50 protein-coding genes, 1 tRNA gene, 3 rRNA genes, 2 pseudogenes and 1 riboswitch (2 of these 57 running past the window's edge) are annotated in these 57671 nt (G+C 41.5%); of the genes and pseudogenes, 29 read left to right on the forward strand and 27 right to left on the reverse strand.

Going from position 1 to position 57671, the window contains the following annotated elements:
* Nucleotides 1-664, reverse strand: partial view of a glutathione-disulfide reductase gene (gene gorA / locus NDQ71_RS14420; RefSeq protein ID WP_192540881.1) — the 5' portion only. It extends 698 nt beyond the left edge of the window; only the first 664 of its 1362 coding nucleotides appear in the window; the start codon lies at nucleotides 662-664; the stop codon falls past the left edge of the window.
* Nucleotides 665-793: 129 nt separating this feature from the next.
* Here gorA and prlC point away from each other — a divergent pair, with 129 nt between their 5' ends.
* The 6 genes from prlC (at nucleotide 794) to NDQ71_RS14445 (ending at nucleotide 7582) form a co-directional block, all read left to right on the forward strand.
* Nucleotides 794-2845, forward strand: coding sequence for an oligopeptidase A (gene prlC, locus NDQ71_RS14425; protein ID WP_192540880.1), 2052 nt, complete (start codon nucleotides 794-796; stop codon nucleotides 2843-2845).
* A gap of 125 nt (nucleotides 2846-2970) precedes the next feature.
* Entirely contained in the window at nucleotides 2971-3507 is a 537-nt protein-coding gene (locus NDQ71_RS24420) for a response regulator (protein WP_318782635.1), read from the forward strand.
* Nucleotides 3508-3521: 14 nt separating this feature from the next.
* Nucleotides 3522-4148, forward strand: coding sequence for a hypothetical protein (locus tag NDQ71_RS24425; protein WP_318782634.1), 627 nt, complete (start codon nucleotides 3522-3524; stop codon nucleotides 4146-4148).
* 57 nt (nucleotides 4149-4205) lie between these two features.
* Nucleotides 4206-4961 (forward strand): class I SAM-dependent methyltransferase, encoded by a 756-nt coding sequence (locus NDQ71_RS14435; protein ID WP_192540879.1) that lies wholly within the window; start codon nucleotides 4206-4208, stop codon nucleotides 4959-4961.
* Between the two features lie 120 nt (nucleotides 4962-5081).
* Nucleotides 5082-7007, forward strand: a complete 1926-nt coding sequence (locus NDQ71_RS14440) for a methyl-accepting chemotaxis protein (RefSeq protein ID WP_192540878.1) — start codon at nucleotides 5082-5084, stop codon at nucleotides 7005-7007.
* A gap of 101 nt (nucleotides 7008-7108) precedes the next feature.
* Nucleotides 7109-7582 (forward strand): peroxiredoxin, encoded by a 474-nt coding sequence (locus NDQ71_RS14445; RefSeq protein ID WP_192540877.1) that lies wholly within the window; start codon nucleotides 7109-7111, stop codon nucleotides 7580-7582.
* Between the two features lie 96 nt (nucleotides 7583-7678).
* Here the strand turns inward: NDQ71_RS14445 and NDQ71_RS14450 are convergent, their stop codons facing one another.
* Nucleotides 7679-9799 carry a S8 family peptidase gene (locus NDQ71_RS14450; RefSeq protein ID WP_192540876.1) on the reverse strand — a complete coding sequence of 707 codons (2121 nt, stop codon included), beginning with the start codon at nucleotides 9797-9799 and terminating at the stop codon, nucleotides 7679-7681.
* A gap of 325 nt (nucleotides 9800-10124) precedes the next feature.
* Between NDQ71_RS14450 and NDQ71_RS14455 the strand changes: the two genes are divergently transcribed.
* From NDQ71_RS14455 to NDQ71_RS14480, 6 genes are all read left to right on the forward strand, one after another.
* Nucleotides 10125-11309: an NAD(P)/FAD-dependent oxidoreductase gene (locus tag NDQ71_RS14455; RefSeq protein ID WP_192540875.1), complete on the forward strand. Its 1185-nt coding sequence runs from the start codon at nucleotides 10125-10127 to the stop codon at nucleotides 11307-11309.
* A gap of 356 nt (nucleotides 11310-11665) precedes the next feature.
* Complete coding sequence (locus NDQ71_RS14460) at nucleotides 11666-12850, forward strand: RNA ligase RtcB family protein (RefSeq protein WP_192540874.1); 1185 nt, start codon at nucleotides 11666-11668, stop codon at nucleotides 12848-12850.
* A 2-nt stretch (nucleotides 12851-12852) separates the two neighbouring features.
* On the forward strand, nucleotides 12853-13509 hold the full coding sequence (prfH, locus tag NDQ71_RS14465; RefSeq protein WP_192540873.1) for a peptide chain release factor H: 657 nt from the start codon (nucleotides 12853-12855) through the stop codon (nucleotides 13507-13509).
* A 14-nt stretch (nucleotides 13510-13523) separates the two neighbouring features.
* Entirely contained in the window at nucleotides 13524-13853 is a 330-nt protein-coding gene (locus NDQ71_RS14470; protein ID WP_225736494.1) for a low molecular weight protein tyrosine phosphatase family protein, read from the forward strand.
* 154 nt (nucleotides 13854-14007) lie between these two features.
* On the forward strand, nucleotides 14008-14652 hold the full coding sequence (locus tag NDQ71_RS14475; protein ID WP_192540871.1) for an RNA ligase family protein: 645 nt from the start codon (nucleotides 14008-14010) through the stop codon (nucleotides 14650-14652).
* Nucleotide 14653: 1 nt separating this feature from the next.
* Nucleotides 14654-15916 carry an AAA family ATPase gene (locus tag NDQ71_RS14480; RefSeq protein WP_192540870.1) on the forward strand — a complete coding sequence of 421 codons (1263 nt, stop codon included), beginning with the start codon at nucleotides 14654-14656 and terminating at the stop codon, nucleotides 15914-15916.
* Between the two features lie 64 nt (nucleotides 15917-15980).
* On the opposite strand, the gene NDQ71_RS14485 is transcribed toward NDQ71_RS14480, so the two are convergent.
* From NDQ71_RS14485 to NDQ71_RS14510, 6 genes are read right to left on the reverse strand one after another with little or no spacing between them, the layout of a single operon-like run.
* Complete coding sequence (locus NDQ71_RS14485) at nucleotides 15981-16991, reverse strand: hypothetical protein (RefSeq protein ID WP_192540869.1); 1011 nt, start codon at nucleotides 16989-16991, stop codon at nucleotides 15981-15983.
* Nucleotides 16992-17025: 34 nt separating this feature from the next.
* Nucleotides 17026-17853, reverse strand: coding sequence for a nucleotidyltransferase domain-containing protein (locus NDQ71_RS14490; protein ID WP_192540868.1), 828 nt, complete (start codon nucleotides 17851-17853; stop codon nucleotides 17026-17028).
* Nucleotides 17840-19108, reverse strand: a complete 1269-nt coding sequence (locus tag NDQ71_RS14495; RefSeq protein WP_192540867.1) for a multifunctional CCA addition/repair protein — start codon at nucleotides 19106-19108, stop codon at nucleotides 17840-17842. The genes NDQ71_RS14490 and NDQ71_RS14495 overlap by 14 nt, the downstream gene beginning before the upstream one ends.
* Before the next feature lie 28 nt (nucleotides 19109-19136).
* The gene (gene rtcA, locus NDQ71_RS14500) at nucleotides 19137-20186 is read right to left on the reverse strand and encodes an RNA 3'-terminal phosphate cyclase (RefSeq protein ID WP_192540866.1); all 1050 of its coding nucleotides are present in this window, start codon (nucleotides 20184-20186) and stop codon (nucleotides 19137-19139) included.
* Nucleotides 20187-20196: 10 nt separating this feature from the next.
* Nucleotides 20197-21420: an RtcB family protein gene (locus NDQ71_RS14505; RefSeq protein ID WP_192540865.1), complete on the reverse strand. Its 1224-nt coding sequence runs from the start codon at nucleotides 21418-21420 to the stop codon at nucleotides 20197-20199.
* 52 nt (nucleotides 21421-21472) lie between these two features.
* Nucleotides 21473-22642 carry a slipin family protein gene (locus NDQ71_RS14510; protein WP_192540864.1) on the reverse strand — a complete coding sequence of 390 codons (1170 nt, stop codon included), beginning with the start codon at nucleotides 22640-22642 and terminating at the stop codon, nucleotides 21473-21475.
* 499 nt (nucleotides 22643-23141) lie between these two features.
* Between NDQ71_RS14510 and rtcR the strand changes: the two genes are divergently transcribed.
* The 4 genes from rtcR (at nucleotide 23142) to NDQ71_RS14530 (ending at nucleotide 26175) form a co-directional block, all read left to right on the forward strand.
* Nucleotides 23142-24752: an RNA repair transcriptional activator RtcR gene (gene rtcR, locus NDQ71_RS14515; RefSeq protein WP_301561758.1), complete on the forward strand. Its 1611-nt coding sequence runs from the start codon at nucleotides 23142-23144 to the stop codon at nucleotides 24750-24752.
* Nucleotides 24753-25001: 249 nt separating this feature from the next.
* Nucleotides 25002-25078 (forward strand) — tRNA-Ile (locus NDQ71_RS14520).
* Between the two features lie 171 nt (nucleotides 25079-25249).
* The gene (locus NDQ71_RS14525) at nucleotides 25250-25774 is read left to right on the forward strand and encodes a hypothetical protein (RefSeq protein ID WP_192540862.1); all 525 of its coding nucleotides are present in this window, start codon (nucleotides 25250-25252) and stop codon (nucleotides 25772-25774) included.
* Nucleotides 25771-26175, forward strand: coding sequence for a hypothetical protein (locus NDQ71_RS14530; RefSeq protein ID WP_192540861.1), 405 nt, complete (start codon nucleotides 25771-25773; stop codon nucleotides 26173-26175). The genes NDQ71_RS14525 and NDQ71_RS14530 overlap by 4 nt, the downstream gene beginning before the upstream one ends.
* 110 nt (nucleotides 26176-26285) lie before the next feature.
* On the opposite strand, the gene NDQ71_RS14535 is transcribed toward NDQ71_RS14530, so the two are convergent.
* Together NDQ71_RS14535 and NDQ71_RS14540 are read right to left on the reverse strand one after the other, a co-directional pair.
* Nucleotides 26286-26708, reverse strand: a complete 423-nt coding sequence (locus NDQ71_RS14535; RefSeq protein WP_192540860.1) for a DUF148 domain-containing protein — start codon at nucleotides 26706-26708, stop codon at nucleotides 26286-26288.
* A gap of 232 nt (nucleotides 26709-26940) precedes the next feature.
* Nucleotides 26941-27360: a BLUF domain-containing protein gene (locus tag NDQ71_RS14540; RefSeq protein WP_192540859.1), complete on the reverse strand. Its 420-nt coding sequence runs from the start codon at nucleotides 27358-27360 to the stop codon at nucleotides 26941-26943.
* Nucleotides 27361-27518: 158 nt separating this feature from the next.
* On the opposite strand from NDQ71_RS14540, the gene NDQ71_RS14545 reads away from it, so the two are divergent.
* The gene (locus tag NDQ71_RS14545) at nucleotides 27519-28286 is read left to right on the forward strand and encodes an EAL domain-containing protein (protein ID WP_192540858.1); all 768 of its coding nucleotides are present in this window, start codon (nucleotides 27519-27521) and stop codon (nucleotides 28284-28286) included.
* Here NDQ71_RS14545 and arsJ read toward each other — a convergent pair.
* The 5 genes and pseudogenes from arsJ to NDQ71_RS14570 all read right to left on the reverse strand — a co-directional run bounded on the left by arsJ (nucleotide 28280) and on the right by NDQ71_RS14570 (nucleotide 32871).
* On the reverse strand, nucleotides 28280-29494 hold the full coding sequence (gene arsJ / locus NDQ71_RS14550) for an organoarsenical effux MFS transporter ArsJ (RefSeq protein WP_192540857.1): 1215 nt from the start codon (nucleotides 29492-29494) through the stop codon (nucleotides 28280-28282). The genes NDQ71_RS14545 and arsJ overlap by 7 nt on opposite strands.
* Nucleotides 29495-29499: 5 nt before the next feature.
* Complete coding sequence (locus NDQ71_RS14555) at nucleotides 29500-30510, reverse strand: ArsJ-associated glyceraldehyde-3-phosphate dehydrogenase (RefSeq protein ID WP_192540856.1); 1011 nt, start codon at nucleotides 30508-30510, stop codon at nucleotides 29500-29502.
* A 15-nt stretch (nucleotides 30511-30525) separates the two neighbouring features.
* Nucleotides 30526-31017, reverse strand: a complete 492-nt coding sequence (locus NDQ71_RS14560) for a dual specificity protein phosphatase family protein (RefSeq protein ID WP_192540855.1) — start codon at nucleotides 31015-31017, stop codon at nucleotides 30526-30528.
* A gap of 12 nt (nucleotides 31018-31029) precedes the next feature.
* A pseudogene (arsB, locus tag NDQ71_RS14565) lies at nucleotides 31030-32038 on the reverse strand (ACR3 family arsenite efflux transporter).
* 11 nt (nucleotides 32039-32049) lie between these two features.
* Nucleotides 32050-32871: a metalloregulator ArsR/SmtB family transcription factor gene (locus NDQ71_RS14570; RefSeq protein WP_064668626.1), complete on the reverse strand. Its 822-nt coding sequence runs from the start codon at nucleotides 32869-32871 to the stop codon at nucleotides 32050-32052.
* A gap of 659 nt (nucleotides 32872-33530) precedes the next feature.
* On the opposite strand from NDQ71_RS14570, the gene NDQ71_RS14575 reads away from it, so the two are divergent.
* From NDQ71_RS14575 to rrf, 3 genes are all read left to right on the forward strand, one after another.
* Nucleotides 33531-35072 (forward strand): 16S ribosomal RNA (locus NDQ71_RS14575).
* A gap of 298 nt (nucleotides 35073-35370) precedes the next feature.
* A 23S ribosomal RNA gene (locus NDQ71_RS14580) occupies nucleotides 35371-38359 on the forward strand.
* A gap of 237 nt (nucleotides 38360-38596) precedes the next feature.
* Nucleotides 38597-38711 (forward strand): 5S ribosomal RNA (rrf, locus tag NDQ71_RS14585).
* The 16S, 23S and 5S rRNA genes sit together here, the layout of an rRNA operon.
* A gap of 96 nt (nucleotides 38712-38807) precedes the next feature.
* Here rrf and NDQ71_RS14590 read toward each other — a convergent pair.
* The 4 genes from NDQ71_RS14590 to NDQ71_RS14605 form a co-directional block, all read right to left on the reverse strand.
* Nucleotides 38808-40331: an IS66 family transposase gene (locus NDQ71_RS14590; protein ID WP_301561759.1), complete on the reverse strand. Its 1524-nt coding sequence runs from the start codon at nucleotides 40329-40331 to the stop codon at nucleotides 38808-38810.
* A gap of 310 nt (nucleotides 40332-40641) precedes the next feature.
* Entirely contained in the window at nucleotides 40642-42321 is a 1680-nt protein-coding gene (gene ltrA, locus NDQ71_RS14595; protein ID WP_301561760.1) for a group II intron reverse transcriptase/maturase, read from the reverse strand.
* A gap of 547 nt (nucleotides 42322-42868) precedes the next feature.
* Nucleotides 42869-43114: an IS66 family insertion sequence element accessory protein TnpB gene (gene tnpB, locus NDQ71_RS14600; protein ID WP_301561761.1), complete on the reverse strand. Its 246-nt coding sequence runs from the start codon at nucleotides 43112-43114 to the stop codon at nucleotides 42869-42871.
* Entirely contained in the window at nucleotides 43114-43401 is a 288-nt protein-coding gene (locus tag NDQ71_RS14605) for an IS66 family insertion sequence element accessory protein TnpB (protein WP_301561762.1), read from the reverse strand. The genes tnpB and NDQ71_RS14605 overlap by 1 nt, the downstream gene beginning before the upstream one ends.
* 218 nt (nucleotides 43402-43619) lie before the next feature.
* Between NDQ71_RS14605 and NDQ71_RS14610 the strand changes: the two genes are divergently transcribed.
* Nucleotides 43620-43814, forward strand: coding sequence for a hypothetical protein (locus NDQ71_RS14610; RefSeq protein ID WP_157586824.1), 195 nt, complete (start codon nucleotides 43620-43622; stop codon nucleotides 43812-43814).
* A gap of 169 nt (nucleotides 43815-43983) precedes the next feature.
* Here the strand turns inward: NDQ71_RS14610 and NDQ71_RS24430 are convergent.
* A pseudogene (locus NDQ71_RS24430) lies at nucleotides 43984-44049 on the reverse strand (Vmc-like lipoprotein signal peptide domain-containing protein); the annotation flags it as partial.
* A gap of 29 nt (nucleotides 44050-44078) precedes the next feature.
* Nucleotides 44079-44918, reverse strand: coding sequence for a DUF417 family protein (locus tag NDQ71_RS14615; protein WP_283709474.1), 840 nt, complete (start codon nucleotides 44916-44918; stop codon nucleotides 44079-44081).
* 146 nt (nucleotides 44919-45064) lie between these two features.
* Here NDQ71_RS14615 and NDQ71_RS14620 point away from each other — a divergent pair, with 146 nt between their 5' ends.
* Entirely contained in the window at nucleotides 45065-46033 is a 969-nt protein-coding gene (locus tag NDQ71_RS14620) for an IS30 family transposase (protein ID WP_086959932.1), read from the forward strand.
* A 77-nt stretch (nucleotides 46034-46110) separates the two neighbouring features.
* Here NDQ71_RS14620 and galE read toward each other — a convergent pair whose 3' ends face one another.
* Nucleotides 46111-47124, reverse strand: coding sequence for a UDP-glucose 4-epimerase GalE (gene galE / locus NDQ71_RS14625; RefSeq protein WP_192543035.1), 1014 nt, complete (start codon nucleotides 47122-47124; stop codon nucleotides 46111-46113).
* Between the two features lie 228 nt (nucleotides 47125-47352).
* Here galE and NDQ71_RS14630 point away from each other — a divergent pair, with 228 nt between their 5' ends.
* Nucleotides 47353-47850 carry a DUF3016 domain-containing protein gene (locus tag NDQ71_RS14630; protein ID WP_064668755.1) on the forward strand — a complete coding sequence of 166 codons (498 nt, stop codon included), beginning with the start codon at nucleotides 47353-47355 and terminating at the stop codon, nucleotides 47848-47850.
* A gap of 50 nt (nucleotides 47851-47900) precedes the next feature.
* Here the strand turns inward: NDQ71_RS14630 and NDQ71_RS14635 are convergent, their stop codons facing one another.
* Nucleotides 47901-48191, reverse strand: coding sequence for a hypothetical protein (locus NDQ71_RS14635; RefSeq protein ID WP_064668756.1), 291 nt, complete (start codon nucleotides 48189-48191; stop codon nucleotides 47901-47903).
* A gap of 71 nt (nucleotides 48192-48262) precedes the next feature.
* Between NDQ71_RS14635 and NDQ71_RS14640 the strand changes: the two genes are divergently transcribed.
* On the forward strand, nucleotides 48263-48472 hold the full coding sequence (locus NDQ71_RS14640; RefSeq protein ID WP_192543032.1) for a hypothetical protein: 210 nt from the start codon (nucleotides 48263-48265) through the stop codon (nucleotides 48470-48472).
* Between the two features lie 18 nt (nucleotides 48473-48490).
* On the opposite strand, the gene epmB is transcribed toward NDQ71_RS14640, so the two are convergent.
* Entirely contained in the window at nucleotides 48491-49504 is a 1014-nt protein-coding gene (epmB, locus tag NDQ71_RS14645) for an EF-P beta-lysylation protein EpmB (protein ID WP_192543039.1), read from the reverse strand.
* Nucleotides 49505-49546: 42 nt separating this feature from the next.
* Here epmB and efp point away from each other — a divergent pair, with 42 nt between their 5' ends.
* Nucleotides 49547-50113: an elongation factor P gene (gene efp, locus NDQ71_RS14650; RefSeq protein WP_064668759.1), complete on the forward strand. Its 567-nt coding sequence runs from the start codon at nucleotides 49547-49549 to the stop codon at nucleotides 50111-50113.
* 57 nt (nucleotides 50114-50170) lie between these two features.
* Nucleotides 50171-51145, forward strand: coding sequence for an elongation factor P--(R)-beta-lysine ligase (epmA, locus tag NDQ71_RS14655; RefSeq protein ID WP_301561763.1), 975 nt, complete (start codon nucleotides 50171-50173; stop codon nucleotides 51143-51145).
* Between the two features lie 255 nt (nucleotides 51146-51400).
* Here the strand turns inward: epmA and NDQ71_RS14660 are convergent, their stop codons facing one another.
* Nucleotides 51401-52435, reverse strand: coding sequence for an IS110 family transposase (locus NDQ71_RS14660; RefSeq protein ID WP_192543250.1), 1035 nt, complete (start codon nucleotides 52433-52435; stop codon nucleotides 51401-51403).
* 110 nt (nucleotides 52436-52545) lie between these two features.
* A complete protein-coding gene (locus NDQ71_RS14665; protein WP_301561764.1) occupies nucleotides 52546-54639 on the reverse strand; it encodes a TonB-dependent receptor in 2094 nt (697 codons plus the stop codon).
* A 120-nt stretch (nucleotides 54640-54759) separates the two neighbouring features.
* On the opposite strand from NDQ71_RS14665, the gene NDQ71_RS14670 reads away from it, so the two are divergent.
* Nucleotides 54760-55155, forward strand: coding sequence for a thioesterase family protein (locus NDQ71_RS14670; RefSeq protein WP_064668761.1), 396 nt, complete (start codon nucleotides 54760-54762; stop codon nucleotides 55153-55155).
* 114 nt (nucleotides 55156-55269) lie between these two features.
* On the forward strand, nucleotides 55270-55671 hold the full coding sequence (locus NDQ71_RS14675; RefSeq protein WP_064668762.1) for an META domain-containing protein: 402 nt from the start codon (nucleotides 55270-55272) through the stop codon (nucleotides 55669-55671).
* A 55-nt stretch (nucleotides 55672-55726) separates the two neighbouring features.
* Nucleotides 55727-55837, forward strand: a riboswitch (TPP riboswitch).
* Here the strand turns inward: NDQ71_RS14675 and NDQ71_RS14680 are convergent.
* The gene (locus NDQ71_RS14680) at nucleotides 55798-55920 is read right to left on the reverse strand and encodes a hypothetical protein (protein WP_263973455.1); all 123 of its coding nucleotides are present in this window, start codon (nucleotides 55918-55920) and stop codon (nucleotides 55798-55800) included. It overlaps the preceding riboswitch by 40 nt.
* Before the next feature lie 69 nt (nucleotides 55921-55989).
* Between NDQ71_RS14680 and thiC the strand changes: the two genes are divergently transcribed.
* Nucleotides 55990-57671: the 5' portion of a phosphomethylpyrimidine synthase ThiC gene (gene thiC, locus NDQ71_RS14685; RefSeq protein WP_301561765.1), read on the forward strand. Its footprint extends 271 nt past the window's final position; 1682 of the gene's 1953 nt are visible here — the first part of the coding sequence; it begins with the start codon at nucleotides 55990-55992; the stop codon falls past the right edge of the window.

Here is a 57671-nt window from a genome sequence, read left to right on the forward strand (position 1 = left end):
CTTCTTTAGCCATAATCTCAACAAGGGTGTCGATAATGTATGGATCAAAGGTGCGCAGTGGTTTGCTTTTACGAACGAATAAATGAGTCTCAGTGCCGAGGCTATGCAGTACACCAGCAATTTCTACCGCGATATAACCGGCACCCACAACCGCAACGCGTTTTGGTTGCTCGTTTAGCTCAAAAAAACCATTTGAATCGATGCCGTGCTCAGCACCTGGGATATTTGGAATGCTAGGGCGACCGCCTACGGCAATTAAAATATGATCAGCGGTATAAAGCTCGCCATCAACTTCAACCGTTTTGCTATCAACAAATTTAGCAAAACCTTTTATAACAGTTACGCCGTTTTTAGCTAGGCCATTGTCATAGCCTTTGTGAATTCGGCCTATATAGGCTTCACGACTTTCTACTAGTTTGCTCCAGTTGAAATCTTTTACTTCAACATTAAAGCCGTAATCTGGAGCGTATAAGTTAATTGCTTCAGCAACTTGAGCGCCATGCCACATTACTTTTTTTGGTACACAACCTACATTCACACAGGTACCGCCCATGTGTTTTGCTTCAATTAGTGCCACTTTTGCGCCACGCATAGCTGCACGGTTAGCTGAACCTATTCCGCCGCTGCCGCCGCCAATTGCAATGTAGTCAAAATGCTGAGCCATAGTTATTCCTCAAAGATGAATGGTCATATTAGTTCGATGATAGCATAAGCAAGACCCGTTAAAAGCCCCTTGTATTTCAAGAATTCGCCCCAACTTCAAAATCATAATTGCACAGACTTGAGAGCTAACATGACTGATACCCAAAATAATCCTCTAATAGGTTTAGAAGGCTTACCGCCATTTTCAAAAATTAAGCCAGAGCATGTTGTGCCAGCGCTAAAAGCGGGCATCAGCGAATGCCGAGCTAAAATTGATGAAGTATTGGCTAAAAAATCGTTTACTTGGCCAGATTTAGTATTGCCACTTGAAGAAGCAGACGACAAGCTTTCACGCATGTTTTCTCCGGTATCGCATATGAACTCAGTTGTGAACTCTGATGAACTACGTGAAGCGTACGAGCAGTGTTTACCGCTTATCTCTGAATATTCTACTTTTGTTGGTCAACATCAAGGCTTGTATGAAGCATACAATGCTCTGCACAATAGCGACGAGTTCAAAACCTTAAATACAGCACAACAAAAAACCATCACTAATGCCTTACGTGACTTTGAGTTGTCAGGCATTGCCTTGGCTCCTGAACAGCAAAAGCGCTACGGCGAAATTAGTGCCCGCCTATCAGAGCTGGCATCTAAATTTGGTAATAACGTAATGGATGCCACATTAGCTTGGCAAAAGCACATTACCGATGAAAGCGAACTGGCGGGTTTACCTGAATCTGCATTAGCACTAGCGGCAGATACCGCAAAAAGCAAAGAGTTAGATGGCTGGGTATTTACGTTAGATTTCCCATCGTATTTACCTATTATGACTTATGCAGATAACCGTGAACTACGTGAAGAAACGTATACGGCATTTGTTACTCGCGCGTCTGACCAAGGGCCTAATGCTGGCGAATTTGATAATTCAGCGATTATGAGCGAAGAGCTCGCACTACGTCATGAAATAGCGCAACTGTTAGGTTTTGCTAGCTATGCTGAAAAATCACTCGCTACTAAAATGGCTGAAACACCAGAGCAAGTATTCTCATTTTTAGAAGATTTAGCCGCTAAGTCTAAACCACAAGCAGAGCAAGAGCTTGCTGAGCTGCAAGCGTACGCCAAAGAAAAACATGGCATTGAACAACTCGCAGCGTGGGATTATGGCTATTACGGCGAAAAGCTTAAGCAAGAGAAATACGCAATATCAGACGAAGTCCTGCGCCCGTATTTCCCAGCCGATAAAGTACTAAGCGGCTTGTTTGAAACGGTAAATCGTTTATTTGGTATCAGCGTTAAAGAGCTAAAAGACGTTGATACTTATCATAAAGATGTTCGTTTTTTTGAAATTTACGACAGCAGTAATACCTTGCGTGGTCGTTTTTATCTTGATTTATACGCGCGTGATCACAAACGTGGTGGTGCGTGGATGGACGATTGCATGGGTCGTAAAGTGCGTGCCAATGGCCAGTTACAAACGCCAGTGGCGTATTTAGTCTGTAACTTTAATAAAGCAGTTGGCGATAAGCCTGCGTTATTTACTCATAACGAAGTAACTACTTTATTCCATGAGTTTGGCCATGGTATCCACCATATGCTTACCCAAGTTGATGCCGCACCGGTTGCAGGCATTAATGGCGTTGCATGGGATGCTGTTGAGCTGCCAAGTCAGTTTTTAGAGAACTGGTGTTATGAAGAAGAGGCACTTAACTTTATTTCAGGTCACTATGAAACTGGCGAGCCATTACCTAAAGAGTTATTGGATAAGCTGCTCGCGGCTAAAAATTATAACTCAGGCATGCAAATGCTGCGTCAAATTGAATTCTCATTATTTGATTTTAGAATTCATAACGATTATCAAGCGGGTGAAGAATGCCAAATTCAAGCGCGTTTAGATGAAGTGCGTAGCCATACCTCAGTTGTTAAACCGCCAGAATTTAACCGCTTCCAACATGGTTTTAGTCATATTTTTGCTGGTGGCTATAGCGCGGGTTATTACTCGTATAAATGGGCTGAAGTGCTCTCGGCTGATGCGTTTTCTAAATTTGAAGAAGAAGGCATTTTTAACCCACAAACAGGGCAAGCCTTTATGCAGCATATTTTAGAAAAAGGCGGCAGTGAAGAGCCAATGGCGTTGTTTAAAAACTTCCGTGGTCGTGAGCCAAGTGTCGACGCATTATTACGCCACAGCGGTATCGCAGCCTAAACTGCAAGTTGGTTTTATGTTTTAAAAGCGCCGTTTGGCGCTTTTTTACTTTTAAGCTAATAATTCTTCGCAAAATAATAGCTCCGTACTATGCTTTTTAAGTAATTAATAAAAAGGAATGGGGCATGACAAAACTGGTACTGGCAATTGATGACGATAAATATGTTCACCATGTAATTGAAGAATCATTAGCAGGGTTTTGTCAGCTAATACATGCTAAAAATGGCGATGAAGGGCTAAGACAAGCGCAAAAATATAACCCAGATATCATTTTACTAGATGTCGAAATGCCCGGTAAAAGTGGTTATCAAGTATGTACCGAGTTAAAAAATATTGAGCAAACCAAAGATATCCCGGTTATGTTTTTATCGGGCAAGAGTGAGTTACCAGAGCGAGTTAAAGGCTATAACGCGGGTGCTGCCGACTACATTGTAAAACCGTTTAATGCCGAAGAATTAATGGCACGTATTCGCGTGTTGTATGAATATCGCCAGCATTCGATCAAGCTTAAAAATGATGTAGAGCGGGCGCAGATCACCGCTGAAATCGCCATGACAGATTCAGGCGATATGGGGCGGATCATGCGCTATGTCGGGCAAACTTATCATGCTCACGATCTACAATCACTTTCGAACTATTTTTTGAGTTTTTCCGGCCGCTAAATCTCGATGTAGTGGTGGCTTTTTGGTATCAGGATGTTGGCGTTATCTGTACAGGTGATGGTGTCGTTTGCCCGCTAGAGCAAGAGCTGCTAGAAAAACACCGTTATTCAAACCGGTTTGTTGATTTTAGTAATCACACCATTATTAATTACCCCAAGGTGTCTATTTTAATTAAAAATATGCCCCTTGATGATGAAGCATTGTATGGCCGTTATAAAGATTTGTTTCCGCATATTTTGGAAGTTACTAACGCCAAAATCCAAGATATGGAAGTAAACGAAAAAGTCCTTGCTCAAGCGCACGCCGTTGGCAGTGCTTTTAATGAGTTATCGTCGCAGCTATTTGTTTGTAGCGAGACCCGCGAAGGTGCAGTCGCACAATTAGCAACGCAGTTATCTGAGCTGCGCGTGCAGTTGCAGCAAAGCCCCGCTGCTGAAAGCCAAGCTTTAGCATTACAAATAAATCAACTAGAGCAAACACAATCACAACTAGCTATGTTGAATGATGATTTAACCTTCATTAAGCATCAACTCAATCACATTATTGATTCGCGTAGTGAGTTGATCGACAGTTTGAGTAAAATTGCCAGCCCAGAACACACTCAAGACGTTACATCACAAACGGATATTGAGCTATTTTAGTGCTATGGCGCTTAGCAGTTGATATACTTCGCGGGCTATTTACGGTCGGAGTTTATTTTGGTTATACAGTGTCCTTTTAAAGAAGTACGTCCTTATCTTAATGAGATTGAGCAGCGCTTTGGACTGGCTGAGTGGGCGGCAAATACCACTGGTTTTGCATTGCATTATGATGATCAAGGATTAAGCCTGCGCAAAACGGATGAGCCAAAACTGGGCGCGATTAACGTAGATTTTGTTACCGGTGCGGTGGCTCATCGTCGTAAATTTGGTGGCGGTAAAGGGCAGTCTATTGCCAAAGCAGTAGGCTTAAATAAAGGCGCAACACCCGTTGTGCTCGATGCCACAGCAGGCCTTGGCCGTGATGGCTTTGTGTTAGCATCGCTGGGTTGTAAAGTGATTTTGCATGAACGCCATCCCGTGGTTGCCGCATTGCTTTATGATGGCTTACAACGTGCTTATAGCGATGCTGAAATTGGCCCGTGGATGCAGCAAAACATGAGTTTAGTGTTTGGCTCAAGCCATACTTTACTTGCGCAATGTGACAGCATGCCTGATGTGGTTTACCTTGATCCTATGTTTCCGCACCGTGAAAAATCAGCGCTAGTTAAAAAAGAAATGCGGGTATTTCAAGACTTAGTAGGGGCAGATAACGACGCCGATGACTTACTTGAATTTGCCTACCCACTTGCCAGTAAGCGAGTTGTCGTAAAGCGACCCGACTACGCACCATTTTTAAATAATAAAACTCCTAGCATGCAAATAAAAACCAAAAAGAACCGTTTTGATGTTTATGTAAAAGCGGCGATGATTTAGTTCTTTATTCGTATATTTTACATTTTCTCCTCTCAATCAGCGGTGTTTAATGATGGTTTTCATTAAGTTGTCATAAATAGTTAATAGTGTACGCGCAGTTATTTAGAGGAATTGAATTTCATGCGCGTGTCATCATTTACTCGGCTACTGGCTATTTTATTGGCATTAGCCAGCCTGCTGTTAGGCGGAACTCTGTACTGGGCAAGTCAAACATTAGTTAAACTTGAACAACAAGACCAATCTTATAATCAATTAAAAAACAAAATACTCGTCGATTTAAAAGGCTTGCTTGAAGACTATTTAGCACAAGGCGATAGCCAGTATCTAGGGCAAGCAGCGGAGCTTATTAGCCAAGTAAAAAATACCCAGTTGGCTATTTTACCTGATGACTTAAAACAGCAGTTAGATACGCAATTAACTCAGCTCGATACCGATATAAAAGGTAAATACCGTGCGTTGGGTAAACTTTCAGGTAATGAAACCGCGTTACTTGATAATGCGCTTAGGCAAATGGCGGGTTCTGCTTCTTCTTTAATTGGTTATGCCAACAAAGCGGCGCAACTAAATACACATACGCTTGATTATTATCAGCTTGCCAGCGATTACTATCGCGAAGTCACAACTTTATCGTTATTTACATATCAATTATTGCTGAGTTTTGATGAAGATACGCAAGCTAATTTGCAACAAAGCATCACTAACCTAAATCGCTTGGCGCAACAGATTGCAAATCTTGAAAACTTAGGGGTGATGAGCGAGGTTGATGAAGATAGTTTATTTATTGATGAAGAAGCTGAAGATTTAGCAGATGAAATTAAAGCGGAACTCAGCAGCTGGCCAAATCGTTACCCGCGTGATTTAGAAAATACCATAGCGCAAGCTCAGCAGCGTCAAGTGGGTATGCAAGCTTTGCGTAAACAAATTAGCATGCTGTCAGGCACAGTTATTAACGCTGAGCAGCAACTTAAAATTCAGCAAGGTACATTAAAGCAGCAAGTACTAGTGGTGTTTTGTATTGCCATTGGCATGTTGGTGGTATTAGCTATTGGGGTTTATGTTGTACAGCGCAACCAAGTATTAGCGCCACTTCGTCAGTTACGAGATGGTTTTGCTTTTTTAATTGAAAGCAATGAGTTAAAAAATATTGTCAGTAAAAACCCGAAAACAGAAGTTGGTGAAATCGCGACTTATTTTAATCAGCTTATTGAGCGGCAGCGCCTCGAGGCTGATGAACGAGCACAAATGCTCAAAGTAATTAATGACTTTATGCAAGAGATGAGCGAACACTTGCAAACTATAAGTGAACAAACAGACGCCAGTCATCAGCAAGTAGAGCAAAACCAAGAATTATTGGCTGATATTCAACACATAGGCGAACAAGTTAATGACATTAACGGCAAAGTAGCTGATAACGCGAAACACACTTTTTCAGCAATGGAACAAAGCTTAGGTTTCGCTGAAAATATGCTAAGTGCCAGCTCGAATACACAGCAGCGAGTAGGCCAAGGTTTACACAGCCTACAAGAGCTACTCAGTGGCGTACAAGATGTAGGACAAGTTATTGAGATGATCCGCAATATTGCCGATCAAACTAATTTACTGGCACTTAATGCGGCTATTGAGTCAGCCCGTGCCGGTGAGCATGGCCGTGGTTTTGCTGTGGTTGCAGATGAAGTGCGTAAACTGGCTCGTCAAACTCAAGGTTCCTTGAGTGATATTAATAATCAGCTTAATTTACTCAGTGAAAATTCTAGCATGGTTTCAACGCAAATATCAGCGCTTGCAGAGGATGCTCAACAACAAACAGATAATGCCCAAGAGCTTAAACGTAACTCTGAAGGGGTGGCTGATAATGCCCAAGATGCTAATAAAGTCGCGTTTGAGGCCATGGAGTTAGCAAAACAACAAAATGCATTGTTAGATAACTTTAGTCAGTCAATGCAAAGCATGAAAGGCCAAGTGAGTGAATCCAGTCTACTAGTGGCTGATATCCACCAACGTTTACAGCAACAAATGCAGACAATTCGTAGTAGCTTAGGATTGTAACTTTGCTTGAGCATAGTGACTTGTAACTAGCTGTTAGGTCTAGTCGCGCTTTTATGCTATTTTTAAGTCGTTTATAGCTCATTACTTTAAAAGGAAAGAACATGATTTCTCAAGGCCAAGTATTACCAGCAATTAGTCTTACGCAATTAGCCGATGACGGCATGCAAACACTGACCAATGACGACTTGTTCGCAGGTAAAAAAGTGGTGTTATTTGCCGTTCCTGGCGCGTTTACGCCAACCTGTTCTAATGCACATTTACCTGAGTTTATTACTCTTGCAGATAAAATAAAGGCTAAAGGCGTTGATGCTATTTACTGTGTATCAGTGAATGATGCATTTGTAATGAAAGCATGGGGAGAGGCACATAATGCAGAGCATATTCAAATGCTTGCTGATGGCGATGCAAGCTTTACTAAAGCGCTAGGGTTAGATAAAGACACCGCTGGTTTTGGTGGTGTACGTTCAACCCGTTATGCCATGATTGTTGATGACCAAACCGTAACAGGTTTATTTGTTGAACAAGATAAAGAGTTTGTAGTAAGCCGTGCAGAAGCGGTATTAGAAAAGCTGTAATAAAAAAGCCGAGCAAAGCTCGGCTAAAAATCACCAGAGGAAACTGGTTTACCAAAGCGCGAGTGCCAGTAATACAGACACTCGCGCTTTTAGTTCTTAAGGTTGGTATTGCGCATCAAGCGTTAAACCAGCAAAGGTTTGATAAGCATTCACGCTCATGTGCCAAGTACCCGCTTGTGGGTTGCTGAAGGTACATGTTTCAGCGTTACCATTTTTGTAAGGGCGACAATCATAGCTAGAGCTGGTTGGTTGACTACCAAATTTAACGAATAAGTCCGCATCACCAGAACCACCAGAAGTCGTTACGGTAAAGCTTGCCATTCCTGCTGGAACGTCCAAGGTGTAATGTTTCCATTGACCAGCACTGGCTGAAATATCAGACACAGTACCACCACCTGCTTGTGGATTGCCTGAGCCACCAGAGGTTGTTAAATTACCTACTAAGCTCACATTTGCGTAAGCTGAGTAACCGCTCAGCATGACATGGTATGTGCCTGCTGTTGGGTTATCGATAGAGCACTCTTCGTTATTGCCATTTTTATATGGACGACAGTCATAGGTTGATGTTGTTGGTGCGCTGCCTGCACGTACATACATATCTGCATCGCCACTGCCGCCACTCATAGTAAACGTAACATTAGAAGCGCCGCTTGGTACGGTCATAGTATAGAAAGTAGTACTACTTGCGCCGCCGCTTAGGCCTGTTAGCGCTTGGCCATCAAGTAATTCATTGCCTGTTGGTGGTGGCGGTGTTGTACCACCTGCTGCGGCAACCGCTGCTGCTGCATCAACAATACCTGTACCACAGTTATTACATGATGCTGGGAATGAACGTGTAGTTGATTTTAAAATGCTCTCAATTTCATCAGGCGTTGCATTTGGCTTAGCCTGTTTGATCAGTGCAGCAACACCAGCAACGTGCGGCGCAGCCATTGATGTACCTTGTGAGTAGTGGTAGCTATCACTTGAAGGGCTTGATGAACCTGAGTTATGCGTTGACAACACACCTTCAGAATCATTGGCAAAACTTTGTGCACCGCCTGGTGCTGCAACATCAATTGACGTACCATAATTTGAGTAATAAGCACGGCCACCGTTACGGCCAACCGAAGCCACATTCACTACGCCATTACAGTTACCAGGGTTATAGTTGTTGGCATTGTCGTTATCGTTACCTGCAGCAATAACGATCACAGTGCCGTTATTACGCGCTTGGTTAATCGCGTTTTGTGTGGTTGAACTACAAGAGCCGCTACCACCTAAACTCATATTAATAACATCAGCAGGGTTTGCATTCGCAGGTACGCCAGAAACCGAACCGCCAGACGCCCAAATAATCCCATCAGCAATATCTGATGTTAAACCACCACATTTACCAAGTACACGTACTGGCACTACTTTGGCGTCATAAGCAACACCGGCAACACCTTCGCCATTATTTGTTACTGCAGCCACAGTACCTGCCACGTGCGTACCATGCCAGCTAGAGCCCTGTGCGCTATGTTGATAACCACATTCGTTAGCGCTGATCGCATCACCTGGATCGCGAGCATCGCTATCGCGTGCGCCACCATCATTAGCAACAAAGGTATCGGAGATCATGTCGTAACCAGGTAATAAATTAGCATTTAAATCAATATGCGGGCGGTAACCAGTATCAAGTACGGCAACGGTTACACCGCTACCTGTGGCAGTATCCCAAGCTGTAGGTAGGTTTAATCCGCCAGCTTGTTCATAGTAATGCCATTGATCGTCATAACGCGGATCATTAGGCGTCGCAAATGGTTTTAACATTTGATCTATTTCAATGTATTCCACGTTGCCTGAAGCTATCACTTCTTGCATATATTGTTGCGCTTCGTCTGCGCTAAGTTTCTTATTTGCACGCATTACATGGTGGTTGTTCAATGCCATTGCACGAACATACTGCGCCTTAATGTTACCTTTTTTACTGGTAAAGTTTTTAACAAAGCCTTGGGCTTTTTTGTTCATCATCAGTGGGCTAGTTTCAGCAGCCGATAGGGTGCTCATTTCATCAGCGTTATTTTTATATTTGATGATAAAGCGTGTGCCAAGAGGATCTTGGCCCTGTAGTTTTGCTGTGGTTTCTGCCATTGATGGCATCATTGCTTGGCTTGGATTTGCCATGCTAGTTGTTGCAGCAAATAACGTGCTTAATGTTAGCGCTACGGCACATTTTTTAAATGTTGTTGTCATAATGATCCCTAGATTGTTATGTATTACTTCACGATGGATTATCGTGAAGGGGAACAAAGGTAAATGATCTGTTAAAATAGCTAAAATAACGTTTTATTATTAATGTCTCTAATTTAGTTATATGAGGATGTTTATATGGCTAAATAAGCTTTTATGCTTCTTACAATGCAAGAATATTGGTTATAAAGTATTAATTAATGTGTGAGCCACGGAAGTGTGCATTTATTTTTCCCACTTTATTGTTAATAGTTAAATAGTGAAATTCCGCTCAGTTTGTAGTTTTAAATTTGCTACAATTGCAGAAATTTTCTGATGAGACGAACAAATGACCCAAGTAGATGTAATAGTGATCGGTGCCGGCGCCGCAGGTTTAATGTGTGCAGCGCAAGCAGGTTACCGTGGCCGCAGTGTTACAGTGCTTGATATGGGTAAAAAGCCTGGTCGTAAAATTCTCATCAGCGGCGGCGGACGTTGTAACTTCACCAATGAAAACGCCTGCCCTGACAATTATTTATGTGGTAATCCACACTTTGTAAAATCGTGTTTAAGCCGTTATACCCAACATGATTTTATTGAGCTGGTGGACAGACACGGTTTGGCGTATCACCATAAAACCCTTGGGCAGTTATTTTGCGACAATAGCGCACAAGATATTGTTGATATTTTACTTACCGAATGTGAATGGGCTGGTGTGAATGTTGCGCTTCGTAACGAAGTGCTAAGTGTTGAAAAAACAGATACTGGCTATCTAGTGAGCACTGAGCAACAGTCATACAGCTGTGAATCACTGGTTGTTGCCGCTGGTGGCTTAACCATGCCAAAATTAGGCGCAACACCAATAGGCTATAAAATTGCTGAGCAATTTGGCTTAAAAGTATTACCGACCATGGCAGCACTTGTGCCATTTACCTTGCATCAACATGATAAAGACCGCTTTGAAGGGTTATCGGGTATTAGTGTGCCATGTATCGTCAGTAGTGAAGACTGCACAAGTTTTAAAGAAAATATCCTGTTTACTCATCGCGGTTTATCAGGCCCCGCCATATTACAAATCAGCTCATTTTGGCGAGCAGGGCAAGCAGTTACTATAAACTTGTTACCAGAGCTTGATTTAACAGCGCAACTAGCCACATGGCGAGAAACCCAAGCACAAAAATCATTAAAAAATAGCCTTGCCACTATTTTGCCAAAACGCTTCGTTGAAATACTGCACGAAAGTAAAGCCATTCCAGATTGCAATGTAAACCAGCTCACTCATAGCCAAATTGACGAGCTAGCTAATTACATTCATAACTGGCAAATTAAACCCAACGGCACCGAAGGTTACCGCACAGCCGAGGTTACCTTAGGCGGTGTAGACACCGACGAACTTAGCTCAAAAACTTTTGAAGCGAAAAAAGCCCAAGGCCTGTACTTTATTGGCGAAGTCACCGACGTAACCGGTTGGTTAGGTGGCTATAATTTTCAGTACGCGTGGAGCTGCGGCTTTGCGGCAGGGCAGTATTGTTAGCCATAAAACTTAGAAATATATCGAAAATAAAGCAAACATAGCATAAGTTTGTGTTTGCTTTATGTTCAAAAACTGATTAATATGCGCTCGTTCAATTGTTCAGCACTTACCCTAAGTGTTGGATTCATCAACTAACTGTGAAGGAGAAAATACTATGACAATGACATCAACATCCTTTGCAGGTCTTATCCGATAAGAAACTTGTTACTTAAATACGCTGTTATATATTAAGTACATTTAGGTAAACATCGCGTTTAAATACGTTCCTTTCGTTTGATTTCAAAATAGATCCAGACCTGCCAATTCGTATTTCGTTTTAATCCTATTTTTCTAACAAAGAAAAAGGAATTGGTATTATGGGCAAATCCGTCCAAAAAATAACTGATAAAGTTAGCCTTATTGCGTCTGCTGATACGTGGATTGAAGGACTGGCAATACAGCAACTGATCAAAACATCAGAGTTAAATGGTATGCAACGTGTTGCGGGCATGCCTGATTTACACCCAGGTAGAGGGTATCCTATCGGGGCTGCATTTTTCACTACTAACAAAATTTATCCTGCTTTAGTGGGTAACGATATTGGCTGCGGTATGGCGCTGTGGCAAACCACAGCCAAAGTAGCAAAAGTAAATTTGGATAAACTAGCCAAAAAATTTACACATATTGAGCTGCCACTCGATGAAAGTTGGTTCTCAATCATAGAAAGTAGCAAAGCGGCAAAAAATATTACTATCAAGGGTTATGATAGTGCCTTGGGCACCATTGGTGGCGGTAATCATTTTGCTGAGTTTCAAGCGATTGATGAGATATACAATCAAAGTGCTTTAGATGAGTTAGGGCTAAGTAGAAAGCATCTTCAATTATTGGTTCATTCAGGCTCGCGAGGGTTAGGGCAATCAATATTGGTTGAGCATATAGCGGGTCATAATCACAATGGCTTATGTGAAGGTGATGCTGATTTTAAAGATTACATGAGCAAGCATGATGAAGCGGTGCGCTTTGCAGAGCTTAATCGTGAGTTGATTGCTAAGCGGTTTTTAGAGGCTATACGAGCAAGTGGTGAGCGTAGCTTAGATATTAACCATAATTTAGTATCGGCTAAAAATATTAATGGTTGCGATGGCTGGTTACACAGAAAAGGTGCAACACCGAGTGATAAAGGTTATGTAGTGATCCCTGGTTCTCGTGGTGATTACAGTTATCTTGTAAAACCAGTATTTACAGCGTTGAGTGATAATGATCTAGCAGTGCAGGAAAGTATCAATAGCAGTTTATTTTCACTTGCGCACGGCGCGGGGCGTAAATGGCAACGTGGTGAATGCCATGGCCGATTAGGCCATAAATATAAGCGCGAAGATTTATACCGTACAGCGTTAGGCAGCAGAGTTATTTGTGGTAATAAAGAATTGCTATACGACGAAGCACCCCAAGCGTATAAAAAATGTGAAACGGTTATAAGTGACATGGTTGATGCAGGGCTAATAGAGGTGGTAGCTAAGTTACGACCCGTTTTAACCTTCAAAACAAATGGAGGTTGTTGATCATGATATTACTGCAATTATCAGCAGGGCAAGGACCTATTGAGTGCTGTAAAGCTGTAAGTTTAGCGTTAAAAATGATTAAAAAACAATGCCTCGCACAAAGCATAGAACTCGAGATTGTTGAGGCTATTAGCGCAACAGAGCGAGACTGTTTAAAGTCGGTTTTATTGCAACTTGATTCAACAGTCGATAGCGCGGCTAAGCAATTAGCTCGGTCATGGCAAGGTACTATGTTGTGGGTGTGTCAAAGTCAGTATCGGCCTAAGCATAAACGCAAAAATTGGTTTTTTAGCGCGCAACTGTACGACATTGATGAAAGTAAGCTTGAGCAAGGCGTAACTTTTCAAACATGTCGCGCGTCTGGCGCTGGCGGCCAACATGTTAATACCACTGATTCAGCAGTCAGAGCCACCCACACAGCAACGGGTATTTCGGTACGTGTTGAGAGTGAGCGCAGTCAACATGCCAATAAGCGTTTAGCAAGAGTGCTGTTGTTTCAAAAACTAGAGCAAGTAGCATTAGATAAAATGACTCAGCAAGAAACAGCACGTTGGCAACAGCACTGGGAAGTTGAACGTGGTAATCCTGTAAAAACATTCACTGGTGAAAAGTTTACTTTAAAGCATGACTGCTCAGCTAATAAAGGAGTACATAATTAATGAAGGAATATAAAGTGAAAAATGTACTTTTCATTTGTAGTCGCAATAAGTGGCGAAGCCCAACAGCTGAGCAAGTATGGAAAAACCACCCAGAGCTCGCTGTTAGCTCAGCAGGCACCAGCCCTAATGCAAAGAGAACGGTGAATGCCAAAATGATGCAATGGGCTGATGTCATATTTGTTATGGAGCAAAAACACAAAAATAGACTTAAAGCGCAATTTGGACATTTATTAACGTATAAAGATATTCAAGTATTAGATATTGCTGATGAATACCAATATATGGATAACGAGTTAGTAAGCATTATAAAACAAAGCGTTGGCAGCTATTTAGCGCTAATGTAAATTCAGGTAATTAGAGGGTAGAACAATGTAATTCCATCTCAGCACTGCATGTTTAACTTTTGTCTTTTCAGTATTGAAAGGGCAGTCATACGGTGCTTATAACTATTAGAAATTGAATTTAACAGTCAATCATAATATTTAAAATTGGAATTACATGGTGAGAATTAAATACCCTCGCACCCCGCATTTACCTTGGTCACCGGGTGCAACAGATGATGATATACACCAAGGTAATTTAAGTTGCTTTGCAAATAAGCAAGTCGTTGTTACTGAAAAAATGGATGGTGAAAATACGACTCTTTACAATGACTTTGTACACGCTCGTTCGATTGATAGTCGTTTTCACCCATCAAGAACATGGGTAAAAGCGCTGCAAGCAGAGCTTGGCTACAAAATTCCGCAAGGATGGCGTATCTGTGGCGAAAACCTGTATGCAAGGCATTCAATTAGCTATGAATCATTATCTAGTTATTTTATGGCATTTTCGCTATGGAACGAAAACAACGAATGCTTAAGCTGGCAAGACAGCAAACAGTTTTTTGCACAATTAGGGCTGCTCACCCCAAAAGAGTTGTATGTTGGCTTATGGTGCGAAAAAACAATAAAAAACATAGTACTGGATACTCAATACCAAGAAGGCTATGTGGTTAGACTTGCTGATGGTTTTCATTACTCACAGTTTAAAAAAAGTGTCGCAAAATGGGTGAGAAGTAACCATGTGATCACCGATAAGCATTGGATGCATGCAGACGTGATCCCTAATGGGCTAAGCACTAAAAATACAAAAAAGGGAGGTTAAGATGAAAAAATTAGCCGCTTGGTTAGATAGTTTAGCTTTAAATCATTCACCAAATTTTGCTGAGTGTATTGAGTATTTGGGGGATGCGTTTCCTCTACTGCATCAGTTCGCTGACACTGAGCAAGACAGTATCTGGCATGCTGAAGGCGATGTTGCCATTCATACTGATATGGTGTTGAGTCAATTGTATGAAATACTAGTCAATGATGATGGACATATAAAAGGAACAAAAAGGCAGGTATTGATCTTATCTGCTTTATTGCATGATATTGCCAAGCCAATCACTACAAAACGCAAGCAGATAGAAGGTGTTGAATGTGTAGTTGCACCAAAACATGAGGAGGTAGGTGCAAATTATTTAGCCATTAAATTGCTTGAGCTACCCCTTGAGTATAAAGCAATTAATACCATTATAGGATTAGTGGGTTTTCATCAAATGCCAAAACGTTTGGTGATCAAAAATCAAAGTTACAGTGATTACCTGCACCTTTCTTTAAATGCTAATTTAGAGTTGCTTTATTGGCTTGAATTAGCCGATATGAAAGGGCGAACATGCACAGATCTAGCGCAACAAATTGATTTGTTGGAGCAGTTTAAAATGTTTGCCCAAGAGTATGAATTGTGGGGCGAGAGTGAGGCAACTCACTCAATTTTAAAACCTATTCAAGTCAAATCTTCACGTGCAGAACAAGCGTATTTAAATGGCTATGCTATTCGTCAGCTGGCAAATGGTCAAATTAGCATGGTTGAAGAAGCGCTAGCGAAAAATTATCAAGGTGCTTTAGGATACAGTCATCTTTATGTGATGTGTGGTATTAGCGGCAGTGGTAAATCTACTTGGATTGCACAAAACCTAACAGGATTTGAAGTTATTTCATTAGATGATATTCGTGAAGAGCTTAATGGGAAAAGGAATTGTCAAAAGAATCGAGGGCAAATGTTACAGTTAGCTAAATCGCGATTAAAAACGGCATTAGCAAATAAGCAAAATATTGTCTGGGATGCGACCAATTTTCGTAAAGACTTTAGACAAATTATTTGTGATCTTGGGTTAAATTACGGTGCTTTAATTACGATTGTTGCTCTGCAAGTTAAAGAAAGCACACTACGCAGTCAAAACAAAAGTAGAAAGCATAATGTTGGTGATGAAGTTATTACTAGTCAGTTAAATAAGTTTGAGTGGCCTTCAGTTACTGAAGGTCACAGAATGCTTATTATTGACGAAAAAGGTAATGAGTTATTAAGGCTAGGCACATTTGAGTAAATACTTTTGATTTGCTTCTAGTTTTTGATAAAAGATCCTCCACCATTTAGTGGAGGATTTTATTTTAAAATAGTGTATCACCTGCTATTTTGCGCAGTGCAAATTTGCCGCGCTCAGCAACCGCAGTAGAGCGATCCAATGACAGTTGTTCAGCAAGCTTTACTGATTCATCGCCTAAATTATTTAATTCTCTAATTAATACTTCAGCGGCTACTCGCCTAACGATTGAAGAGCGATCGTTTGCTGCTGATTTAAGTAATGGGGTAAGTGGTACCTCAATTGTCAGCGGGCGCTCTGAAATAACAGGCACCTCGTGGCCTTGGCAATACCTTATATCTGTCCATTGCCACTTTCTTCCATTAAACCAAGAAACTTTATTGCTAAACAAACATTTGTATACCTTGGCGCGAAGCGATGGTTGAACAGCGCTGTCAGCTATTTCTACAAGGTAATGATCTATCGCGCTTTTACGCGCAATTTGTGAAAATATCGAAGATAATGGCCCCGTTGGCAATGCTATTAAGTTTAATTTAAGTTCATCTAAAAGGCGCGTTGTTGTGATTATTTCTAAGAGGGTGTTTTTGCTTTTTTCATCAATTCTTTTCCATGATGACCAGTGACTTAGGGTAAAGAAGATAACCTCTGCAACATAAGATTTATTTGTATTTGCAATCACTTTACTAAGTACTTCACTAGCAGCTTGTCTAACTTGCGGTACCCAGTCGTTAAGTTTTCTACATACTAAAGCTAAAACAAATCTGTTAGGTACATTTTCTATACTGCGAAGTGCTTGTTCTCTTTTATGGCCATCCCAATTGCACAAATCAATCCATGTAATTTTTGTGGGGGTATTAGACCAAAAATTCCATACATTGTTTGACTGTGAAGAAAGAGCTTTAGCGTATTCATTACGAATAAACCTCTCCCAGTAATCTAAATTGCCTAATGGTAATTCAGCTGTCACAAGAGAAACCGGGCATAGGGGAAGCGAAGTCTCTTTCGATGAACAGGATGATTGCACTAACTCTTTTATTGCGTGGGATAGCTCTTCCTCTAACACACTTTTTTTGTTCACTTTTATATCCTTATTTCAGATTCAAGGCAGAAATTTACTTATCTATACAATTATTTAAAATCTCAACAAAAAGTTGATTTAACACTTCAAAATCTACGTCTCTTTTTTCAAATTTTGATGTATAGTTTTCGTGTCTGGCTAGTTCTGACTCAATAAATTCATTAATCACTGGCACGCTTTTAATATACTCTTTCTCTAAACTGACGCGTTTTGATGCCAGCAGTGCCGATATTGCCTCATTAAGCGGGGTGTTGTCGGCAATTAGCTTACGTAAAGTATCGAACTCGATGGGGGCGGGTTCGTTATATTTTTCAAGCCACATAATTGCTAATAAAGGCCTTAAAACATAGAAATACTTTTTCAGTGGGACTTGCTCTTTTTTTAGGTATTCACGGAAATTGCCTTTAGCCATGTGTAAGTAGTGATAAATCCCTCGTGTTGATGACGCGACAAGTGGCAGCAATTCGCGCGCTTTTGTTGCAAAGTGGTCGTCATCTACATAAACAATGGGTGATTGTAGCCACTCGATAAACGCGGGGTTAGATTTATAAAATAATTTTAGGGCTTTGCGAATATCCCAGCCGTTTATATCTATTTCATCGACGATTGGGTATTCAATCACGTCGCGTTTATCTTCAAGGTTTACTGCTAAATACCAGTCTGTCGGGTGCGCGTAAATAAATCGCACGTCGTAATCGCTGTTAGGAGATTCAAACCCCCACGCTCGGCTGCCTGACTCTATCGCGTAAAGTATTTTTACATTATGCTCTGCTTCTGCGGCTTTTATTCTTCGCATTATTTCAGCGTGAACATCTTTGTTGATGCATTTATGTAGCGTATTCTCTTTTTTAGTTATTTTCATGGTGTAACTCTTTATTTTTTAATTCGGTTAGGCAATCGCGTAAACAATCTATTTCCGCTTCTCGCATTGTTGCACCAATTAGCGGGCCGCTTTTACCTCTTGAAATTGCTTGTTGTACTATGGCTTTTCTGTCGAGTTGCTTTAATGCATTTAATAGTGACTGCGCTAATTGCAGTTGCGGATAGTCTTTATTTACAAAGGTTTCACCTCTGCCTTGCGCATCACATAAACACGCTTGAAGAAACTGTAAAAAACGGTGTGGATGTTCAAGCGCATTCATTTTTTCAACGATGAGCCTGTGCACTTTTTTAGGTGTTAGTTCAAATAATTTATGGCATCGAGTGTGGTTGTCACTTGTTAAAGCTGCCAGCGCTTTGAATTTATTCGGTACTTTTAAGCGCTCACAAAATTCATTAATTATTTTAATGCCTACTTGCTCATGACCATGTAAATTTCCATATTTTTGATAGCAGTAAGCTTTACCAAAGTCATGAGTAAGGGCGGCGAAACGTGTTTCAACATCAAAACCTAAATCAGCAGCTCGCTTTAGTACCAGCATGGTGTGAATGTAAACATCCCCCTCAGGGTGGTGGTTTTTAGGTTGAGGGATACCTTGCATCGCTTCAATTTCAGGAAATAGCCCTAAGCCATTAAGCGCTTGAAGAAATAACTGCGGGTGCTTCTCGTTCAATGCCTTTTCGGCCTCATTCCATACACGTTCGGGTACTAAGTTTGCAAGTTCGCCGCTTTCTTTTAGTTTGTTCATAAGCGCTTGAGTGTCTGGGTGTATTGACCATTGCTCACCAAAGCGGGCAAGAAAGCGTGCAATCCGTAACACGCGTACGGGATCCTCTGCAAAAGCGGCGGTGGTGTGCCTGAGTATTTTGTTTTTTAAATCAGCTTGGCCATTAAACGGATCGATAATATTGCCTTGATCATCCATCGCCATTGAATTAATGGTTAAATCGCGCCGCGCTAAATCTTCTTCTAAAGTCACCGAAGTGCTGGCATCCACTGTAAAGCCAGTATAGCCTTTGCCATTTTTTCGTTCAGTACGGGCAAGAGCATATTCTTCTTTTGTTTTTGGGTGCAAAAAAACCGGAAAATCACTGCCAACAGGCTGATAACCTAATGCGATTAAGGTGGCAGGTGTCTCGCCTACTACAACATAATCTTTGTCTTTTGACTGATGGCCTAGTAATGAGTCTCTCACTGCTCCGCCGACTAAGTAGACTTTTTTGAGTTTATTATTCATTACCTTACCGTTGTATTTTTAATCTTGCTTAAGTGTCTTGTGCTAGTGAAACATGCCACATGCACTGTGTTAATTGCTTTAACTGTATCTCTTTTCCTAATATGTGTTTAATAACATTTATATTGGTTATTGTATGCAAGCTAGGTTTAGTTGTTGTAAAGCTGCCGCTTCCTGCCAGTGCAATGGGCAGTAATAATTGGTCGGCTAAATACTCTTCAACTGCCGCCTGAGATTGAATAAATACATTGACTCTGCCTGCTGCGCGTTTTGCTACATTTTGTGCTGATAATCCTTTTTCTCCCGTTACTTCAAACACAGTACGATGCGTTTCACTATCAATACCTAATTGAAAACTGTTACCCGGTCCAGGGGTGATCACGCTTTGCACATGGCTTGGCGCATCGTGCCAATTGAGTACTTTTTTAGCTGTGTTAATTTCGCGCTGCCCTATGCTTGAGGGAAGTGAGCTTACTAGTGCCGTTAGTGAGCAGTTACTAATTTTGTTAGCAAAGTCAGCACCGGCATCAGTTAATTGAATGGGCGTAAACTTTGCTGTTGGTTGAATGCTTATTTGCCACTTTCCGCCGCCCGCAGGATAAAACCCGAGTGCAGTAGTTTTAATCTGGCAGTCAATGCCCATGCGTTTGAGTATGGGTAAAAATGATTGCTCTAAAAAGCTCAAAGAAGGTGACATACCGTTATGTGTGCCGCCTTCAAACGTGACGGTTGAGCTGCTTTGCGCCAAGGCTAATACAGGTAAAATTGTTTGGCATACCAATACGGTGCTGCCTGCGCTACCAATGGCAAAATTAAAGTTACCGGCTTTTATTTTGCCTGGCGAAAAGCAAATATGCGTTGAGCCAAGTTCAACGCCTTCAATACTCGCATCACAAATCTCTTGTGCCGCCAAAACACATGTAAGGTGTTGACGTAATAGCCCTGTTTTGTTTCTACCTGCTCTAATATTGTAAAGTTCAATATTTTGCTGGGTTAAAATAGACAGGGTGAGGGCGGTTCTTAATACTTGGCCGCCGCCTTCACCTTGTGAGCCATCTATTTTTATAAACTCTGTGGTCATATAATTATCTTTATCCTTTTACACAAACAATTTGTTTTAAGGTATAAACTACCTCAACTAAGTCTTTTTGTGCTGTCATTACTTTTTCAATATCTTTGTATGCATGAGGGATCTCATCAATCACTGCGGCATCTTTTCTGCACTCTACGCCTTGTGTAGCGGCAATTTGATCTTCAATGCTGTACACCTTTTTGGCTTTTGTTCTAGACATAACACGGCCTGCACCATGGCTACAACTATTAAAGCTTTCAGGGTTTCCTAAACCACGAACAATAAAAGATCGTGCGCCCATATTACCTGGGATAATGCCCATTTCACCTTTTTCAGCTCTTACTGCCCCTTTACGTGTTACAAAGCAGTCTTTACCAAAGTGATGCTCTCGAGAAATATAGTTATGGTGGCAATTTACTGCGAGTTCATGGGTTGAGAACGCTACAGGTATTTGCTTTCGTAATGCTGCTATGGCATTAAACATCATGATTTCGCGGTTTTTGGCGGCAAAGTCTTGCGCCCATTCAACCGCTTCAACGTAGTCATCAAAAAAGTCACTGCCTTCTTCAAGGTAGGCTAAATCCATATCGGGTAGGTTGATTTGATGGCGCTGCATTTCTTTTTTAGCTAACTCAATAAAATACGTCCCAATGCGGTTACCCACGCCACGGCTGCCAGAGTGCAACATGATCCACACAGTATCGTGCTCATCTAAACACAGTTCTAAAAAATGATTACCTGTTCCCATGGTGCCTAAGTGATGAACGTTGTTGCTCTTTTTTATTGCAGGGTGTTTTTCACAAATAACTTCAAACCGCGCCTGTAACTTTAGCCACTCACCTGCAACTATGTCGGGTATGTTATGCCATGCGCCTCTATCTGCTTTGCCTCTATTGCTAGTTCTGCCATGAGGGACTGCTGACTCAAAGGCATGTCTAATAGCCAATAAGTTATCAGGTAGTTGGCTTGCGGTTAAGGTGGTTTTAGTGGCGACCATTCCACAGCCAATATCAACACCCACTGCGGCGGGAATAACCGCATTTACTGATGGTATAACACTGCCAATGGTTGCGCCTTTACCTAAATGAACGTCTGGCATCACGGCAATATGAGAATGTACTAAGGGCATACGTGCAATATTGTTTAGTTGTTGTTGAGCTTGCTCCTCAAACTGCACGCCTTTGGTCCACGCTTTTATTGGTACACTGCCTTGGTTTTCGATTACGTTATAATTTTTACACATTCGTTTTTCCTAAATCCTTTTCATTATTATTTTTTTGCGTAACGCCTTCTGATTAGGCTATTTTTACTACGGAGTTCATTAACCCTTCTAATCCACCATACACGGTCAGATTGTTTATTCGTTCGGCGACTTTTTCTAATGCTTCCAGTTCTTTTAAACGCATTAGTGTTGGGTTGTTTTCAATCATTTTTGCAGTGTTATGCAAACTTCTGGTTGCTGACGTTTCTTCGCGTCTTTTAATTACATTGGCCTCAGCTGCTTTTTGCGCTTCAACCACTTGGTTTAGTATTGTTTTCATTTCACCTGGCAAAATAATGTCTTTTACACCTACGTTCGCAAGGGTGATACCAATGTCTGTTAAAGACTGTGCAACCAGCTCTTTTACAGTTTCATTTACGTACAACTTATCCAAAAGGATATCATCGAGCGATTTTGTGCCAACGGCTTCACGTAATGCTAGTTGTAATGTTTTATAGACAAAGTCATTCACGTTATCGACGCTACGGGCTGCAAGTTGAGCATCATGTACTTTTATGTTGGCACTTAAGTTTATGCGTAGGCTTACGCGGTCTTTACTGAGGATCTCTTGCCCTGAGATTTCGAGTAACTGCGTTCTGCAATCAAAGGTTTTTAATTCAATCTCATGATTAAATTGCCAAAAACCGTAATGACCAGGTGTTAGTTGTTTTAATAGCTGACCATTTACATACAGTAAACCAATATGCTCTTTTGTTACGTGTAAATCAGCAATAGGTTTAACCGCAACAGTACGATCACTTTTAATTAGTCGTGAAGCTGTGTTTGCGCCAGCACGGCTAATTAAAAAAAGCGTTTTATCATCTAGAGCTATTTCTTCGTCGATAGATACTTTCTCTAGTCGAATATCACCCGCGTCTTGCCATAGGTATAATTGTTCGCTGGGTGCGACGATACCTTCAAGCAAGTCATTAACGTACAGCAGGCCCACTTCCGTGTTACTTAGTTTGCAGTGAAAAATATGTTTATTTAGCTGTGGATTATTTCGATAGAGTCTTTCAGCATTTTGTTCTGAAAAGTACAGGGTGTTTATATCAAAATACACAAACGATAGTTCATTTTTAAAATCCCAACGTTTATGTTTTCCAGGTGTGAGTACATCTATTAGTTGTTGATTTTTGTACACTAGCACTCTTTGGTTTTCAGTGATCTCGACTATTTTTTGAAATAATTTTTTGCTTAACATTTTAAATTCCTTATTGTTTTTACTCCCCTTAAATTAAGGGGTTAGTAAGAGTTAAATACTTGTTTAATAAAAGCCCAAAACTGCATAGCGATGGGGAGCGTCCAGCTTGCCACCGTTCATTCGTCTGAGGCGTTTATCAAGCATTGGTAATAACGACTTACTAACGTCTTTATATGTATGTTTAAGATGGGATTCGAACCCAAGGCAGACGGCGAACCGCTGCTCCACCAATTTAACTTTTCAATATTGTTTGATTAGGAATACGCGGCAACAGTGTTGAGCGCACCAGAGTGACTTTTTGAATCACACCTAATTAATCAGACTTCTAGGTAATTACAAGTCATGTGCCAGTTTTGTTTAAATATTTTTATTTGTTTTTAAGTTGTTGTTTTTAAGGCTTAAATTAACTAAATTTGAGAGTTTCTAGCTGTTGCGCTTGATAGGTCTTTCGTTATTTTGTATTGTTTTGTGTAGTATTTTTATCCATATGGATACGGTTGTGAAAGATACAGTAGTCGTTAGCTTAATTGGTACGCAGTTAGATTATGTCGGTAAGAGAGTCGATCGATGGGCTAAGTGGCGGCCTAATATAAGTTTATGTAGTCAAGATAATCTTATCGTTAACCAGCTACATATGCTGCATGACAATCACAGTAGTCGCCTTGCTAATAATGTTGCAGTGGATATTGAGTCTGTCTCTCCTGAAACTAATGTGCAGTTGCACCAGCTTAATTTTAGCGATCCGTGGGACTTTGAAGAAGTGTATGCCAAGCTCTTTGATTGGTGTTCACACTACACTTTTGATACTGATAAAAACGATTACTTATTTCATATCACAACGGGTACGCATGTTGTGCAAATATGCAGTTACTTGCTTACAGAAAGCCGGCACTTTCCAGGGCGTTTGATTCAAACATCACCAGATCATAATAACAATAATAAATCTATAGGGCGTATACAGATCATCGATTTGGATTTATCTAAGTATGATCAATTAGCTACGCGGTTTGATATTGAGCATCAGCAAGGTAAGGAGTTTTTAAAAGGCGGTATAGAAACTAAAAATATTTTCTTTAATCAACTGATCACACAAATAGAAAAAGTAGCAATTCGCTCACACGATCCCATGCTTTTAACTGGGCCTACTGGGGCGGGTAAGAGCCAGCTTGCAACCCGTATATTTCAATTAAAGAAAAAGCGTTCAATGCTAAAAGGCACGTTGGTTTCTGTAAATTGTGCCACTTTAAAAGGCGAGAATGCCATGGCTGCGTTATTTGGTCACACAAAAGGTGCATTTACTGGCGCGCTTCAAGCAAGAGATGGGTTTTTATTGAGCGCACATGATGGCGTACTTTTTTTAGATGAAATCGGCGAGCTGGGATTAGAAGAGCAAGCAATGCTGCTGCATGCTCTTGAAAATAAAACTTTTCACCCAGTTGGTAGCGATACACCTGTTCAAAGCAATTTTCAGTTGATTGCAGGTACCAATAGAGATTTAAAAAAAGAGATAGCTCAAGGTCATTTTAGAAGTGACTTGTTTGCTCGTATTAACCTGTGGGAATACGAATTACCAGCACTGAAAGATCGAAAAGAAGATATTCCTGTGAATATTGATTACGAAGTTGAGCTCTACACTAAAAAAATGGGGGATCGCGTGCAATTTAATAAAGAAGCTAAAAACGCTTTCATTAGTTTTGCTACTTCAAACGAGGCATTATGGACTGGCAACTTTCGAGATTTGAGCTCTGCAATTACAAGATTATGCACATTGGCTGATTCTTCACGTATTACTGTCGAAGATGTTAAAGACGAAATAGAGCGCTTAAAGCAAGCTTGGTATCCACAAAAACAACAGTTACCGTCGAGTGTCCTTTGTGATTATCTTGAAAATACTCAGGTAGAAGAGTTAGATAACTTTGATATTAATCAGCTTAGTTATGTTCTTACTACCTGTCAGCGTCACAATAGTATGGCTTCGGCTGGTCGAGAGCTGTTCAATATAAGTCGAACACTTAAGTCTCAAGCTAACGACTCAAGTCGCTTGCAAAAATATTTGAGTAAATTTGGTTTGAAGTGGAGTGATATCTCCCCTAATTCAAAACATAGTTAAAACTATGGGATGTGCTGTGTTAGCGGGTATCAATAGCGCTACACATGCAGTGGATTGTAATGGCTTAACTCTTTAATGATATCTTTTGCGACTACTATTTAAGCAGTCAGCTTGTTGATTGTTAAAATAAAGGTTTTTGCTAGTGACAAGCCAGTAAAAACTTTTTATACTGCAACCCGCTTTAACCGCTTAGGTAGTTAAACGCTTCAAAAATTTAGCCTTTGTTTAAAACACACGCTAATACAAAATGGCCCCTTAGCTCAGTTGGTTAGAGCACACGACTCATAATCGTTAGGTCCCCAGTTCAAGTCTGGGAGGGGCCACCACTTTTCAAAGCTTTCCAAGTAAATACTTACTAAACGAAACTACCCTGTGCTACTTTTTAAAATAGCAAAAGATGACTAACGATTACTAGTTTCTAATCGGCAAAATAATTCAAACGTGGAAAGTAATTAAAAATTGATGTACTCTTTTATTTTTATTAGCGAGGGAATGTTATGTCAAATAAAATTATGATCGAAAGAAATATAGGTGTTTTGCGCGAAAAAATTAGAAATGCGGATATAACAACTGTTATGGGGTGTGTTGCTATTGCAACGAGCGCTGATATGTTATCAGGTGCAAAACTTTCGAAATCGCAATATAGCTACATAGTTAATAACCGCCAACAATGCTTCTTAATTAAGCAATCACTGACGCAAGATTTGACAAAGTTAATGGTATTAAAGGCTATACCTAAATTATTATCTGTTGCAGATCCAACCTCAGATTTATCGAAAACTGCTTTTATGACCGAAGCTACGGCAGACGCTGCTGGTGAGGCTCTTGAGGTAAAAGCAGGTATACCCGCATTTAAAACAGCAGCAGTTTTAAATGCGTTAAGTGCTGGTATTCAGATCAAAACTATGTGGGATATCCAAGCGATCGAAGATGGTTTTGCTCAAACCCCAAAACAGTTTGAAAAATTATTTGCCGATTGGAGAAGCTGGAATATTGAAGAGCGTTATCAGGTGGCCCGATGAAAAAGTTATTAATTTTATTACTCCCAAGTACATGTTTTGCACAGTTTTCAGACTTATCGTTATGTGAAAACAAACAAACTATGTTGGGAATAGATTTTTATTCAAACTGTGTGGGGGTCGCAGATGCCTCAGTACAAACATTAAAATCCGAGATAACTACTAAACAGCTATATGACTACATCACTCTTGCTATCAAAGACGTTAGCGTTTTAGAGCAGCATCTTCTTTCAGATGATATGCTAGGCAGAGTACATGCATTAATATCGATTGATCCACAGCCTCTTTATTATACTACTGTTGGTAATAATATTTTAGTCAAGACCAAAGAAGGGCTTAATATTTTTGAGAAGCACGATGGTTATTGGTTACAAAAATTAGTTTCTGACAAACAAAGTAACTAAATCAGTCGTTAGATTTGCTGTATTGCTTTGTATTTTAGTAATGAGTGTCACTAAAGCTAGTGACACTCATTATGAGTTTATTATGTCTCATTGCTCTGTTAAAAACAGTTTTAAGCACTATGATTAAACAATAAACCTGAGCTGGTGTTTCCTGCTGACGTAAATAAACTTCCCATCAAGGTTGATACATTCTTTTTAACGCTTAATTGTATTGCAACCAGTTCTTTATCTAACTCTTGCTGTAATTCGCCAATTTGTGTTTGTTGATCTGCTGTTGAAAGGCTACTGTCATCGTCAAGTGCGCGTATTTTTTCTTGCAGTTCTTTAATGTTTTTAATCATTTGTTGCTGTGTAGTATCTACAGTCTCATTGTTGTCAGTTTTATTTTCAGCAACCTCTTCGTCAGTATTTTTTACTGGAGTCGCCGGGGCTAACTCTTCTTTGCTATTTGTTTGCTGTGTGCCTGCTTGTGTTTGCTTTAAATAGTTTGGATCTGTAAGAAGAAGTGATGAAGGTATATTTGTTAGGTTCATTGCGTGTCCCGTGCGGCAAAAAGTTGACAAGTTCTTTGATTTAAAAAGTTAATGCATTAAGCGTTCCATATTTGGGGGCTTGAAACATGGTTTCTATTATGTAAAGTGCAGCGTTGGGGATATGTTCATAGTGAAAATACAATGCAGTGATAAAGAGATACTTTACTTGTTTACGCCAGTGCTAGAAGCAAATACGTTAATTTTATATTTATACCTGTTTGGCTATGTTTTACTAAACACTGGGTAGTGATTTTTTAAGTTCTAACATCATCATGTACGCGCTAGCTCCTGATATTTTGTATGGGCTGAATTCACTTGTTCCTGAAAATTTTAAATTAATTTGTGCACTGAGCTTTGAGGTAGGTACATAGCCCATTGACCAGCTTGAGAATTCGCGAGTATTTATTTCACTGTAGTCGAGTAGGATGATTTGTGTATGCCTTTTGTCATTTAGAATTTTATTGTAGGTTTTATTTACGTTGGTACGAGAGCCTTCAATAGATTGTAAAAAATAGTTACGGTTAAAGCAGAGCATGCCAGTTATATCGTTTTTCTCATTATTAGATGCTGCTTTTTCAATGATTTCTTCCAGCGAGGTTGGATTGAAATGCTCGGTTTTTGTGCTAGCGTAAATAAGTCGTGTGAGGAACATAGGTTACTATTCTAAATAAAGTTCAGTAGTGCAATTAACTATAACGTAGATTTAATAAAGTGCTAAAAACTTGATTATATATACAATAGTCGAAGTAAGGTTGGTTTTAGCTTTTAACTCTACTACCATCACAAAATATACTAAAGCGGGCTGTACTCATGAATGAAAAACTAACCGAGTGTGAAAAGGTGTCTTGTAACAACTGCAAGGATGAAGAGAGTCTAGGCTTTGATTTTACAATGGCATTTCAACCAATTATAAATTGCAAAACGAACTCTATTTTTGGTTATGAGGCGCTTGTGCGGGGTTTAAATAATGAATCTGCCTATTCAGTTATCGCAAAAGTGAACGAGTCTAACCGTTATACTTTTGATCAGCTTTGCCGAATTAAAGCGATTGCATTGGCCGCTAAGCTAGGGGTAAATTCGATGTTAAGCATTAATTTTTTACCTAATGCTATTTATAAGCCGGAACGCTGTATTCGTACTACATTAGAAGCTGCTAAAAAATATAATTTTCCTACTCAACGTATTATGTTTGAGTTTACCGAGGTTGAAAAAATAACAGACAGCGCTCACATAAAGCGAGTGGTTGAGTATTACCAGTCGTTAGGTTTTACAACGGCCACGGATGACTTTGGTTCAGGTTATTCAGGGCTCAATTTATTAGCTGATTTTCAAACGGATATTATTAAGCTAGATATGGAGCTGATCCGTAATATCGACTCAGACAAAATACGTCAATCAATAATCACCCACAGCTTAAATATGTTCCGAGAATTAAATATCACTCCGTTAGCTGAAGGGATAGAGACTTTTCAGGAATATACTTGGCTAAAAGCAGCGGGTATTGAGTTAATGCAAGGCTACTTATTTGCTAAACCAGGCTTTGAGAGTTTACCAACGGTTGATTTTAATGACTATTGATTACTCTTTGGCAACGCTAGCGATAACAATGCAGCCAGCGCAATAAAACAGCTTGAGATCCATAAACAGGCTTCAAGCCCATATTGCTGATATACCCAACCTGAAAGCACCGTACCTAATAGTCTGCCCATGGCATTGGCCATATAGTAAAAGCCCACATCAAGTGACACGCCATCACTATCGGCAAGGCTAACAATTAAATAGCTATGTAATGATGAATTAATAGCAAACACAGCACCAAAAATCAGTAAACCGACAATAATCGATGTTTGTATATAAAAATCATAATGCAGTGCTAAAGCTATTAATGCAGGTATAACGGTTAAGTAGCTGGCCCACAAAAATGCACTATGGCCATTGGGTACTCTCCCTGATTTTTTCCCTGTAAAGGCAGGCGCAAAAGACTGTACTATGCCATAACCTATTACCCAGCTTGCCATAAAGCCGCCAACCCACCAGTGATCCCAACCGAATGTAGCGGCTAAAAAGACTGGTAGTGCGACCACAAACCATACATCTCTGGCGCCGAATAAAAATAGTCGTGCAGCAGAGAGTACATTAATGGCTTTGCTCTTGGAGAATAGCTCACTAAATTTGGCTTTATTTTTGGCTTTGCCTAAGTCTTCTTTTAACGCGAATAGGCTAAATAGCCATACCGCTGTAAGCATGCAAATCATGGTGAGGATCGCGCCATGAAATTCAAGCAAGGTCAGCAATACGCCACCTAAAAAGAAACCAACTCCTTTTAATGCATTTTTAGAGCCTGTTAAAATTGCCACCCATTTATAAAGTTGGCCTTGAGCATCTTTTGGCACAAGTAACTTAATCGCGCTTTTCGCACTCATTTTATTAAGATCTTTGGCGATCCCAGATAGTGCCTGTGCGGCCATTACATAAACTACGGTAAGCGCATCAGCAGGTACCATGAGCATGGCTAGCGATACAATTTGTAACCCTAAACCAATGTTCATGGTTTTATTGAGGCCGAATCGAGCGCCCAGCCAGCCACCGACCAGATTGGTGATCACACCAAAAATCTCATAAAACAAAAACAGCATAGCAATATTGAGCGGGCTGTAACCTAGCTGGTGGAAATACAACACCACAAGCATACGCAGCGCGCCATCAGTAAGTGTAAATGCCCAATAATTACCGGTAATTATTAAGTATTGTTTTATTTGTGGGGATAGGGCTGTTAGTCGATCCACGTTGATTATTCCTTGTCTGCTAAACCAACTTTACGTACCAGTTCAGCTGTGCGATTGGCATAGCCCCACTCATTGTCGTACCACACGTATAGTTTTACTTGCGTGTTGTTGATCACCATGGTTGAAAGTGCATCAATAACACTTGAGCGAGGATCAGTTTTATAATCAATAGACACCAGTGGGCGTTCTTCGTAACCCATAATGTCTTTAAGTTCACCCGCTGCGGCATCTTTAAGTAGTGTATTTACTTCTTCGATGGTTGTGCCACGTTCAAGCTCAAATACACAGTCAGTAATAGAGGCATTTGTTAAAGGAACACGAATAGCGTGGCCGTTTAATTTACCTTTTAATTCAGGAAAAATATGCGTAATAGCTGTTGCTGAACCTGTGGTGGTTGGGATCAAACTTGTGCCACATGAACGGGCGCGACGTAAGTCTTTATGTGGGGCATCAATAATTGTTTGTGTATTGGTTATATCGTGAATTGTGGTGATTGATCCATGTTTAATACCTATTTTTTCATGAATAACTTTAACCACAGGGGCTAAGCAATTGGTTGTGCATGATGCCGCCGTAACGATTGGATAAATATCTTTATTATAAAGGTGGTCGTTGACACCCATTACCACATTTAAAATACCGTCTTCTTTTACTGGTGCAGTGACAACAACACGTTTTACACCTTGATCAAGGTAAGCTTGCAGTAGTGCTTTAGTTTTAATTTTACCAGAAGCTTCAATTACCACATCACATTGTGACCAATCAGTCTCTTGGGTTTTGGTGTTTTGGCTAAAGCTAATTTCTTTGCCATTTATAATTATTGCGTTGTCGGTATGGCTTGCTTCGTGATGCCATTTACCGTGCACTGAATCAAACGTCATTAAATGGGCAAAGGTTGCAGCATCACCTGCTGGGTCATTAATGTGCACAACTTCTATATCATGCCAATCAAATGCTGCACGCATTGATAAGCGACCCATACGGCCAAAACCGTTAATTCCTATTTTAATTGTCATTGTTATATCCTGATTTTATAACTGCGAGTTAAAGTAATTTAGTTGGTGTGTGTTTATTAATGCTTTGGGTCTGATCAGCTGTACTTGCTCAACAATGCTAGCCGAAGGCCAGCCATAGGCTAATAAAATAAGTGCAATCACTAATCCTGTTCTGCCTGTACCGCCTTTACAATGTACAACAATTGTCTGTTGGTTATTGATAGCGTTTATAATCGCATCTTTATGCAGCGCCCACTGCGCTTCAAATTCCTGTGCGGGTGCTTCATCATCTAATATAGGTAGCTGTAGCCAAGCGATATTATGCTCAGCGCAAATAGTGGGTAGCTGCTCAATGTTATTTTCAGCAATCTCATGATCATACATAAGCGTAAGTAGCATGCTGGTGCCGGCTTGTTTAAGTGTTAGTACTGACTCTTCTAAAGATGCTTCTTTGCTACCAGGGCAAGGTGTAAAAATCAGTTTTGCGCCATTATCTAAAGTTAATGTGTCATACGGGTGAAGCTGCATTTGTTACTCCTTTTATTTAAACCAATGTTGGGTGCGATTTATAATGGCAACTAGCGATAACATTACCGGTACTTCTACTAATACCCCAACAACGGTGGCTAGAGCTGCGCCCGAATGTAAGCCAAATAGTGAAATGGCCACAGCAACAGCAAGTTCAAAAAAGTTTGATGTACCAATTAAACAAGAGGGGGCGGCAATTTTTTGAGGAAGTTTCATCCAAATAGCCGCAGCATAAGCAATAACAAAAATACCGTAGGTTTGAATGATCAACGGAATAGCAATTAACACGATTGTTTGTGGCTCAGCCAAAATAGTAAAAAGCAAAGAGTAAAACTACAGTTGCGATCAAGCCAACCATAGACCAAGGCTTTAACTTTGCTAAAAAGTGATTAAGCGCTTGCTCGTCTTTGCCTTTATTTAATGCTTTGCGGGTGATCACCCCTGCGGTTAATGGCAGTAATACGTATAGCACAACCGAAATCAGTAAGGTCTGCCACGGTACTTGTATATCACTCACGCCTAATAGCAACGCAGATATAGGCGCAAAGGCAAAAATCATAATGACATCATTAACCGATACCTGAATCAGTGTGTAGTTAGCATCGCCCTTTGTGAGTTGTGACCAAACAAACACCATCGCAGTGCAGGGGGCAACACCAAGTAAAATCATCCCAGCTATATATTCTTGTGCGGATTGTGGGTCTACCAAATCTGCAAATATAAAGTTAAAGAATAACCAACCAAGCGCCGCCATAGTAAATGGTTTGATTAACCAATTTATCACTAAGGTGAGTATCAGGCCTTTCGGGTTTTTGCCTATATCTTTAATTGATGAAAAATCGATTTGCGCCATCATCGGAAAAATCATCACCCAAATAAATACAGCGACAGCAATATTTACATGGGCTATCTCGAAATCAGTAATCATTTGAAAAACATCAGGCTGCCATTGGCCAAGCAAAACACCAGTAATAATGGCTAAGCCAACCCACAGAGATAAGTAACGTTCAAAAACTCCCATTGATGTTCTCCTTAATTACAAAAACTAGTTTTATCTGGGCGATTGTGCATATTAGCTAAGCGCTCAATATGTGTGGTGATGAGATCAATATTGTTTTCGGTTGTTTGGGCAATGACTGTTTTAATCCAAAGTGGCAACTGTGGATTAATACGGTAAAACACCCACTGGCCGTTTTTTCTATCAGTAATAACGCCTGCTTTTTTGAGTACGGCTAAATTGCGCGACACCTTAGGTTGGCTATCTTCCTGCAAAGCAGTCATTAATTCGCATACACATAGCTCACCATAATAATTAGTTAGCATTAATGTTTTTAAGCGAATGTCATCAGTGAGACATTTATAAAAACTAACTGGATCTATTGTTAATACTTGCTCAAACGTTGAAGCATCATCACTAAGTGATGTATTTTGCTGTGTTGTTTCTATCATTAAGAACATTGATAGTCGGTTATTTAGTTCATTTAGCGTGGTAGCAAATGGATTATTACCAATGCGGCTCTTTGGATCTGGGAAGTCCCATGCCAATTGTGCTTTAGCACCTGCAAAGTTTCGACACTCTTGATTGGCCTTGTCACATAAAGTGATCACATAATCAAACTGCGAGTCTGCGAATTCACTAATATCTTTTGATCGTAAGGTGTCTGTATTTAAACCAAACTTTACAAGTACATCTATGGTGCGGGGGTCTATGCCATCAGGTGACGTACCGGCACTATATATATCAAACTTATCTCCGGCTTTATGTCTTAATAATGCTTCGGCCATTTGTGAGCGCGCAGAGTTACCCGTGCAAAGAAAAAGCACAGAGCGTTTGACTTGGTTGTGTTTGTTCATAAATACTGGATGATGATTTAATATGCATTAAATTGTATATGTGTTTTTTCATATGTAAAGTTCTATTTATAAATAAATTTACTCGGCAAATACAAATTGAGGAGTCTCAATTACTTTTAAGTTAAGTTAACTTAGCTATATAGTCAGATAATCAGCAAGTTTAGCCGTGTTTTTATACCGTTCGTTCAAAAACCATTCCAAAATCTAAATAAATACAAAAAATGTCATAAAAACGCTTGCGTAAAATCCGCGGCGCCCTATAATGCGACCCCACTGAGACGGCAGAGCGCAACGCATAGCGGGGCACTAGCTACTTAGTAAGTCGAGTAAAACTTGAGTTTAGATTTTTGAGAAGGTTTAAAATTAAGTGTTGACAAAAAAATAGGAAAGCGTAGTATGCGCAGCCCTAGCGACGTAAAGCAAAGCGCTTTAATCGCAACGTTCTTTAACAATATAAAGCAATCATCTGTGTGGGCACTCGTACAGATTGAGTTCTAACAGCAGATTCTAGTTCGCTAGATGACGCAAACAAATTTAGAGTCTCAATTGAACTGAGTGACCAACAGCAATAAATTTATTTATTGCAGCACAGTCAATTCAATATCGAAAGATATTAAATAATTCAGAATTCATTGAGCTGTCGAAAGACAAAAAACTTTTAATTGAAGAGTTTGATCATGGCTCAGATTGAACGCTGGCGGCAGGCCTAACACATGCAAGTCGAGCGGTAACAGAGAGGTGCTTGCACCTTTGCTGACGAGCGGCGGACGGGTGAGTAATGCTTGGGAATATGCCTTTTGGTGGGGGACAACAGTTGGAAACGACTGCTAATACCGCATGATGTCTACGGACCAAAGTGGGGGACCTTCGGGCCTCACGCCAAAAGATTAGCCCAAGTGGGATTAGCTAGTTGGTAAGGTAATGGCTTACCAAGGCGACGATCCCTAGCTGGTTTGAGAGGATGATCAGCCACACTGGGACTGAGACACGGCCCAGACTCCTACGGGAGGCAGCAGTGGGGAATATTGCACAATGGGCGCAAGCCTGATGCAGCCATGCCGCGTGTGTGAAGAAGGCCTTCGGGTTGTAAAGCACTTTCAGTAAGGAGGAAAGGTTAAGTTTTAATAGAGCTTAGCTGTGACGTTACTTACAGAAGAAGCACCGGCTAACTCCGTGCCAGCAGCCGCGGTAATACGGAGGGTGCGAGCGTTAATCGGAATTACTGGGCGTAAAGCGTACGCAGGCGGTTTGTTAAGCGAGATGTGAAAGCCCCGGGCTCAACCTGGGAACTGCATTTCGAACTGGCAAACTAGAGTGTGATAGAGGGTGGTAGAATTTCAGGTGTAGCGGTGAAATGCGTAGAGATCTGAAGGAATACCGATGGCGAAGGCAGCCACCTGGGTCAACACTGACGCTCATGTACGAAAGCGTGGGGAGCAAACAGGATTAGATACCCTGGTAGTCCACGCCGTAAACGATGTCTACTAGAAGCTCGGGTCCTCGGACTTGTTTTTCAAAGCTAACGCATTAAGTAGACCGCCTGGGGAGTACGGCCGCAAGGTTAAAACTCAAATGAATTGACGGGGGCCCGCACAAGCGGTGGAGCATGTGGTTTAATTCGATGCAACGCGAAGAACCTTACCTACACTTGACATACAGAGAACTTACTAGAGATAGTTTGGTGCCTTCGGGAACTCTGATACAGGTGCTGCATGGCTGTCGTCAGCTCGTGTTGTGAGATGTTGGGTTAAGTCCCGCAACGAGCGCAACCCCTATCCTTAGTTGCTAGCAGGTAATGCTGAGAACTCTAAGGAGACTGCCGGTGATAAACCGGAGGAAGGTGGGGACGACGTCAAGTCATCATGGCCCTTACGTGTAGGGCTACACACGTGCTACAATGGCGCATACAGAGTGCTGCGAACTCGCGAGAGTAAGCGAATCACTTAAAGTGCGTCGTAGTCCGGATTGGAGTCTGCAACTCGACTCCATGAAGTCGGAATCGCTAGTAATCGCGTATCAGAATGACGCGGTGAATACGTTCCCGGGCCTTGTACACACCGCCCGTCACACCATGGGAGTGGGTTGCTCCAGAAGTAGATAGTCTAACCCTCGGGAGGACGTTTACCACGGAGTGATTCATGACTGGGGTGAAGTCGTAACAAGGTAGCCCTAGGGGAACCTGGGGCTGGATCACCTCCTTATACGATTTAGAACTTATTTGTTCGTAGTGTCCACACAGATGATTGTTAGTTAGTTTTGCCCATTGGGTTTAACTAATTAATATGCTCTTTAAAAATTTGGAAAAGCTGATAATAAAATTCGTATGAATACATTTGTATTTGTACAGAGTTTTCAAAAGTAAAAAAGAATGATAGCAGTATCATTCAGTGCCATTTAGTTAACTCTTAGGAGTTGATTGATTGGTATCTACTTTAGTATTCAATATTAACTTCTGGCGAAGTTAAACTGTGACAAAACAAAGACCCGTTTGGGTTGTATGGTTAAGTGACTAAGCGTACACGGTGGATGCCTTGGCAGTTGGAGGCGATGAAGGACGTATTAACTTGCGATAAGCCTAGTCAAGCTAGTAAAAAGCACTTGAGACTAGGATTTCCGAATGGGGAAACCCACCTGCTTGCAGGTATCGTTAACTGAATACATAGGTTAACGAGGCGAACGCGGAGAACTGAAACATCTAAGTACCCGTAGGAAAAGAAATCAACCGAGATTCCGGAAGTAGCGGCGAGCGAAACCGGAACAGCCCTTAAGCTTATTATGTGTTAATGGAAGGCTCTGGAAAGTGCCACGATACAGGGTGATAGTCCCGTACATGAAAAGACATTTTAAGTGAAATCGAGTAGGTCGGAGCACGTGAAACTTTGACTGAATATAGGTGGACCATCATCTAAGGCTAAATACTCCCAACTGACCGATAGTGAACCAGTACCGTGAGGGAAAGGCGAAAAGAACCCCTGTGAGGGGAGTGAAATAGAACCTGAAACCGTGTACGTACAAGCAGTAGGAGCAGACTTGTTCTGTGACTGCGTACCTTTTGTATAATGGGTCAGCGACTTATATTTTGTAGCGAGGTTAACCGATTAGGGTAGCCGTAGGGAAACCGAGTCTTAACTGGGCGAATAGTTGCAAGGTATAGACCCGAAACCCGGTGATCTAGCCATGGGCAGGTTGAAGGTTGAGTAACATCAACTGGAGGACCGAACCCACTAACGTTGAAAAGTTAGGGGATGACCTGTGGCTAGGAGTGAAAGGCTAATCAAACCGGGAGATAGCTGGTTCTCCCCGAAATCTATTTAGGTAGAGCCTCGGACGAATACTTACGGGGGTAGAGCACTGTTAAGGCTAGGGGGTCATCCCGACTTACCAACCCTTTGCAAACTCCGAATACCGTAAAGTACTATCCGGGAGACACACGGCGGGTGCTAACGTCCGTCGTGAAGAGGGAAACAACCCAGACCGCCAGCTAAGGTCCCAAAGTCATAGTTAAGTGGGAAACGATGTGGAAAGGCCCAGACAGCCAGGAGGTTGGCTTAGAAGCAGCCATCCTTTAAAGAAAGCGTAATAGCTCACTGGTCGAGTCGGTCTGCGCGGAAGATGTAACGGGGCTAAACTATGCACCGAAGCTGCGGATTTGAGCATACCACCCAAGCTATTTTGATTAACGTTGACAGCGCGAAGCGCACAACGTTCAAGCGTCACCCGAACGTGAGTCGGTGATGATAAAAGATAGTTTCGGGGTATGCTCAAGTGGTAGGGGAGCGTTCTGTAAGCCGTTGAAGGTGTACCGGGAGGTATGCTGGAGGTATCAGAAGTGCGAATGCTGACATGAGTAACGATAATGCGGGTGAAAAACCCGCACGCCGGAAGACCAAGGGTTCCTATCCCATGTTAATCAGGGTAGGGTAAGTCGACCCCTAAGGCGAGGCCGAAAGGCGTAGTCGATGGGAAACGGATTAATATTTCCGTACTTGGTATAATTGCGATGGGGGGACGGAGCAGGCTAAGCAAGCATGGCGTTGGTAGTCCATGTGAAAGTGAGTAGGCTAGCGACTTAGGTAAATCCGGGTTGCTGTTAGGCTGAGACACGAGACGAGTCACTAAGGTGATGAAGTTGCTGATGCCATACTTCCAGGAAAAGCCTCTAAGCTTCAGATTATACCGAATCGTACCCCAAACCGACACAGGTGGTCAGGTAGAGAATACTAAGGCGCTTGAGAGAACTCGGGTGAAGGAACTAGGCAAAATCGTACCGTAACTTCGGGAGAAGGTACGCTCCTATCTGTGATGAGACTTGCTCTCTAAGCGGACGGGAGCCGCAGTGACCAGGTGGCTGGGACTGTTTATTAAAAACACAGCACTGTGCAAAATCGCAAGATGACGTATACGGTGTGACACCTGCCCGGTGCCGGAAGGTTAATTGATGGGGTTAGTTTTCGGACGAAGCTCTTGATCGAAGCCCCGGTAAACGGCGGCCGTAACTATAACGGTCCTAAGGTAGCGAAATTCCTTGTCGGGTAAGTTCCGACCTGCACGAATGGTGTAACCATGGCCACGCTGTCTCCACCCGAGACTCAGTGAAATTGAAATCGCAGTGAAGATGCTGTGTACCCGCGGCTAGACGGAAAGACCCCGTGAACCTTTACTACAGCTTGGCACTGAACATTGAACCTACATGTGTAGGATAGGTGGGAGACTAAGAAGCAGAGACGCTAGTTTTTGTGGAGTCGTCCTTGAAATACCACCCTTGTAGTTTTGATGTTCTAACGTTGGCCCCTGAATCGGGGTTACGGACAGTGCCTGGTGGGTAGTTTGACTGGGGCGGTCTCCTCCCAAAGAGTAACGGAGGAGCACGAAGGTTGGCTAAGTACGGTCGGACATCGTACGGTTAGTGTAATGGTAGAAGCCAGCTTAACTGCGAGACAGACACGTCGAGCAGGTACGAAAGTAGGTCATAGTGATCCGGTGGTTCTGAATGGAAGGGCCATCGCTCAACGGATAAAAGGTACTCCGGGGATAACAGGCTGATACCGCCCAAGAGTTCATATCGACGGCGGTGTTTGGCACCTCGATGTCGGCTCATCACATCCTGGGGCTGAAGTCGGTCCCAAGGGTATGGCTGTTCGCCATTTAAAGTGGTACGCGAGCTGGGTTTAGAACGTCGTGAGACAGTTCGGTCCCTATCTGCCGTGGGCGTTTGAGAATTGAGAGGGGTTGCTCCTAGTACGAGAGGACCGGAGTGAACGAACCGCTGGTGTTCGGGTTGTCATGCCAATGGCATTGCCCGGTAGCTACGTTCGGAACTGATAAGCGCTGAAAGCATCTAAGCGCGAAGCAGGCCTCGAGATGAGTTCTCACTAGACTTTTAAAGTCTCTGAAGGGCCGTTGAAGACTACAACGTTGATAGGCAAGATGTGGAAGCATAGTGATATGTTAAGCTAACTTGTACTAATTACCCGTGAGGCTTAACCATACAACGCCAAACGCGTTTTATAATTTACGTCCATGTAAATTACTAAAGCCGCACTACGTGCGTTAAAATCTGTTCCAGACAGATTTTTATGTGACAGTTTAAGCGCAGAAGTTAATAGAACTAAAGTAGATTTACTGGCAGCTGTAAGCGAGAAGCTTAAAGTTGTAAAAAACAATTATCAGCCATTTTCCAAATTTTAATTAATTGGCTCAAAAGAGCGAATTAATACCAAATTTGCTTGGTGACAATAGCGTTTTGGACCCACCTGACCCCATGCCGAACTCAGTAGTGAAACGAAACAGCGCCGATGATAGTGTAGCATTTGTTATGTGAAAGTAGGACATCGCCAGGCTCCAAATTAAAGAAAGCCCGATTCGAAAGAGTCGGGCTTTTTTTCATTTTATGCTTAGTTAGCGAGGGTAAACTGTAAGCGTATAGCTAACGACACCTAGCTTTGCTTAATGTTCCAAGGTAGCAGTGGCTCAAGGTTATCTGGCTGCTCAGCAAGGCGCTGTAAGCAAGTAGAGATATAGTCATGCACCACAAGGTCATTTGCCTTTGCGGTTTCAACAAGACTATAAAGTATAGCGCTGGCATGAGCACCATTGCAGGTATTTGAGAACAACCAGTTTTTTCGCCCTATTACGAACGGTTTTATAGCTCGCTCTGCACGGTTATTATCAATACTGAGCCTGCCATCATCAAGGTAACGCCTGAATTTCTCAAACTGATTTATCGCATAGGTAATTGCTTCACCTAACGCCATTTTTGGTGGGATTTTATCTTTATGCTTGAGTAACCATTGATACAATTCATCAACGATTGGTTTGGCTTTTCTCTGCCTAATCTTGAATTTTTCATCGTGCGATTTATCTTTGATGGCTTGCTCAATACCGTAGAGCTTGCGAATAAGGTTTAGTGCTACATCTGCTTTGACGGTTTTTTTATTATTGCCTTTAGCCTCGATGAATTTACGGCGCATATGGGCTAAGCACGCAACCAGTGTTGCATTCGTTTGCTCGTAAGCCTTGTAGCCGTCGACGTGCATGTAGCCTTCGTAACCATCAAGGAAATCAACCGCACATTGGCCTGCGCGACTGTTATGGTAATCAAACAAGACAATATTGGTGCCTTTACTCGGTTTATCATCGCCGCAACAATACAGCCACATATAGCTGGTTGCTTTATCTGCATTAATGACGTTTAACGGGGTTTCATCGCCGTGAATAACCGGTTGAGATAGCAACACGTCTTTTAAGCGTTGATACAGAGGGGACAACAGGTCTGCGCAGCGCAACATCCAGCTCGACATGGTTTGTCTGCTCAACTCAATACCAATATCGCCTAACATGGTTTCTTGGCGATAAAGTGGTAAGCCAAACTGGTATTTACACATGATTATTTGGCTCAGCAAGCTGGGCGTTGCGATGCTTTTTGGAATGGCTGTTGCGGGCATAAGGGCGGTTTTTACCACACTTTCAATGCCTTCACGCTCACAGTGACGGCACGTATATTTAGGGCGAATGGTTTTGATTACTTTGATATGCGCTGGCACAAACTCGAGTGCTTCACTGCTGCTTTCACCCATTTTGTGAAGGGGGCTTTGACAGCAATCACACATTTTGTCATCCTCTTCGAGGTCAACAACCACCTCAATTCGCGGCAACTGCGCTGGCAGTGGCCGGCGTTTCGGTTTGGCTTTTTCTTTCTTTACTGAGGCCGATGTGGCCAATAGCGCTTTATCATGTTCATCGAGAATATCTTCTGCTTCATTGAATACTTCGCCTGCACCCGGCATCTTTTCAGATTTTTTGGCGTACTCTTTGGCTAATTTCGCGTTATAAGCTTGTAGCAATTCGTGAATTTGCGCGTCTTTTTCAGCTAACTTTTCATCCATATGCTGTTGCAACTCAAGCAACATGCGCTTGAGTTGTTCTGGGTCGTCAGGAAGTGAGTGTGCATCAATTTTCATGTTCGCAATTTAACAGAATTTGACGGTGTTTTCTTGCTTGACGCAAAGATAAAACAAACGGTGTGGCAACGATCATTTACTGCCAATATGATCGATTAGATCATCGATTTATACCGCAACTCTTCATGACCAAGCACATCATATCCCGACAACAACCAATCCAGTTGCTCTGGACTGAGCTCAAATTCTTGCAGACTGGCTTTGGTTGGCCATTTGAACGTTTGCTTTTGTCGAGTAGCCAGACCCGATTACTCGAGCCCAGCCCTCTAAGAACGGTACGTGCGAGTTTCCCCGCATACCGCTCAAGTCGTTATAACGCCATGTAGGATGGCGCAGCAGTATTTTGACTCCTATGAATGCTGTTATGGCAATAAGGATGAACAACCACGGTATTACTCGCTTTATTATCACCACCTAAATATAAAGGTACTAGGCGGTGAATATTCCAACCAGTTTTAGCCGTTATTTTTTCTTTGCAATACAAACACTCACCATTTTGACGTGATAATAATCTATGCAGACGTTCTTTGTTGCGAGAATTTACTAACACATCAAGCCGAGATTCAAAGTAAGTTTCATGTGTCGGATCGTAAGGGTTTGCATCGGAATTGATCTTTGGATGTCGCACAATCGGCATTGCTGCTAACCGAAATAAGCCTATTTGTTTATCACCGGTGCAGAATGTCCAATTACGCGCCCCAACAGAGTGGAAGTATCTAGCCCTAATCCAGTATTTTCCTTTTCTAGGATGTCTACGACATGCCCATTTCCAGAGTAGCAACCATATATCAGAGTCAATCTTGCAAAATACTTCCTTTGCGACACTGTGTCGGTGATAATTGCACCAACCTCTTAATATTGGATTAAGCTGAAAGATTAGCCTGTCTTGTCGACTAGAGCGATATTTGGTGATCGTAAGTCTCAACTTATTCATCAGATGTAGAACGCTTTTGCTACTGGGTTTGACCAATAATTTGCCATTATACTTTCTGAGATTTTGACCAAGAAAATCAAAACCCTCTGATATATGCCTAACGTGCGTTTTTTCTGGCGATAATGCCAAACCACGTTGGGACATAAATTCATTAATACAAGGCAATATTGTATCTACCAAAAACGCTTGAGAATGAGCCGTTACAACAAAATCATCGGCATATCTGATTACAGAGACTCTCTTAACATTAGAACGAATTTCACGGTGCTTACCTCTTTTAACACCAGAAGCTTCTTCAATTGTTCCTTGCAGTTGATTCAATACCATATTCATTAACGTCGGCGAGATTATTCCTCCTTGCGGTGTTCCTGCAAGTGTTGGATATACCTTACCAGACTCCATAAAGCCAGCATTCAGCCACTGTGAAAGGATTGGTTTGTCGATGTTTAAGTGCTTTAGCATCCACTCATGGCTGATATTATCGAAGCAACCTTTAATGTCCGCATCAAGCACCCATTCTCCCGCACGTTTGCGACACAATACTTTGAAGCATTGTTCGATCGCATCAGCACAAGACCTTTGTTTTCGAAAACCAAAAGAATTGCCGTCACTGTTTGTCTCCACTTCTGGCTCAACGGCTAGCAAATATAGTGCTTGCATCCCACGATCCAGCATTGTGGGGATACCGAGAGGTCTTTTCTGCCCATTCGACTTTGGAATAAAGACTCGCCTTAATGGACTTGCCTTGTATCCAGAGCGTTTGAGCGATGAGATTGCTCGCCATTTTTTAGTAGCACTTTGCCATGTTTCGCCATCAACACCAGACGTTTTACGCCCTTTGTTCTCCGTTACTTGTTTAACCGCAAGGGCTTTCGCATAAAAGGAATGAGTCAATAACCATTGCAGGCTTTTAACTTTCCCTTTTCTCCCTTGCTTTACTGCTTTCACAATACGCGCTTGCAATGATCCTACGTAGCGCTTTGCAGCCTTCCAATCGATGTTAGACCAGCATTGCGCTTCGTTTATAGGTGCACATTGTTCATAAGAGCAATTCATTTGCATTCCTAAGCTAAAATCTTATTACAAATTTCTTGTGATTAACCACTCGATGGAAGTGGGCTATGCTTTCGCATGATGTCACGTTCAATACATCTATCTTTGCCATTACAGCAAGGCATTCGCTTTCTCCATCGTCCTTTACCCGCATGCCCGTCATTCATTCTTACGAAGAAACTACCTCAACGAGGGAGCATACGGGCTTACCAAGTTCCGCTTTATTCACATAATGGGTTAGTGTCAGTCAATCCGCCGGGGGCACATTAAATTGCGTAACATGAGACTAGAGCATGTTAACTTGTCCACCACACCTTTTGGTTCAAGCTTGTCAGCATCTTTAGCTTGTTTACAATGACGACAGTTACAACTGTTCAGTTAATTACACATACCATTAATTCCTAGGGCCCAACCGCATGATGCTTGCAGTTTGTTCAACATCACTATTGAACTTAAGGCTACATTGTCTTTCGAGCTTCACACCCCACCATTGCTAGTGACGCATATCGAAATAGGAAACCTTCGGCAATACGAAGGGTTGAATCAAAGTTCAACAGTAAACAAAGCGACTTCTTGTCGCACCTAACCGCTTGTACCACAAAGCAAAGCCCGTTTTATCCCAGTAAACCAACTTGAGTTTATCCTTCGCTTTGTTGCAAAATAAAAATAATGCGCCAGTATAGGCATCACGTTCAAGCTCGCCTTCAACGAGTGCAACCAGACCATCAATGGATTTTCGAAAATCTACAGCATCGCGATAGAGGTAAATATGATCGGGTTCAACAAACATTTTCATTAGGCAAGCTCGCGTAACAGTTGACTCAGATAAGTGGCAGGCATTGTGGATGGCAAGCTGACTTTCACGTTACCGATAGCAAGAATGATCGGCTGTTGCTGTTCAGTGGGGTCAACGTGTTTAGTGACTTTTGCGCGAACAAAACTACCAGATGCAGCAGTAAGCTTACTTCGTGCCGCATAAAAGCTTGTTTTTGATAAGGCATGTTGCAGGCAAAACTCAGTAATAGTTAAATCACTGGCTTGTTGTTCTTCGATAATACTGCGCCACTGTTCAAGGCTACGCATTTTTCTAATGACTATCTCCTAATTGAAATTCAGAAATAGCTTAATCATTTTAACTAGTTACTGACAGGTGCACTTTGCTAGACGCTTACGGTAAACTGATACCAATACTATTTATTAAGTGATCAAATTTGTCCATGCTCTAAAGCATATATGCTTATACTAATCTGCTAAATTATGTGATCTAATTAGAGCATCATTACTTAGTAACTTTTACTAAATTGAACTTAGAAGAATCCAAACAACTTTTAGCTTTATCACGTAAAGAGCCTAATGCAAGAAAGTGCATACGCCTGCTTGCTGTTTCATTATTCTATGAAGGTGGAAATAGAACGAATATTGCTAAGCGGCTAAATACAGCTCGCGGCGGTGTCAATAAATGGGTTTTAAACAACCTTAACAGTGGAGTTGGATAAGGCAACACTGTCTATCTAATCGCGTGTTTAGTGATTATGAATAAATAGTCGAACAGGTTTCGCAAGCGTGGAATAAATTCATCGCAGTTCCTGATACGGTTAAAAGCATATGTTCTAGAGACGGGAGTAGAATGACTTAATCTTTATGTAGATTGGTATTAAGGGCTTGTCAGTGCTTTAAAAACAACTTATTTTTACATGCAGCCGCTATTATTGTGATAAGAGTAATAGCGGCTTGTAGTTACAAGTAATGAAGTATGCTTTCTAACGAGGATTAAGCTTTTTAGCAAAGTAAGCAATCACCAGTAAATTAGCAACAAACCATAGATCTTTAATAACAAAAAGGCCTAAGCTTGCAAGTAGTGTTGAACTGTCAAAAGCCCCTTCCGCAGAATATAAAAATGTTTGCGTCATTAAAAATACAGCACTGCAGCCAAGAGCCGAAACATAAATGGCTAATGGATGTTTTTTTATAATTGCTAGAGCCAGTGCTAAAGCAAAAAAGATATCGTAGATACCAATTAAATCAGACGCGGTTTGCACCGAAAATAAAGTATATAACCAAGACATAAACACTGAGGTTGATACCAGCGGCACAATTCCGTTTGCTTCAAACTCATAAAACTTCACACCGCCAATCCAAATAAGTACTAATGCAACAGGAAAGAAGTTCAAAACTGCCATGCCTTGAGCTGACAAGCGCTGTGGTTTATAAAGGTAAATAGCGAGAGAAATAAGTGCGGTGTACTTAATTATACCTTGCCCTGAGCCTATAATTGGGAAGCCACCTAAGTCAGTCATCCAACGACTTTCACTCAGTAAGGTAATCAGTGGTATAACAGCAAGTACAATAAGGCTTACAAAAGCAGGCGCTTGAAAGTAAGATTGTTTTAAACTTAAAACAATAAATAAAACGGTGGCTAAAAAAGCCCCTCCAGCGAGTATTGATTGCACTTTTTGAGGTATAACATTGGCTAATTGATAAAAATCGAAAATAGCATGCACATTATTAACTCCCGCACCATATAACAGGCTAAGCCCTAGTAACGATAAGCTAATAATGAGCAGTGAATAAATACAGTAATGTGTGTAAGTTGGTTGCATCTTTGGCACTTAATTTAATATAGATACTGTAAAAGAGCCGCTAATGACGTTTTTTATTCCTAAATTCGGATAATAAGTGCAATTTCTCAGATTAGATGGCCAGCTGTTATAATTCGGCCATTTTCTCGCCAAAGGAAATTGCTTTAATGAAATATAAACAGCTGACACAAGAAGAAAGATACCAGATTTACGCGTTAATAAAAGCAGGAAATAACCAAAAGCAGATAGCTGAAGAACTAACTCGTTCACCGTCATCTATTTCTAGAGAGCTAAAACGCAATAAAGGACTTAAAGGCTATCGGCCTAACCAAGCCAATAACTTTGCTGAACAAAGACGTAAGTCATCTTTCAAAGCAAGTAAGTTAACAGAGGACGTCACTCACTGGATTAATAAATTGTTGCATGACGGACTTTCCCCTGAGCAAGTGGCAGGCCGCTTAGCTTTAGAGAAACAGGTCGTTTTACATCATGAAACAATTTATCAATATATTTACAGAGACAAGGCTCGTGGTGGCAAGCTACATAAGACACTCACTCGTGCATGTAAAAAGTATAAAAAACGCTATGGAAGCTATGATAAACGTGGACAGATAGTTAATCGAGTCAGCATTGATGAACGCCCAAGTATTGTGGATTCAAAGTCTAGGATTGGTGATTGGGAGGGCGATACAGTGATAGGTAAAGGGCGTAAAAATGCGCTTGTCACAATGGTTGAACGTAAAACGTTATATACAGTCGTTCACAGAATTGAAAGCAAGCATGCGAAAATAACAGCCGATGCGCTGATCACGTGTATGACACCATATAAAGGTAAGGTTATTACCGTGACGTTAGATAATGGAAAAGAGTTTGCTCACCATGAGCATGTTGCACAAAAATTAGAAGCTGATGTGTATTTCGCTCATCCCTATTCATCATGGGAGCGGGGCATAAATGAGAATACCAACGGCTTACTTAGACGCTTCTTCCCCAAGGGAACTGACTTTATGGCGCTAAGTGAAGCAGAGATACAGGCGGCAGTTGATAAGCTCAACCATCGGCCAAGAAAAACAAGAGGGTATAAAACCCCTCATGAATTATTTACGGGGCAATCAGAAGTTCTGGTGGCTGCATAATGATTGCACTTAATACTTGAATTCAAGATTTCAAAAAATATAAAAAAACCAGCTTATTGAAGCTGGTTTAAGTTTAGCTATTTATAACCATTAGGGTTATTACTTTGCCAACGCCAAGTATCCTGCATCATGCTATCAATCCCACGCTCTGCTTGCCAACCAAGCTCGTTTTGGGCTTTTTCTGGTGCCGCATAACAGGCTGCGATATCACCTGGACGACGAGGAGATACCAGATAGGGAACTTCTTTTCCACAGGCTTTGCTAAATGCGTTGAGCATTTGCAGCACTGAATAACCATTGCCAGTACCAAGGTTGTAAACATGGGCGCCAGTATCTTGATTGATTTTATTAAGCGCTTTTAAGTGGCCAAGTGCTAAGTCTACAACGTGGATGTAATCACGAACACCGGTGCCATCAACGGTGTCGTAGTCATCACCAAACACACCTAATTGTTTTAATTTACCCACAGCAACTTGTGAGATATAAGGAAGTAGGTTATTTGGAATACCATTTGGATCTTCACCTATCAAACCTGATTCGTGTGCACCAACAGGATTAAAGTAGCGCAAAATTGCAAACGCAAAGCGTTCATCTGACTTCGCTATGTCTTGCAGCATCATTTCAACCATCAGTTTTGATGTGCCGTAAGGATTGGTAGTTCCACCAACTGGGAAGTCTTCGCGAATTGGTAAGCTTGCTGGGTCACCATACACAGTGGCGGATGAGCTAAATACTAGCTTGAATACACCCGCATCACGCATAGCATCAATGAGGGTTAGCGTACCTTGTACATTATTTTGATAATACTCAATCGGCTTTACTACTGATTCACCAACGGCTTTAAGGCCTGCAAAATGAATAACACTGTCGATTTGGTGTTTAGCAAATACTTGCTCTAAAAATGCTTTATCAAGAATATCACCTTGATAAAAAGTAATATCTTTAGCTGTTATGCTTTTTACTCGGTTGAGCGATTCTAGTGATGAATTACTTAGGTTATCGATAACGACAACATCCAGTCCTTGCTGTAGTAGTTCTAAAACTGTGTGTGAGCCAATATAGCCTGCGCCACCTGTGACTAAAATAGTCATACTATCTCCATTTAAGTAATTTTCTTCAATTAAGCTAATTTCATCATAAATAGCGATTGATTGCCTGTGTTATCTGTCATTTATTTTAGTTGTTGTTAAAATTATGTACTTAGTTACATTTTTGCTATAAATGATAACAATTACAAAAATAAGTATTAAGCTATAGTTAAGTTGAAAGTGCTAATCTTGCACCTTATAAATAGGGTAACGCCTTTATTGGGGAATGTTATGAATACAGTTAAAAAAATGGCAATGGCAATGCTAGTAGCACTTCCTGTTTTTGCTCATGCTGGCGAAGCTGTAGTTAAATGGCAAGACTTTAATGACTACCGTGATGTGCGACCATCAAATGAACCTAAAGGGTCATATCATAAACATATTGCGACAAGTTTTGAAAAGCACTTCAATAAATTGGCTGAAGAATTACCTGAAGGTTATAAATTCAACGTTGAAGTGACTGAACTGGATTTAGCCGGCGATGTACGTTTTGGCGGTATGAATGATCTGCGTATCGTTAAACCGATTTATTTTCCACGTATTGAGTTTAAATATTCAGTGACTGATAAAGATGGCAAAGTGCTGAGCGAAAGCGATAAAGTCGAGTTAAAAGACATGGGCTTTATGGATAAAATTAAAATGGGCCGAGACGAAGAGTTTTATTACGATAAACGCTTAATTACAGATTGGTTTAATAAAGAGTTAATGCCACAAATTGTTCCTAGTTAATGTTAATCTAACTGGGATGAAAAAGCGCTCACACGGTGAGCGCTTTTTTGCTATTTAAAAGTCGCTAATAATTGCAGTATTTGTTGCAGCTTAATAACGGTTGCCTTGAGCTTTTCTTCGTTTAGGCCATGCGTACTTAGGCTCTCTACATCAGCGGCAACATCCAGCACATAAGGCTTAAAGCGCTTTGCTTCAAAGCTAAAACCTGCGTCAGCAGGGAATAATGCTTTAAATTTTCCATGGCCTTGTTGTTGAAGTTCATCTAACTTTTTATCAGCATCAACTGATTGACGATAAACAATTTTTAAGTTGGCATTGAGTTGTTCAATAATTGAATCCATTTTTTTCCTAAAGCTTTCGACTGCATTGCCGATATAATACGGGTAATGAACTAAAAAGTCAGGTATGAGCTATGAATATATCAGGTGGAAATCTACCGGCCATGAGTGGTGCCGGACAAAGCGGTGAAGTTTACAGTGCAGCTTTAGCAAAAAAACAGCAAAAGGCTGATGGCGCAGCGGCACTGGCGTTAATTGAAGCTGCTGGCACAAGTAGTGCAGCGCAAACACCGGCTAAGTCTGTAACAGCTTCGCTTGGTAATAATGTAAACGTGTACGTTTAGCCGCTTAAGCTAATTTGATTAAATTAGCTTAAGATCGATTGGGGTCTTACTTTTTTGACCACCGATCTCACGTACAAGCTTAGGCACTAAGTAGCCTGGTAATGCGTGCAGCATATCAGCCATAATTTTGCGTGCCTGCGATTCATCAATATCAAAATGACTAGCCCCTTCGACCTTGTCTAATAAATAGAGATAATAAGGCAGTACGTCAGCCGAAAATAACGCTTCACTTAGTGCTATTTGTGCGTGGCTTGAATCATTCACTTCTTTTAATATCACAGCTTGATTTAGTAACATCACCCCTGCGTGTTTTAGCTTTTGCATTGCGGCTTTAAATTCATCGTCAATTTCATTGGCGTGATTGATATGATTAATAAACACTATTTTAAGCGGTGAGCTTGCTAAGCGTTGGCATAACTCATCGGTAATACGGGTGGGGATCACCACAGGTAAACGGCTGTGAATTCGCATGCGCTTAATTTGTGGTAATTGTTCCAGCTCATCCATAAACCAACTAATCGCATCGTCTTTGGCCATCAGAGGATCGCCACCACTTAAGATCACTTCATTGATATTATGATCCGACTTAATGTAGTCGAGTGCTTCAATTAGGCTGCGTTTATTCAGTTGATTTTCTTGGTATGGAAAATGACGGCGAAAGCAATATCTACAATTTACCGCGCAGCCAGTTTTAAACATTACTAAAACTCGCGACTTGTATTTATGTAGTAGCCCTGGTTGCGCGTTGTTTTGTTCTTGCAAAGGATCTTTATCAAATCCTGTTTTAGCGATAAACTCTTGGTGGCGTGGCATGACTTGCAGCAGCAACGGGTCGTTTATATCGCCATAACGCATTTTTTTGATAAAAGGCACAGGTACACGAACCGGAAAAAGAGCGCGTGCTTTAAGGTCTTTTTCATCGGCCATGCTTGATAAACCTAGCATTTCTAGCAAGGTGCGTGGGCAGGTAACAACATTAGCTAATTCTTTTTGCCAGTTTTTATGCAAATTTGCTTCATTTCTTTGTATCATTGGCACGTAGATTACTCGAAAAATTATTAGATAGAGGAAACGATGGCGAATTATAGCACCAACGAGTTCAAGGGCGGCCTAAAAATTATGATGGACGGCGAGCCTTGCAGTATTTTAGAAAATGAAATGGTAAAGCCTGGTAAAGGTCAAGCATTTAACCGTGTTCGCATCCGTAAACTGATCTCTGGAAAAGTTCTTGAAAAAACCTTTAAATCAGGTGATACAGTCGAAGGTGCTGATGTAATGGATACTGATCTTGCGTATCTTTACACTGACGGTGAATTCTGGCATTTCATGAACAACGAAACTTTTGAACAAATCGCCGCGGATGAAAAAGCGCTAGGTGATTCAGGTAAATGGTTAGTTGAAAATGATGTATGTACTATCACATTATGGAATGGCAGCCCAATTGCTGTGACTCCACCTAACTTTGTTGAGCTTGAGATCACTGAAACTGATCCAGGCCTAAAAGGTGATACAGCCGGTACTGGTGGTAAACCAGCTACATTAAGCACTGGCGCTGTAGTACGTGTACCATTATTCGTACAAATTGGCGAAGTGATCAAAGTAGATACTCGCAGTGGTGAATACGTAAGCCGTGTTAAGTAAGCAATAACATGACTTAATTAAATCCCAGCTTAGGCTGGGATTTTTTTTGGAGAAAATATGTCAGCAGATCTTTGGATGCCTAGTGCCGAAATAGCAACCTTGCAGCAACGTGCGAGTATTGTGAGAACTATCCGTGAGTTTTTTTATGCCCGTGAAGTAATGGAAGTCGATACCCCCAGCCTAAGTGCTGCCAGTGTTACTGACGTACACTTAGCCAGTTTTAATACCTCTTTTGTAGGACCTGGCCATGCTAAAGGCCTGCCGCTGTATTTACAGACTTCTCCTGAGTTTGCCATGAAGCGATTATTAGCAGCAGGCAGCGGTGCTATTTTTCAACTTTGTAAAGCGTTTCGTAATGAAGAAGCGGGTATTCATCATAACCCTGAATTTACTATGCTGGAGTGGTATCGCCCCGGATTTGATGAGTTTGCCTTGATGGATGAGATAGATGAGTTAATGCAGCTAGTTTTAAATGTTCCTGCTGCGCAGCGATTAACTTACCAGCAAGCATTCCAACAGGCTTTGGGGCTTGATCCACTGACCGCGACATTGGCGCAATTACAGCAACTCGCTATTGAGCAAGGCTTTGCTGACATAGCCGCACATGAAACTCACCGAGATACTTTACTGCAATTATTATTTTGCATGAAAGTAGAGCCAACAATCGGCCAAGATAAGCCCTGTTTTGTATATCATTTTCCGGCGTCACAAGCTGCTTTAGCACGTATTTGTAAGCATGATTCACGAGTAGCTGGGCGTTTTGAGCTTTACTATCAGAACATGGAACTGGCGAATGGCTTTAATGAGCTTACCAATGCGCAGGAGCAAGCTAAACGCTTTACTGAGGATAATGTATACCGCGATGCTAATAACTTGCCACAAGTGCCTATGGACACGCGTTTAATCGCAGCGCTTGAGCACGGATTACCGCAATGTGCAGGAGTGGCGTTAGGGATTGATAGGTTAGTGATGTTAGCAACCAAAAAACATACGATAAAAGAAGTGATCGCGTTTGATGTAGGTAGGGCTTAATTGAAGAGCCAGGTACTAGGTGACTAGGTGCTTATATGGACTCCCTAAGTAAATCAACAAAAAACTGTCTTTAAAAACAAGTATAGATGCGTGCTTATATACGGGCTTTATTGAGGAGCTACCTCGCCCTAAAATGTACTCGCACCAATAGGCAAACTCTAGGAAGCGGCATCTAAAGTGCCTTAGGACCTAACTTGCTTCTATTGGTCGGTCTTACCTGTTTTACATCGCTCTTTGCTGATTCAACATGGAATATCAAGCCAATGAGATTGGCTGATATTCCGTGTCATTCTTTAATATCGCATAAGCTGTTCTTACCGTTTTGTTTGCGAAAGCAACCGCTGCGATTTTTTTGCCTCTTCTCTCGACTAAGGCTTGTAGCCAACGCTCTTTGCTTGTTCTGGCTGGACGTTTACTCACTTGCGTGATAACAGAAAGCGCTCCTTGGAAAAGAGTGGAACGAAGTCGCTTATCTGCATGACGCTTTGAAATATGCCCAATACGCTCTTTACCACCTGAACTATGTTGCTTTGGTGTTAACCCTATATTTGCTGATGCTTCACGACCGTTGGTAAAATTCTCACCTTGACCTAAACGCACCGCTAGCCCTAAAGCACCGATGGGGCCGACGCCCTCTAACTTCATCAACTTTTGGCAGGTCGTATCATATTTTACAGCGCCTTCGAGCTGGCGTTCCAAAATGGCAACATGTTCGATTTGCTGTAGTAAGTGCTGCCATAAATAATTCAGTGTTTCACGAAAAGACTGAGGCAAGCTATTTTCAGCGTCTTCCAGAATAAAAGGAATGTGCTTACGAAGTTGGGATAAGCTTGGTGGCACAATAATACCAAACTCTCCAAGTAAGCCCCTAATTTGATTACTCTGTGCTATTTGATGTGTTTTTGCTAAATGACGAGCTCGCTCCAATGATTGCAAAGCCTGCTCTTCGGCAGATTGCACACGAACACCATGGATATGCTCTTGAGAAGCGGCGATTGCGATGGCTAAAGCATCATTACGATCCGTTTTTTGCTTAGTTTGGAAAGGCTTAACTGTTCTTGCGGAAATGACTTTGACTTCGTGACCAAGAGCACGTGCTAGCCTAGCCCAATATTGCGCACTACCACATGCTTCCATCGCCACCAATGAGCGTGGCTGCTTAACAAGCATCTCTTTTAGTTTTGCTCGGCTAAGTTCTCGGTTGAAGAGGACTTTACCTTTTGGATCTCGTTTACAGACTTGAAAAACATTCTTTGCTAAATCAATAGCCAATATATTAGTATCTTTCATGTATGGACTCCTTTGGTTAATCTTTTGTCGGATTAAAACCGTACCTCCTCAGGGAGAGGGAGTCCATACATCTAGGAAATCCTAGTACCTAGTCACCTAGCACCTATTAATTATAACTCGTAAATAAAGGTGACACCAGCGACCATAGGTTCGCCAAGCTGGGTGTAGGTATGCGTTGCATAACCATCAGCTGGGTTGTTACCAAACTCAAAACCACGAGTGGGTACATCTTCGTCAAACACGTTACGTGCCCAGGCGCGGATTGACCACTGATCTGCTTCATAGCCCGCACTGAAGTTAACTAGATTAACGCTCGGTGCTTGTGAGTTATGACTATCCGAGAAGTAATAATCGTCTTTGCCTTCAATACCCACTGTAGCATATAGCTCATTAGTGAAGTTGTAACGCGCTGTAAACGCGTATTGGTATTTAGGGGATTGTGATTGTTCACGACCATCTTGATCTAAGCCTGATTGCGCAACAAAGTCATTAATTTTGGTATTTAGGTAACCTGCGCTACCAGTGAAAACTAAATCGTCTGTTAACTGGTAACTTCCTTCAATTTCAAGGCCGTAGTTTTCACCTGAGCTGGCGTTATCAACATAACCAGTAAACTTTTGATTTTCTACTTTCCATGCCTTTAACTGCATGTCTTCGCGGTACATATAAAATGCTGCTAAACGTAGCACAAATTTGTCATCCAGTGAGCTGCCTTTTACACCAAACTCACCGCTCCACAAATATTCTGGCGCAAAACTAACATGATTTTGGAAAAAATCGGCATCAAGGTTTAAGCCATCATCTTTAGCTTTTGCGAGTGCTTCGGAGTTAATGCCACCGGCTTTATAACCACGGGTTAAACTGGTGTAGATCATGGTACGGTCAATCACTTGGTATTCAAGTGCTAGTTTACCACCGACCATGACATCGTCAGTTTCTTCGATAAAGCCGTTATTATCAGTGTAGTCACCTTGGTATTGCTCAACTCGCAAGCCTGTGATTAAGGTGGTTTTATTACCAATCGGCGTTGCGAGTTGACCATAAATAGCGCTATTGCTAGTTTCATAGTTTGAAGCAAATGGATTTGCAAGCCATGTATATTGGCGTTCTAAATCAACTTCACGGTCTTGATAATAAAGTCCTACAACCCAGTTGCCGCCTTTGCCATTAAATTGCAGCTCTGCCGCTTGGTCTTGACGATCGCGAAAGTACGCATCAGTTGAGCTATAACCATCAGGGTGTAGACCGGCAGCACATAACTGTGGCTGGTTAATATCATTACACACCCAATCTTCATCAAAGCTGTAAACTAACTCACTATCAATACCTGATAGGTTAAGACTTACATCAAACCAATCAAAGCCGGTGTATATATTGGCAAGGCCTACGGCAATGCTTTCTTGGTTATCTTGGCCTGGTTCATCTGCTACGCTATTACGACTGTTATCAAGGGTAAAGGCATCATAGCCGTTGTTGATATCAATATAGTGAACGCTTAATTCAGAGCGTAAGTGATCGGTTAGTTGGCTATGTAGTTTAAAGCGGCCAACCATTTCGTCTTGTTGTTGTGTTGCTTTATCAAGGTATAGGTTATCTTGATAACCGTCAGATTCGCGCTGGTAAATACTGGCGCGTACTGCGGTGCTATCTGTAATACCAATACCTGCGGCAACACCCGCTTCATAACTATTGTAGTTACCTGCGCCCAGTTGTACTTTTAAACTTGGCTCAAAGCTTGGATCAGCTGATTCCATTTGGATCATACCTGCCATGCCATCAGCACCAAAGCGTGTGCCTTGCGGGCCGCGGTATATTTCAACTTGGTTAACATCAAATAATAGCGAACTGCCGCCAAGGCCTGAATAATTAATGCCATCAATCACTAAACCAACAGATGGGTTGATTGGATCAACAAACTGCGAGCGTAGACCAACCCCACGAATTTGAATATAGCGGCCACGCGATGCGCCCGAGGTAAAGTTTACATTGGCGGCACTGGCAAGCATTTCATCAAGAAAACTAGCACCACGCTCATTAATTTCACGATCGCTAAATAAGCTAGCGCTGGCGCTGAGGGTTTGAATACTTTCTTTTTGAAAATCCCCAGTAACGAGTATTTTTTCAAGTTCAGAATCATCAGCAAAAGCAGGGGCGCATACTAATGGTAAGAGCGCGGCAGTAATTAAAGACAAGCGTAGTTTCATTCGGTTACTTAACTCCATTTCAGGGACTTGCATGATAGCAACTATTCTTATTAAAGTCGTGATACTCGATATATTAATGTGCTATAAACGCGCACAGTATACATAATAAGGAATACAAATATGACCTTTAAAGTTGACTTTAAAGTGCGTGATTATGAATGTGACCTGCAAGGTATTGTAAATAATAGTGTGTATTTTAACTACCTAGAGCACGCACGCCATGAATTTTTGCACGCCAACGGGGTTGATTTTGCTCAGCTTGCCCGCGATAAAATTAACCTGGTGGTGATGCGCAGCGAAATGGATTACAAGCAGTCACTGGTCCCAGGCGATGAGTTTTATGTTGCTGTAGAGCCTGAGCGCATAAGTCGCTTAAAGTTTGGCTTTCGACAAACTATAGTACGAAAGCATGATGAAAAAGTAATGTTAAAGGCATTGGTGATTGGTACATCAGTGAATGAGCGAGGGCGACCATTCTTACCAGCGCAGATTGATCAGCTATTTCAAGCCCAATAGGCATCTTTTTTACTATCTTAGAACAATTTTTTACATTAAAAACATGCATTTTTAACGGTATAAATGGTTATTTGTTGTTATCATAATGCGATTGAGTTTTAGGTTAGTAATCACATGAAATTAGCAGCAATACCGATGCTTATAATCGGTTTATGTGTAGGCTGCTCATCGACAGGGAACGTCACTAGTGAGCAATTGAAATACACCAAGTGGCAACTATCACGAGTTGATGGTTTAGCGATCCCGGCATCTTATTCTGCCTCATTGAGTTTTATTGAAGCTTTACAAGTCAATGGTTTTGCCGGTTGTAATAAGTTTTTTGGCGAAGGCCAACTGGATGACAGTCATCTAACAGTGAATAAGCTAGGGATGACCCGTAAATCATGTGGTGATGAGTTGGATGAGTTTGAACAGCAGTTTTTAAATGCGTTAAAGCAAGGCGTGCCACTGCAAATTCAAGATCAACAACTGGTGTTAAATGGCGAGCAAACATTTGCGTTTATTCCAGCAGGCTGAGCTCTTGCAGCAAGCGTGTAACTAACGTACACTCGTCAGCGAACAATATATAGAATTTTACTTGTCGGAGTGCCTTGAGTTTTAACTTAAAGGCTGAGATCGCGAAAGCGGGATCCGTGAACCTGATCAGGCTAACACCTGCGTAGGGAACAAGCTGCCTAAAACAGGTGCTTGTGCGCCTGTTTGGCGTATAAGTATCCAGGCTGCCAAGGTTGGGTGTACTTTTTGTAATACCCACCTACGATCCATGTAGCATCTGCTACTCTCTATTGCACAGCAATATCTGACAAGACAACCCTTTTAGCAATGAGGTAAGTCATGTCAAACACAACAAATAAACCGTCTCGCCGCGAAACCCGTGCGGCTGCATCAGATTACATTTATAACCTGACTGGGCAACCGTTCCCAAGTTCACATAAAGTTTACGTACAAGGTACACATGATAATGTGCGCGTGGGTATGCGTGAAATCACCCTAAGCGATACCTTTATTGGTGGCAGCGAAGAAAACCCTGTGTATGAATCAAATGCGCCACTGCGTGTTTATGATACCTCGGGGCCTTATACCGATCCGAATTTCACTTTAGATGTCCGCAAAGGCCTGGATAAGTATCGCGAGCAGTGGATTGAAAGCCGCGGCGATACTGAAGTTTTAGAGTCCGTTACCTCACAATTTTCCCAGCAACGTATGGCCGATGAAGGCCTAGATCATATTCGTTTTGAGCACTTACCAAAAATTCGCCGCGCTAAAGCCGGTAAAAATGTCACGCAAATGCATTATGCGCGTCAAGGTATTATCACTCCTGAAATGGAATATGTCGCAATACGCGAAAACATGGGCCGTGCGCAAATTCAGCAAGAATTATTAGCGCAGCAGCACAAAGGTGAGTCGTTTGGCGCGAGCATTCCTGAGTTTATTACCCCTGAATTTGTACGAGATGAAATTGCCCGCGGGCGTGCAATTTTACCCAATAACATCAATCATCCTGAAACTGAGCCAATGATTGTTGGCCGTAACTTTTTAGTCAAAGTTAACGCTAATATTGGTAACTCGTCAGTGAGTTCATCAATTGAAGAAGAAGTTGAAAAAATGGTTTGGTCAACCCGTTGGGGTGCTGACACGGTAATGGATTTATCAACGGGCCGTTATATTCATGAAACCCGTGAATGGGTGGTACGTAACTCACCAGTGCCCATTGGTACTGTGCCAATTTATCAAGCGCTTGAAAAAGTAAATGGCGTGGCAGAAGACCTAACGTGGGAGATTTTCCGCGATACGCTCATTGAACAAGCCGAGCAAGGCGTTGATTACTTTACTATTCATGCTGGTGTGTTATTGCGTTATGTACCAATGACTGCTAAACGCGTTACCGGTATTGTGTCGCGCGGTGGTTCTATTATGGCGAAGTGGTGTTTAGCGCATCATAAAGAAAATTTTCTATACACTCACTTTGAAGATATTTGCGAAATTTTAAAGCAATACGATGTGTGTTTCTCATTGGGTGATGGTCTGCGTCCAGGCTCCATTGCTGACGCTAACGATGAAGCGCAATTTAGTGAGTTACGTACTTTAGGAGAGCTGACCAAAATAGCCTGGAAACACGATGTACAAGTGTTCATTGAAGGCCCAGGGCATGTGCCAATGCATATGATCAAAGAAAATATGGAAGAGCAACTTAAGCACTGTGATGAAGCGCCTTTTTATACACTAGGGCCACTGACTACCGATATTGCGCCTGGTTATGACCATATCACCTCTGGGATAGGTGCGGCGCAAATTGCATGGTATGGCTGTGCCATGCTTTGTTACGTAACACCAAAAGAGCACTTAGGTTTACCAAATAAAGAAGACGTTAAAGAAGGCTTGATCACCTACAAAATTGCCGCTCATGCTGCCGATTTAGCGAAAGGTCACCCAGGTGCACAAGAGCGTGATAATGCCTTATCAAAAGCTCGTTTTGAGTTCCGTTGGCATGACCAATTTAATATTGGTTTAGACCC

Source organism: Pseudoalteromonas sp. KG3, assembly GCF_030436385.1.
Lineage (GTDB): Bacteria > Pseudomonadota > Gammaproteobacteria > Enterobacterales > Alteromonadaceae > Pseudoalteromonas > Pseudoalteromonas prydzensis.

Excerpts from the sequence above, each read along its gene's own strand:
- NDQ71_RS14555 (WP_192540856.1), bottom strand. The coding sequence starts at position 30,510 with ATGACAATTAAAATAGGAATTAACGGTTTTGGCCGTATGGGTCGCTTA.
- NDQ71_RS14680 (WP_263973455.1), bottom strand. The coding sequence starts at position 55,920 with ATGGATCGTAGGTGGGTATTACAAAAAGTACACCCAACCTTGGCAGCC.
- NDQ71_RS14590 (WP_301561759.1), bottom strand. The coding sequence starts at position 40,331 with ATGAAAATTGATGCACACTCACTTCCTGACGACCCAGAACAACTCAAG.
- epmB (WP_192543039.1), bottom strand. The coding sequence starts at position 49,504 with ATGATACAAAGAAATGAAGCAAATTTGCATAAAAACTGGCAAAAAGAA.
- NDQ71_RS14615 (WP_283709474.1), bottom strand. The coding sequence starts at position 44,918 with ATGCAACCAACTTACACACATTACTGTATTTATTCACTGCTCATTATT.
- prlC (WP_192540880.1), top strand. The coding sequence starts at position 794 with ATGACTGATACCCAAAATAATCCTCTAATAGGTTTAGAAGGCTTACCG.
- prfH (WP_192540873.1), top strand. The coding sequence starts at position 12,853 with ATGATATTACTGCAATTATCAGCAGGGCAAGGACCTATTGAGTGCTGT.
- NDQ71_RS14510 (WP_192540864.1), bottom strand. The coding sequence starts at position 22,642 with ATGTTAAGCAAAAAATTATTTCAAAAAATAGTCGAGATCACTGAAAAC.
- NDQ71_RS14560 (WP_192540855.1), bottom strand. The coding sequence starts at position 31,017 with ATGCAGCTTCACCCGTATGACACATTAACTTTAGATAATGGCGCAAAA.
- NDQ71_RS14540 (WP_192540859.1), bottom strand. The coding sequence starts at position 27,360 with ATGTTCCTCACACGACTTATTTACGCTAGCACAAAAACCGAGCATTTC.
- efp (WP_064668759.1), top strand. The coding sequence starts at position 49,547 with ATGGCGAATTATAGCACCAACGAGTTCAAGGGCGGCCTAAAAATTATG.
- NDQ71_RS14530 (WP_192540861.1), top strand. The coding sequence starts at position 25,771 with ATGAAAAAGTTATTAATTTTATTACTCCCAAGTACATGTTTTGCACAG.
- NDQ71_RS14675 (WP_064668762.1), top strand. The coding sequence starts at position 55,270 with ATGAAATTAGCAGCAATACCGATGCTTATAATCGGTTTATGTGTAGGC.
- NDQ71_RS14445 (WP_192540877.1), top strand. The coding sequence starts at position 7,109 with ATGATTTCTCAAGGCCAAGTATTACCAGCAATTAGTCTTACGCAATTA.
- galE (WP_192543035.1), bottom strand. The coding sequence starts at position 47,124 with ATGACTATTTTAGTCACAGGTGGCGCAGGCTATATTGGCTCACACACA.
- NDQ71_RS14630 (WP_064668755.1), top strand. The coding sequence starts at position 47,353 with ATGAATACAGTTAAAAAAATGGCAATGGCAATGCTAGTAGCACTTCCT.
- NDQ71_RS14490 (WP_192540868.1), bottom strand. The coding sequence starts at position 17,853 with ATGAAAATAACTAAAAAAGAGAATACGCTACATAAATGCATCAACAAA.
- NDQ71_RS14455 (WP_192540875.1), top strand. The coding sequence starts at position 10,125 with ATGACCCAAGTAGATGTAATAGTGATCGGTGCCGGCGCCGCAGGTTTA.
- rtcA (WP_192540866.1), bottom strand. The coding sequence starts at position 20,186 with ATGACCACAGAGTTTATAAAAATAGATGGCTCACAAGGTGAAGGCGGC.
- NDQ71_RS24420 (WP_318782635.1), top strand. The coding sequence starts at position 2,971 with ATGACAAAACTGGTACTGGCAATTGATGACGATAAATATGTTCACCAT.
- NDQ71_RS14535 (WP_192540860.1), bottom strand. The coding sequence starts at position 26,708 with ATGAACCTAACAAATATACCTTCATCACTTCTTCTTACAGATCCAAAC.
- NDQ71_RS14505 (WP_192540865.1), bottom strand. The coding sequence starts at position 21,420 with ATGTGTAAAAATTATAACGTAATCGAAAACCAAGGCAGTGTACCAATA.
- NDQ71_RS14605 (WP_301561762.1), bottom strand. The coding sequence starts at position 43,401 with ATGCGTAGCCTTGAACAGTGGCGCAGTATTATCGAAGAACAACAAGCC.
- epmA (WP_301561763.1), top strand. The coding sequence starts at position 50,171 with ATGTCAGCAGATCTTTGGATGCCTAGTGCCGAAATAGCAACCTTGCAG.
- NDQ71_RS14525 (WP_192540862.1), top strand. The coding sequence starts at position 25,250 with ATGTCAAATAAAATTATGATCGAAAGAAATATAGGTGTTTTGCGCGAA.
- ltrA (WP_301561760.1), bottom strand. The coding sequence starts at position 42,321 with ATGAATTGCTCTTATGAACAATGTGCACCTATAAACGAAGCGCAATGC.
- NDQ71_RS14660 (WP_192543250.1), bottom strand. The coding sequence starts at position 52,435 with ATGAAAGATACTAATATATTGGCTATTGATTTAGCAAAGAATGTTTTT.
- NDQ71_RS14450 (WP_192540876.1), bottom strand. The coding sequence starts at position 9,799 with ATGACAACAACATTTAAAAAATGTGCCGTAGCGCTAACATTAAGCACG.
- NDQ71_RS14440 (WP_192540878.1), top strand. The coding sequence starts at position 5,082 with ATGCGCGTGTCATCATTTACTCGGCTACTGGCTATTTTATTGGCATTA.
- NDQ71_RS14480 (WP_192540870.1), top strand. The coding sequence starts at position 14,654 with ATGAAAAAATTAGCCGCTTGGTTAGATAGTTTAGCTTTAAATCATTCA.
- NDQ71_RS14620 (WP_086959932.1), top strand. The coding sequence starts at position 45,065 with ATGAAATATAAACAGCTGACACAAGAAGAAAGATACCAGATTTACGCG.
- NDQ71_RS14460 (WP_192540874.1), top strand. The coding sequence starts at position 11,666 with ATGGGCAAATCCGTCCAAAAAATAACTGATAAAGTTAGCCTTATTGCG.
- NDQ71_RS14635 (WP_064668756.1), bottom strand. The coding sequence starts at position 48,191 with ATGGATTCAATTATTGAACAACTCAATGCCAACTTAAAAATTGTTTAT.
- tnpB (WP_301561761.1), bottom strand. The coding sequence starts at position 43,114 with ATGAAAATGTTTGTTGAACCCGATCATATTTACCTCTATCGCGATGCT.
- NDQ71_RS14665 (WP_301561764.1), bottom strand. The coding sequence starts at position 54,639 with ATGAAACTACGCTTGTCTTTAATTACTGCCGCGCTCTTACCATTAGTA.
- NDQ71_RS14670 (WP_064668761.1), top strand. The coding sequence starts at position 54,760 with ATGACCTTTAAAGTTGACTTTAAAGTGCGTGATTATGAATGTGACCTG.
- NDQ71_RS14495 (WP_192540867.1), bottom strand. The coding sequence starts at position 19,108 with ATGAATAATAAACTCAAAAAAGTCTACTTAGTCGGCGGAGCAGTGAGA.
- NDQ71_RS14570 (WP_064668626.1), bottom strand. The coding sequence starts at position 32,871 with ATGAACAAACACAACCAAGTCAAACGCTCTGTGCTTTTTCTTTGCACG.
- NDQ71_RS14640 (WP_192543032.1), top strand. The coding sequence starts at position 48,263 with ATGAATATATCAGGTGGAAATCTACCGGCCATGAGTGGTGCCGGACAA.
- NDQ71_RS14475 (WP_192540871.1), top strand. The coding sequence starts at position 14,008 with ATGGTGAGAATTAAATACCCTCGCACCCCGCATTTACCTTGGTCACCG.
- NDQ71_RS14545 (WP_192540858.1), top strand. The coding sequence starts at position 27,519 with ATGAATGAAAAACTAACCGAGTGTGAAAAGGTGTCTTGTAACAACTGC.